At 72.6% G+C, this 48543-nt stretch carries 46 protein-coding genes and 1 pseudogene; 16 read left to right on the plus strand and 31 right to left on the minus strand.

What is annotated here, in order from left to right; all coding sequences use genetic code 11:
• Window positions 1–299: 299 nt before the first annotated feature.
• The 6 genes from KMS84_RS19890 to KMS84_RS19915 form a co-directional block, all read right to left on the minus strand.
• Complete coding sequence (locus KMS84_RS19890) at window positions 300–845, minus strand: arginine repressor (protein WP_256917696.1); 546 nt, start codon at window positions 843–845, stop codon at window positions 300–302.
• A gap of 7 nt (window positions 846–852) precedes the next feature.
• The gene (locus tag KMS84_RS19895; RefSeq protein ID WP_256917697.1) at window positions 853–2052 is read right to left on the minus strand and encodes an acetylornithine transaminase; all 1200 of its coding nucleotides are present in this window, start codon (window positions 2050–2052) and stop codon (window positions 853–855) included.
• Window positions 2049–2954, minus strand: coding sequence for an acetylglutamate kinase (gene argB / locus KMS84_RS19900; protein WP_256917698.1), 906 nt, complete (start codon window positions 2952–2954; stop codon window positions 2049–2051). The genes KMS84_RS19895 and argB overlap by 4 nt, the downstream gene beginning before the upstream one ends.
• Entirely contained in the window at window positions 2951–4102 is a 1152-nt protein-coding gene (gene argJ / locus KMS84_RS19905; protein ID WP_256917699.1) for a bifunctional glutamate N-acetyltransferase/amino-acid acetyltransferase ArgJ, read from the minus strand. The genes argB and argJ overlap by 4 nt, the downstream gene beginning before the upstream one ends.
• Before the next feature lie 85 nt (window positions 4103–4187).
• Window positions 4188–5216: an N-acetyl-gamma-glutamyl-phosphate reductase gene (argC, locus tag KMS84_RS19910; protein WP_256917700.1), complete on the minus strand. Its 1029-nt coding sequence runs from the start codon at window positions 5214–5216 to the stop codon at window positions 4188–4190.
• 159 nt (window positions 5217–5375) lie between these two features.
• Window positions 5376–7889 carry a heavy metal translocating P-type ATPase gene (locus KMS84_RS19915; RefSeq protein WP_256917701.1) on the minus strand — a complete coding sequence of 838 codons (2514 nt, stop codon included), beginning with the start codon at window positions 7887–7889 and terminating at the stop codon, window positions 5376–5378.
• A 138-nt stretch (window positions 7890–8027) separates the two neighbouring features.
• Here KMS84_RS19915 and KMS84_RS19920 point away from each other — a divergent pair, with 138 nt between their 5' ends.
• The 4 genes and pseudogenes from KMS84_RS19920 to KMS84_RS19935 all read left to right on the plus strand — a co-directional run.
• The gene (locus KMS84_RS19920; protein WP_256917702.1) at window positions 8028–8156 is read left to right on the plus strand and encodes a hypothetical protein; all 129 of its coding nucleotides are present in this window, start codon (window positions 8028–8030) and stop codon (window positions 8154–8156) included.
• Between the two features lie 187 nt (window positions 8157–8343).
• Window positions 8344–8607, plus strand: coding sequence for an SHOCT domain-containing protein (locus tag KMS84_RS19925; protein WP_256917737.1), 264 nt, complete (start codon window positions 8344–8346; stop codon window positions 8605–8607).
• 52 nt (window positions 8608–8659) lie between these two features.
• Window positions 8660–8911, plus strand: a complete 252-nt coding sequence (locus tag KMS84_RS19930; protein WP_256917703.1) for a DUF2933 domain-containing protein — start codon at window positions 8660–8662, stop codon at window positions 8909–8911.
• Between the two features lie 55 nt (window positions 8912–8966).
• Window positions 8967–9107, plus strand: a pseudogene (locus KMS84_RS19935) (four-helix bundle copper-binding protein); the annotation flags it as partial.
• Between the two features lie 100 nt (window positions 9108–9207).
• On the opposite strand, the gene KMS84_RS19940 reads toward KMS84_RS19935, so the two are convergent.
• The 4 genes from KMS84_RS19940 to KMS84_RS19955 form a co-directional block, all read right to left on the minus strand.
• The gene (locus KMS84_RS19940; protein ID WP_285893746.1) at window positions 9208–10449 is read right to left on the minus strand and encodes an MFS transporter; all 1242 of its coding nucleotides are present in this window, start codon (window positions 10447–10449) and stop codon (window positions 9208–9210) included.
• A gap of 50 nt (window positions 10450–10499) precedes the next feature.
• Window positions 10500–11654 (minus strand): PLP-dependent cysteine synthase family protein, encoded by a 1155-nt coding sequence (locus KMS84_RS19945; protein WP_256917705.1) that lies wholly within the window; start codon window positions 11652–11654, stop codon window positions 10500–10502.
• Window positions 11655–13233: 1579 nt separating this feature from the next.
• Entirely contained in the window at window positions 13234–14859 is a 1626-nt protein-coding gene (locus tag KMS84_RS19950; RefSeq protein ID WP_256917706.1) for a multicopper oxidase family protein, read from the minus strand.
• Window positions 14860–14951: 92 nt separating this feature from the next.
• Entirely contained in the window at window positions 14952–15365 is a 414-nt protein-coding gene (locus KMS84_RS19955; RefSeq protein WP_256917707.1) for a hypothetical protein, read from the minus strand.
• Between the two features lie 240 nt (window positions 15366–15605).
• On the opposite strand from KMS84_RS19955, the gene KMS84_RS19960 reads away from it, so the two are divergent.
• The 3 genes from KMS84_RS19960 (at window position 15606) to KMS84_RS19970 (ending at window position 19438) form a co-directional block, all read left to right on the plus strand.
• Window positions 15606–16517, plus strand: a complete 912-nt coding sequence (locus tag KMS84_RS19960; protein ID WP_256917708.1) for a DUF5134 domain-containing protein — start codon at window positions 15606–15608, stop codon at window positions 16515–16517.
• A gap of 188 nt (window positions 16518–16705) precedes the next feature.
• The gene (locus tag KMS84_RS19965) at window positions 16706–17008 is read left to right on the plus strand and encodes a heavy-metal-associated domain-containing protein (RefSeq protein WP_256917709.1); all 303 of its coding nucleotides are present in this window, start codon (window positions 16706–16708) and stop codon (window positions 17006–17008) included.
• 120 nt (window positions 17009–17128) lie between these two features.
• Window positions 17129–19438, plus strand: a complete 2310-nt coding sequence (locus KMS84_RS19970) for a heavy metal translocating P-type ATPase (protein WP_256917710.1) — start codon at window positions 17129–17131, stop codon at window positions 19436–19438.
• Window positions 19439–19556: 118 nt separating this feature from the next.
• Here KMS84_RS19970 and KMS84_RS19975 read toward each other — a convergent pair whose 3' ends face one another.
• Window positions 19557–20462 carry a M56 family metallopeptidase gene (locus KMS84_RS19975; RefSeq protein WP_256917711.1) on the minus strand — a complete coding sequence of 302 codons (906 nt, stop codon included), beginning with the start codon at window positions 20460–20462 and terminating at the stop codon, window positions 19557–19559.
• Entirely contained in the window at window positions 20459–20827 is a 369-nt protein-coding gene (locus tag KMS84_RS19980) for a BlaI/MecI/CopY family transcriptional regulator (protein ID WP_256917712.1), read from the minus strand. The genes KMS84_RS19975 and KMS84_RS19980 overlap by 4 nt, the downstream gene beginning before the upstream one ends.
• Window positions 20828–21004: 177 nt before the next feature.
• Here KMS84_RS19980 and KMS84_RS19985 point away from each other — a divergent pair, with 177 nt between their 5' ends.
• Together KMS84_RS19985 and KMS84_RS19990 are read left to right on the plus strand one after the other, a co-directional pair.
• Window positions 21005–21451 (plus strand): DUF6153 family protein, encoded by a 447-nt coding sequence (locus KMS84_RS19985; protein ID WP_308287971.1) that lies wholly within the window; start codon window positions 21005–21007, stop codon window positions 21449–21451.
• Window positions 21452–21553: 102 nt separating this feature from the next.
• Window positions 21554–22207: a DUF305 domain-containing protein gene (locus KMS84_RS19990; RefSeq protein ID WP_256917714.1), complete on the plus strand. Its 654-nt coding sequence runs from the start codon at window positions 21554–21556 to the stop codon at window positions 22205–22207.
• A 490-nt stretch (window positions 22208–22697) separates the two neighbouring features.
• On the opposite strand, the gene KMS84_RS19995 is transcribed toward KMS84_RS19990, so the two are convergent.
• The 3 genes from KMS84_RS19995 to KMS84_RS20005 all read right to left on the minus strand — a co-directional run bounded on the left by KMS84_RS19995 (window position 22698) and on the right by KMS84_RS20005 (window position 25958).
• Entirely contained in the window at window positions 22698–23096 is a 399-nt protein-coding gene (locus tag KMS84_RS19995; protein WP_256917715.1) for an MFS transporter, read from the minus strand.
• Entirely contained in the window at window positions 23081–23392 is a 312-nt protein-coding gene (locus tag KMS84_RS20000; protein WP_256917716.1) for a hypothetical protein, read from the minus strand. The genes KMS84_RS19995 and KMS84_RS20000 overlap by 16 nt, the downstream gene beginning before the upstream one ends.
• An 82-nt stretch (window positions 23393–23474) precedes the next feature.
• The gene (locus tag KMS84_RS20005) at window positions 23475–25958 is read right to left on the minus strand and encodes an alpha-L-arabinofuranosidase family protein (protein ID WP_256917717.1); all 2484 of its coding nucleotides are present in this window, start codon (window positions 25956–25958) and stop codon (window positions 23475–23477) included.
• Between the two features lie 135 nt (window positions 25959–26093).
• On the opposite strand from KMS84_RS20005, the gene KMS84_RS20010 reads away from it, so the two are divergent.
• Window positions 26094–26537: a DUF6314 family protein gene (locus KMS84_RS20010; RefSeq protein ID WP_256917718.1), complete on the plus strand. Its 444-nt coding sequence runs from the start codon at window positions 26094–26096 to the stop codon at window positions 26535–26537.
• On the opposite strand, the gene KMS84_RS20015 is transcribed toward KMS84_RS20010, so the two are convergent.
• The 3 genes from KMS84_RS20015 to KMS84_RS20025 form a co-directional block, all read right to left on the minus strand.
• Window positions 26519–27112, minus strand: a complete 594-nt coding sequence (locus KMS84_RS20015; RefSeq protein ID WP_256917719.1) for a histidine phosphatase family protein — start codon at window positions 27110–27112, stop codon at window positions 26519–26521. The two genes, KMS84_RS20010 and KMS84_RS20015, sit on opposite strands and share 19 nt — an antisense overlap.
• A 104-nt stretch (window positions 27113–27216) precedes the next feature.
• Window positions 27217–27654, minus strand: a complete 438-nt coding sequence (locus KMS84_RS20020; protein WP_256917720.1) for a GNAT family N-acetyltransferase — start codon at window positions 27652–27654, stop codon at window positions 27217–27219.
• Between the two features lie 26 nt (window positions 27655–27680).
• Complete coding sequence (locus KMS84_RS20025) at window positions 27681–29132, minus strand: aminotransferase-like domain-containing protein (RefSeq protein ID WP_256917721.1); 1452 nt, start codon at window positions 29130–29132, stop codon at window positions 27681–27683.
• On the opposite strand from KMS84_RS20025, the gene KMS84_RS20030 reads away from it, so the two are divergent.
• Together KMS84_RS20030 and KMS84_RS20035 are read left to right on the plus strand one after the other, a co-directional pair.
• Entirely contained in the window at window positions 29131–30057 is a 927-nt protein-coding gene (locus KMS84_RS20030; protein WP_256917722.1) for a DMT family transporter, read from the plus strand. The two genes, KMS84_RS20025 and KMS84_RS20030, sit on opposite strands and share 2 nt — an antisense overlap.
• An 88-nt stretch (window positions 30058–30145) precedes the next feature.
• On the plus strand, window positions 30146–30349 hold the full coding sequence (locus tag KMS84_RS20035) for a DUF1918 domain-containing protein (protein WP_256917723.1): 204 nt from the start codon (window positions 30146–30148) through the stop codon (window positions 30347–30349).
• Here the strand turns inward: KMS84_RS20035 and KMS84_RS20040 are convergent.
• Entirely contained in the window at window positions 30346–31599 is a 1254-nt protein-coding gene (locus KMS84_RS20040) for a glycoside hydrolase family 10-like protein (protein ID WP_256917724.1), read from the minus strand. The two genes, KMS84_RS20035 and KMS84_RS20040, sit on opposite strands and share 4 nt — an antisense overlap.
• A 182-nt stretch (window positions 31600–31781) precedes the next feature.
• On the opposite strand from KMS84_RS20040, the gene KMS84_RS20045 reads away from it, so the two are divergent.
• Both KMS84_RS20045 and KMS84_RS20050 read left to right on the plus strand, forming a co-directional pair.
• Entirely contained in the window at window positions 31782–32639 is an 858-nt protein-coding gene (locus KMS84_RS20045) for a 3-hydroxybutyryl-CoA dehydrogenase (RefSeq protein WP_256917725.1), read from the plus strand.
• Window positions 32640–32837: 198 nt separating this feature from the next.
• Complete coding sequence (locus KMS84_RS20050; protein WP_256917726.1) at window positions 32838–33095, plus strand: hypothetical protein; 258 nt, start codon at window positions 32838–32840, stop codon at window positions 33093–33095.
• 22 nt (window positions 33096–33117) lie between these two features.
• On the opposite strand, the gene KMS84_RS20055 is transcribed toward KMS84_RS20050, so the two are convergent.
• The 9 genes from KMS84_RS20055 to infC all read right to left on the minus strand — a co-directional run bounded on the left by KMS84_RS20055 (window position 33118) and on the right by infC (window position 43242).
• Window positions 33118–33648, minus strand: a complete 531-nt coding sequence (locus KMS84_RS20055; RefSeq protein ID WP_256917727.1) for an NUDIX hydrolase — start codon at window positions 33646–33648, stop codon at window positions 33118–33120.
• Between the two features lie 123 nt (window positions 33649–33771).
• On the minus strand, window positions 33772–35112 hold the full coding sequence (locus KMS84_RS20060; RefSeq protein WP_256917728.1) for an NsdA family TPR-like regulatory protein: 1341 nt from the start codon (window positions 35110–35112) through the stop codon (window positions 33772–33774).
• Between the two features lie 633 nt (window positions 35113–35745).
• Window positions 35746–38259 carry a phenylalanine--tRNA ligase subunit beta gene (gene pheT, locus KMS84_RS20065; RefSeq protein ID WP_256917729.1) on the minus strand — a complete coding sequence of 838 codons (2514 nt, stop codon included), beginning with the start codon at window positions 38257–38259 and terminating at the stop codon, window positions 35746–35748.
• Window positions 38259–39380 carry a phenylalanine--tRNA ligase subunit alpha gene (gene pheS, locus KMS84_RS20070; protein ID WP_256917730.1) on the minus strand — a complete coding sequence of 374 codons (1122 nt, stop codon included), beginning with the start codon at window positions 39378–39380 and terminating at the stop codon, window positions 38259–38261. The genes pheT and pheS overlap by 1 nt, the downstream gene beginning before the upstream one ends.
• Before the next feature lie 150 nt (window positions 39381–39530).
• Window positions 39531–40646, minus strand: coding sequence for a sensor histidine kinase (locus KMS84_RS20075; protein WP_256917731.1), 1116 nt, complete (start codon window positions 40644–40646; stop codon window positions 39531–39533).
• Between the two features lie 54 nt (window positions 40647–40700).
• Window positions 40701–41561, minus strand: a complete 861-nt coding sequence (locus tag KMS84_RS20080; RefSeq protein ID WP_256917732.1) for a TrmH family RNA methyltransferase — start codon at window positions 41559–41561, stop codon at window positions 40701–40703.
• Window positions 41562–41766: 205 nt separating this feature from the next.
• Window positions 41767–42150 (minus strand): 50S ribosomal protein L20, encoded by a 384-nt coding sequence (rplT, locus tag KMS84_RS20085; protein ID WP_057580434.1) that lies wholly within the window; start codon window positions 42148–42150, stop codon window positions 41767–41769.
• A 97-nt stretch (window positions 42151–42247) separates the two neighbouring features.
• On the minus strand, window positions 42248–42442 hold the full coding sequence (rpmI, locus tag KMS84_RS20090; RefSeq protein ID WP_003977225.1) for a 50S ribosomal protein L35: 195 nt from the start codon (window positions 42440–42442) through the stop codon (window positions 42248–42250).
• A gap of 107 nt (window positions 42443–42549) precedes the next feature.
• The gene (infC, locus tag KMS84_RS20095; protein WP_218108804.1) at window positions 42550–43242 is read right to left on the minus strand and encodes a translation initiation factor IF-3; all 693 of its coding nucleotides are present in this window, start codon (window positions 43240–43242) and stop codon (window positions 42550–42552) included.
• A gap of 394 nt (window positions 43243–43636) precedes the next feature.
• Here infC and KMS84_RS20100 point away from each other — a divergent pair, with 394 nt between their 5' ends.
• The gene (locus KMS84_RS20100) at window positions 43637–44014 is read left to right on the plus strand and encodes a DUF1844 domain-containing protein (protein ID WP_256917733.1); all 378 of its coding nucleotides are present in this window, start codon (window positions 43637–43639) and stop codon (window positions 44012–44014) included.
• Between the two features lie 15 nt (window positions 44015–44029).
• Here KMS84_RS20100 and KMS84_RS20105 read toward each other — a convergent pair whose 3' ends face one another.
• Window positions 44030–44761, minus strand: coding sequence for an SseB family protein (locus KMS84_RS20105; RefSeq protein ID WP_256917734.1), 732 nt, complete (start codon window positions 44759–44761; stop codon window positions 44030–44032).
• A gap of 150 nt (window positions 44762–44911) precedes the next feature.
• Between KMS84_RS20105 and KMS84_RS20110 the strand changes: the two genes are divergently transcribed.
• The gene (locus KMS84_RS20110; protein ID WP_256917735.1) at window positions 44912–45901 is read left to right on the plus strand and encodes a serine hydrolase; all 990 of its coding nucleotides are present in this window, start codon (window positions 44912–44914) and stop codon (window positions 45899–45901) included.
• A 126-nt stretch (window positions 45902–46027) separates the two neighbouring features.
• Here the strand turns inward: KMS84_RS20110 and mycP are convergent, their stop codons facing one another.
• Window positions 46028–47320 carry a type VII secretion-associated serine protease mycosin gene (gene mycP / locus KMS84_RS20115; RefSeq protein ID WP_256917736.1) on the minus strand — a complete coding sequence of 431 codons (1293 nt, stop codon included), beginning with the start codon at window positions 47318–47320 and terminating at the stop codon, window positions 46028–46030.
• Window positions 47317–48543 (minus strand): hypothetical protein (locus tag KMS84_RS20120; RefSeq protein ID WP_438818961.1); only part of this gene is annotated, 1227 nt, incomplete at its 5' end. The genes KMS84_RS20120 and mycP, both read right to left, overlap by 4 nt.

Here is a 48543-nt window from a genome sequence, read left to right on the forward strand (position 1 = left end):
CCCGGACACCGCCCCCGACGCCACCCACCCAGGGCCGCGAGAAACCGCGCCCACCCGACACCCGGGCCGACGCGACTCACCCCCGGCGCGCGAGGAACCGCGCCCACCCGACACCCGGGCCGAGCTCACCCACCCAAGGGGCGCGGGGAACTGCGCGACCAGCCCCCACCGACCCGCACCCGGCACACGACGCCCGGCACACAGGACCCCGCCGAGGGCGCGGCCGTGCAGGGGGCGCAGCCACGCGAGGGCGCCGCACAGTGGACCCCGCACCGCCCCCGCCACAGCGCCGCACGGCACTAGTGTCCGTTCTGGGCCAGCCTCAGCAGGTGGTCCGCCAGCGCCTGGCCGCCCGTGGGCTCCCGGCTGATCAGCAGCAGCGTGTCGTCGCCCGCGATGGTGCCGAGGATGTCGTGCAGCTCGGCCTGGTCGATCGCCGAGGCGAGGAACTGGGCGGCCCCCGGAGGGGTCCGCAGGACCACGAGGTTGGCGGACGCCTCGGCGGAGATCAGCAGCTCCTGCGACAGCCGCCGCATCCGCTCCTCCTTCGCCGACTCCCCGAGCGGCGCCCGCGGGGTCCGGAAACCCCCCTCGCTGGGCACGGCATAGATGAGGTCGCCGTCGTTGTTGCGGATCTTGACGGCGTTCAGCTCGTCCAGGTCCCGCGACAGCGTCGCCTGGGTGACGCTCAGCCCGTCGTCTGCCAGCAGCTTCGCCAGCTGGCTCTGCGAGCGCACCGGCTGCCGGTTGAGGATGTCCACGATCCGGCGGTGACGCGCGGTGCGGGTCTGCGGCACGGCGGCCCCGCCCGCACCGCCCTGGTCATGGTCTGGCGCCTGGCTCATCGTCGTCTCATTCCCCGGATCCGTCCCCGTTCGCTGCGTCGAGGATGCCGGGCAGCGCCCGGAGGAACGCCTCCACCTCGTCGTCGCCGAGGTTCAGCGGCGGCATCAGCCGGACGACGTCGGGGGCGGGCGCGTTCACCAGGAACCCGGCCTCCTGAGCCGCCTGGCGCACCTGGGGCGCGAGGGGCTCGGTGAGCACGATACCCAGGAGGAGCCCCGCGCCCCGGACATAATCGATCAACGGATGGCCGGCCCCGGTGATTCCGTCCCGCAACCTCTCGCTCTGCCGCTTGACGTTCTCCAGCAACCCCTCGTTCTCGATCGTGTCGAGGACGGCGAGCCCGGCGGCGCAGGCGACGGGGTTGCCGCCGAACGTCGTCCCGTGCTGGCCGGGCCGCAACAGCTCCGCTGCCCGGCCGAAGGCGACGGTCGCGCCCAGGGGCAGTCCGCCGCCGAGGCCCTTCGCGAGCGTCACGACGTCCGGCAGGACGCCTTCGTGCGCCTGGTACTCGAACCAGGTGCCGGTCCGTCCGACACCGGTCTGCACCTCGTCCAGGACGAGCAGCGCGCCGGTCGCGGCGGTGATCGCGCGGGCCGCCTTGAGGTAGCCCGCGGGCGGGACGACGACGCCCAGCTCGCCCTGGACGGGCTCCAGGACGACGAGCGCGGTGTCCTCGGTGACGGCCGCCGCCAGGGCCTGGGCGTCGCCGAACGGCACGTGCGTGACGTCGCCCGGCAGCGGCAGGAACGGCTCGCGCTTGCCCTGCTGGCCGGTGAGGGCGAGGGCGCCCATGGTCCGGCCGTGGAAGGCGCCCTCGGTGGCGACCACGTGCGTGCGGCCGGTCAGCCGGCCGATCTTGAAGGCGGCCTCGTTGGCCTCGGCGCCGGAGTTGCAGAAGAAGACCCTGCCGTCGCGGCCGAAGAGCCGCAGCAGCCGTTCGGCGAGGGCGACGGTGGGCTCGGCCATGAAGAAGTTGGAGATGTGGCCGAGCGACGCGATCTGGCGGCTCACCGCGTCCACGACGGCCGGGTGGGCGTGGCCGAGCGCGTTGACCGCGATGCCGCCGACGAAGTCGACGTACTCCGTGCCGTCCGCGTCCCAGACCCGGCTGCCCGCGCCGCGCACCAGGGGCAGCAGCGGGGTGCCGTAGTTGTTCATGAACGCGCCCTGCCACCGCGCGGTCAGCTCCTGGTTGGCGTCGCTCACGGCTCCCCCTGTCCGTCGGGCACGACCATCGTGCCGATGCCTTCGTCGGTGAAGATCTCCAGCAGGATCGAGTGCTGGACCCGCCCGTCGATGACCCGGGCGGTGTTCACGCCGTTGCGCACGGCGTGCAGGCAGCCCTCCATCTTCGGGACCATGCCGGCGCTCAGGTCCGGCAGCAGTTTCTCGAGCTGCGCGGCCGTGAGGCGGCTGATCACCTCGTCGCTGTTCGGCCAGTCCTCGTAGAGGCCCTCGACGTCCGTGAGGACCATGAGGGTCTCGGCGCCCAGAGCAGCAGCGAGTGCCGCAGCCGCCGTATCAGCATTGACGTTGTAGACATGTCCGTCGTCCTGTGAGCGGGCGATCGAGGAGACGACCGGGATGCGGCCGTCGGCGAGCAGGGCCTCGATGGCGCCCGTGTCGATGGCGGTGATCTCGCCGACCCGACCGATGTCGACCTGCTCCCCGTCGATCTCGGGCCGGTGCTTGGTGGCGGTGATGGTGTGGGCGTCCTCGCCGGTCAGTCCGACGGCGAGCGGCCCGTGCTGGTTGAGCAGGCCGACCAGCTCGCGCTGGACCTGCCCGGCGAGCACCATCCGTACGACGTCCATGGCGTCCTCGGTGGTGACGCGCAGGCCGGCCTTGAACTCGCTGACGATGCCGTGCCGGTCGAGGGCGGCGCTGATCTGCGGGCCGCCGCCGTGCACGACGACCGGCTTGAGGCCGGCGTGGTGCAGGAAGACGACGTCCTGCGCGAAGGCGGCCTTGAGGTCGTCGTCGATCATGGCGTTGCCGCCGAACTTGATGACGACGGTTCTGCCGTTGTGGCGGACCAGCCAGGGCAGCGCCTCGATGAGGATCTGCGCCTTGGGAAGCGCGGTGTGTTTGCGGGTCACGTTGCTCATGAGGAGTAGGCGCTGTTCTCGTGGACGTAGTCGGCGGTCAGGTCGTTGGTCCAGATCGTGGCCGTCTCGGAGCCGGCGGCGAGGTCGGCGACGATGTGCACCTCGCGGTAGCGCATGTCGACCGTGTCGCGGTCCTCGCCGACGCCGCCGTTCTTGCACACCCAGACGCCGTTGATGGCGACGTTGAGCCGGTCCGGCTCGAACGCGGCCTTCGTCGTGCCGATCGCGGAGAGCACGCGGCCCCAGTTGGGGTCCTCGCCGTGGATGGCGCACTTGAGGAGGTTGTTGCGGGCGATGGAGCGGCCCACCTCGACGGCGTCGTCCTCGCTCGCCGCGCCCACCACCTCGACCCTGATGTCCTTGCTGGCGCCCTCGGCGTCGCGGATGAGCTGCTGGCCGAGGTCGTCGCAGACGGCGCGCACGGCGGCGGCGAACTCCTCGTACGCCGGGGTGACCCCGGAGGCGCCGGAGGCGAGCAGCAGCACGGTGTCGTTGGTGGACATGCAGCCGTCGGAGTCGACCCGGTCGAAGGTGACCGCGGTGGCGGCGCGCAGCGCCCGGTCCAGGGTCTCGGCGTCGACGTCGGCGTCGGTGGTGAGGACGACGAGCATGGTGGCGAGGCCGGGGGCGAGCATGCCCGCGCCCTTGGCCATGCCGCCGACGGTCCAGCCGTCGCCCTGGGCCACGGACGTCTTGTGGACGGTGTCGGTGGTCTTGATCGCGATGGCGGCCTTCTCGCCGCCGTGCTCGGACAGCTGCGCGGCGGCGCTCTCGACGCCCGGCAGCAGCTTGTCCATCGGCAGCAGGACGCCGATGAGGCCGGTCGAGGCGACGGCGACCTCGGCCGCGTTGTGCCCGAGCACCTCGGCGGCCTTCTCGGCGGTCGCGTGGGTGTCCTGGAAGCCCTTCGGCCCGGTGCAGGCGTTGGCGCCGCCCGAGTTGAGGACCACCGCGGTCACCTGGCCGCCCTTGAGCACCTGCTCGGACCACAGGACGGGTGCGGCCTTGACGCGGTTGGAGGTGAAGACGCCCGCGGCCGCTCGGCGGGGCCCGGTGTTGACCACGAGGGCCAGGTCCGGGTTGCCGTTCTCCTTGATCCCGGCGGCGATGCCCGCCGCCGTGAATCCCTTGGCTGCCGTGACGCTCACTGCATCTCCTCGTTCGCTTCTGCGCCCGCGCGGCGCGGTGGTGCGGCCGTCGTCGTCCGCGGCCCGGTGGCCGCGCGCGCCTCGCTCACGGCGCGACTCCGATCGTGGACAGCCCGGTGGTCTCGTCGAGCCCGAGGGCGATGTTCATGCTCTGCACGGCGCCGCCCGCGGTGCCCTTGGTCAGGTTGTCGATGGCGCTGACGGCGATGATGCGGCCCGCGGCCTCGTCGTACGCGACCTGCACCTGAACGGCGTTGGAACCGTAGACGGACGCCGTGGCGGGCCACTGCCCCTCGGGGAGGAGGTGGACGAACGGCTCGTCGGCGAAGGCCTTGGCGTAGGCGGCGCGCACGGCGTCCGCGCCGACGCCGGGCCGGGCCTTCACGTTGCAGGTGGCGAGGATGCCGCGGGACATCGGCGCGAGGGTCGGGGTGAAGGACACGGTCACCGGCTCGCCGGCCGCCGCGCTGAGGTTCTGGATCATCTCGGGGGTGTGCCGGTGGCCGCCGCCCACGCCGTAGGGCGACATGGAGCCCATGACCTCGGAGCCCAGCAGATGCGTCCTGGCCGCCTTGCCCGCGCCGGAGGTTCCGGAGGCGGCCACGATCACCGCCTCGTTCTCGGCGAGGGCGGCGGCGTACGCGGGGAACAGGGCCAGCGAGACGGCCGTGGGGTAGCAACCGGGGACCGCGATGCGCTTGGACCCCTCCAGCGCGGCGCGGCCGCCCGGCAGTTCGGGAAGACCGTACGGCCAGGTCCCGGCGTGCGCGCTGCCGTAGAACCGCTCCCAGTCGGCCGGGTCCTTCAGCCGGAAGTCGGCGCCCATGTCCACGACGAGGACGTCCGGGCCGAGCCGCTCGGCCACGGCGGCGGACTGGCCGTGCGGGAGCGCGAGGAAGACGACGTCGTGTCCGGCGAGCACCTCGGCCGTGGTCTCCTGGAGCACGCGGTCGGCCAGCGGCAGCAGGTGCGGCTGGAGGCCGCCCAGCCTCTGACCGGCGTGGGAATGGCCGGTCAGGGCGCCGATCTCGATCCCGGGGTGCGCGAGGAGCAGACGCAGCAGCTCTCCGCCCGCATACCCGCTCGCTCCGGCCACCGCCGCACGTACCACCATGACTCCTCCTCCTGGATGGCATGACTATACGTTTCGATGCACGTTTATGCAATCCAGGAGGGCTGGTCCGCCGCCGGCCCCGTGCGCGCTGATGCTCTCGATCGCGTTGAGCCTGGAGGCGCCGAAGGCGCTCTCGTCGCGGTTCGGACTCGGGCCACGTCAGGCGGCACGGCCTGTCGGCGTGCCGGTGCCGTCCTGATCGCCGGTGGAGAGTGAGGCGGAAGTGGGTGGTGCGGGGTCCGGCACTGCCTGTTCCGCGGCGGGCATGTGCAGGCGTGTGAGTGCCAGGGCGTTGGCCGCGACGATGATGCTGGAGCCGGACATGGTCAAGGCAGCGATCTCGGGGCGGAGCACCAGCCCGGTGGCGGGTTCGAAGACGCCGGCGGCGATGGGCAGGGCCAGGGCGTTGTAGCCGATGGCCCAGGCAAGGTTCTGGCGCATCTTGCGCAGGGTGCCCCGTCCGATGCGCAGGGCGGTGGGGATGTCGAGCGGGTCGGAGCGCATCAGGACCAGGTCGGCGGTTTCGATGGCGACGTCGGTGCCGGCGCCGATGGCAACGCCGAGGTCGGCCTGCGCGAGGGCGGGGGCGTCGTTGACGCCGTCGCCGACCATGGCGACCCTGCGGCCGCCGCGCTGGAGGTCGGCGATCTTGGCGGCCTTGTCGCCCGGGAGCACTTCCGCGATGACGGTGTCGATGCCCAGGTGGCGGGCGACGCGTTCGGCGGTGGCGCGGTTGTCGCCGGTGAGCATGACGACTTCGACACCGAGGGTGTGGAGGTCTGCCACGGCCTGAGCGGAGGTGGGGCGGGGGGCGTCGGCGATTCCCATGATCCCGGCGGGCCGGCCGTCGATGGCGACGACGACGGCGGTGCGCCCGGTGGCGGCGAGTTCTTCCCGGCGTTCGCCGAGTTCGCCGCCCAGGTCGATGCCCTCGCGCTCGGCCAGGCGGCGGTCGCCGACGATCACCCGGTGGCCGTCGACGTCGGCGAGGGCGCCCTGACCGGGGACGTTCTTGAAACGCCTGGCGCGCAGGGCTTCGACACCGTGGGCATCGGCGTAGCGGACGACCGCCGCGGCCAGAGGGTGCTCGGACTCCCGCTCGACGGCCGCCACAAGGCGCAGCAGGCCGCCTTCCGTGGCGCCTTCGGCGGTGATCACGTCAGTGACCTCGGGCTCGCCCTTGGTGAGGGTGCCGGTCTTGTCCATGACGACGACCTGGATGCGGGCGGATTCCTCCAGGCCGGCGGCGTTCTTGAACAGCACGCCCCGCTTGGCGCCGAGGCCGGTGCCCACCATGATCGCTGTGGGGGTGGCCAGGCCCAGTGCGTCGGGGCAGGTGATGACCACGACGGTGATGGCGAACAGCACGGCGGTCGCCGCCGGCCGATCCGTGGCCAGCAGCCATACGACCAAGGTGGCGGCGCCGCCGAGGAGGGCGACCAGGACGAGCCAGAAGGCGGCGCGGTCGGCGAGCCGCTGGCCGGGGGCCTTGGAGTTCTGGGCCTGCTGGACGAGTTTGACGATCTGGGCCAGTGCGGTGTCGGTGCCGATCCTGGTGGCGCGTACCCGCAGGGTGCCGTTGGTGTTGATGGTGGCGCCCACGACGGGCGATCCGGGCATCTTGTGGACGGGCATGCTCTCGCCGGTGACCATCGACTCGTCGACGTCGCTCTCACCGTCCTCCACGGTACCGTCGACGGCGATCTTGGCGCCGGGCCGGACGAGCAGCAGATCCCCCACCGTCACTTCCGCGGTGGGCACCTCGACGGGTTCGCCGTCCCTCAGGACCAGCGCCTTGGGCGGGGCCAGGTCCAGCAGGGTGCGGATGGCGTCGTTGGCGCCGCCGCGGGCACGCATCTCGAACCAGTGGCCGAGCAGCACGAAGGAGGCCAGCACGGTGGCCGCCTCGTAGAAGACATCGCCGCCCCCGGTGAGGGTGACGATGAGGGAGTACGTCCAGCCGGCTCCGATGGCGACCGCGACGAGCACCATCATGTCCAGGGTCCGAGCCCGCAGGGCACGCAGCGCCCCGTCGAAGAAGATCGTGCACGCGTAGAAGATCACGGGGAGGCTCAGCAGGAGCGCCCACACGTCCTGCCGCAGACCGAAGGGCACCGGCGCCTCCACGCCCAGGAGGTCCTCGCCGATCGGGGACCAGATGACGATCGGGACGGAGAACAGGACGGCGACCAGGAACCGGTTGCGCATGTCGGCCACCATGGCCGCCATCGACATGCCGGCGTGCCCGCCGTGGCCCATCGCCTCGTGCGGTGACGGCATCGGCTCGGGAGCATGCCGGACATCGGCCGGGGGTTCGGCAACCGCCGCGTCCCCGCCGTGCTCCGCGGGCCTGGTTCGGTCTGCCTGCGCGGGCGGGTCCGGCTCGGCCATGGGGTCGCACAGGTGCGCCGGGACGGACTGGCCCGCGCAGTGGTAGCCGCACTCCACCACCCAGTCGCGTAGCTCGGCCAGCGAGGTCGCCACGGGGTCGAAGACGACCGTCGCCGTCTCGGAGACCGGGTTCACCTCGACGTCGAGTACACCCGGCCGTCGTCCGAGGACGGCGGCGGCCACGTTCTGCTGCGAGGCCCACCAGGGGCCGCCCAGCTCGAGAACAGCAGTGGCACGCTCCTTGCGAGCGTGTTCCTTCCGGTCTTCCGCATGGTGCTGCACGAGGACGCCTCCTTTTCACCGCGAGCAGGCGTGGACCTTCGGCGCCACCCGGTCCGCGTACCCCCGTCGAGACAGCGCCCCGCGGGCAGGACCGCTGGGAGTGCTGCTCATGGCCGCAGGGTGCGGCGAAGCGCGCCGGTGAGTACCTCGCCACTTCTCCTCGGCCTGCGCCGCATCGGCGCTGGCGGCGTCGGTGACACGGCTGCGGACGTGGTCGTCGAGGAGACCGAGAGCGACTTCCTCGCAGGGCGCGGGTGGCGGCACTGATCTGGGTGCGCCGGAGTACCCCCTGCCGGGTAGGGGCTGTACGGCTCACAGGTCCTGGACCGTCCGGCCCCAGACCGGAGCGTCAGGCCGAGAGACGATGCAGTCGAGGGCAGCAGGCCCGCCTCATCCGACGGGCTCCCACAGCCCCGACACGGTTTCGAACAGAGCCGAAGCAGGTGAGGTGGCGATGATGTTCTGGTACTCCCACGATGTCAGCGGGTGGGGCTGGTTCGGCATGTCGGTCGGCATGATCCTGTTCTGGGCGCTGGTCATCACAGCCCTGGTGCTGGTCTTCCGCGCCGTCAACCGGCCCCACGAACACACCCACGCTCCCGCCGTACCCACACCGCAGCAGATCCTCGGTGAGCGGTTCGCCCGCGGGGAGATCGACGAAGAGGAGTACCGGCGCCGTCTGGAGGCACTGCACGCCGGCCCTCTCACCACATCCTGAAACAGCCGACCGCACGGGCAGCGGCCCTTGCCCTCCGCTGAAGGAGGCCGTCATGAACGACAAGCGCACCTACGGCATGTACGCACTCGTCGCCGCGATCGTCGTGGTCGGAGCCCTGATCGTCGGCGCGTCCCTGGGGAGCCTGGTCTGGCTCGCCCTCGTGGCGGCCTGCCCGCTGATGATGTTCTTCATGATGCGCGGCATGCGCGGCCAGGGGATGCACGGCGGCCACGACCAGCGCGACGACCGGGACGACGACCCGCTGCGCAAGCACGACCACCATGCGGGCCCGGGGCGGCCCTGACTGCCCCGGGCCGGGCAGGGGGTGAGCGCCGCGGCTGCTGTGATCGCCGGCCGACCTGGGCCGGGTCGACCGCGGCAAGCTCACCCGCCGTATCGAGGAGTGCATCGCCTGCGCCCGGGCGTGTACGGCATGCGCGGACGTCTGCCTGTCCGAGGGCGTGGTCGGCGAACTCACCAAGCCTGCGCCGACGAATGTTCCGCACACCCGGCCGCGCAGCGAGGGAGGTGGGCATCGGGGAAGAGCCCGGCCGGGGCGGGCAACACAGGTTGCCCGCCCCGGCGTCTACGGGCCCCGTATCAGACCATGGTGGGCCGCGGCTCGGAGGCAGGAGCCCTCAGACGGCCCGTGGCGTGCAGGCCGTACAGCGCGGCCGCGCAGGCGAGGCCGAGGACGGTCAGCGAGATCCACGGCAGCGCCGGCATCCCGGCAGAGCGGGCCGCGTCGAGCGCGGCGCCGGTGAGCAGGTTCCCGAGAGTGATGCCGATGCCGCAGATGGTGTTGTAGAGCCCGTAGTGGGTGGCGACGAGCCGGTCCCCGGAGAGTCGGACGATGGTGTCCATCTCGAAGGGATAGGCGATCATCGTGCCCACGGCCAGGAGGAGCGCGGTGAGCGTCGGCGGCAGCGCTGCGAGCAGCCACCGCCCCGCGCCGGAGTCGGGCGCCGGCACGGCGGTGGCGAGCAGCAGGGGCACGAACGCCAGGCCCATCGCCGCAAGCCCCCTCACCAGTGCCTGGCCGGGCTCGTAGCGGGCCGTGCACCAGGCGGTCACCCTCGTCTGGCCGAGGATGGTGCTCAGCCCGGACACCGCGAAGAGCACCGCCACGGCAGCGGTCCCGAACTGTCCGTCGCCGCCCAGCCGTCGCACTTCCAGCGGCAGGGACAGGTAGACCTGGAAGGTGAGGACGTAGGAGCCGATCATGGCTGCGGAGAAGAGCAGGAACGGCCGGTTGGCGAGGATGCCGCGCCACTGGGCGAGTACGCTCCCGCTCGTTGCGCCCCGCTCCTGGCCCGCGTCCTTGCGCCGGGCCGGCAGTGCGCGGATCTGGACGATGCTGAGCAGGGCGAAGATTCCGGCTGCCACCAGGCAGGTGACGCGGAAGTCCACGCCGGTGAGCACCATGCCCGCCAAGGGGCCGAGCAGGATCCCGGCCTGGTAGAAGACGTTGAACAGAGCGAACGCCTCGACCCGACGCTCCCCCGCGTCCGCGGCGAGGTAGGCCCGTACCGCCGGGTTGAACAGCGCCCCGGCCAGTCCTGTTGCCGCCGAGGCGGCGAGCAGCGCGGTCAGCGAGTCCACCAGCCCGAGCGTGGCGAAGCCGACGGTGCGCAGGAGGCACCCGGCCACGATCATGGGCTTGTAGCCGAGCCGGTCGGCGAGCGTTCCGCCGACCAGGAACATGCCCTGCTGGCTGAAGTTGCGTACGCCGAGGACGAGTCCGACGACCCAGCCGGCCAGCCCGAGGGTGCCGGAGAGGTGGGCCGCCAGATAGGGCATCAGCATGTAGAAGCCGAGGTTGATGGTGAACTGATTGGCCATCAGCAACTGGACGCTGCGCTCGTAGGAGCGGACCTGTGTGAACAGCTCCTTCACCGGTCCGCCTCCGGTGAGTCGGAGGCGGTCGTCGTGTCGTCTTCCGGGGCGGCTTCCTGCCGCGTGGTCTGAAGGGTGAGGGGGTCGGCCACTGCGGTGCACCGGGTCCAGCGCGTGACTTCCTTCTCGTCCAGGCGGCCGATCACGTCCGGCTCGGCGGCGGGAGGCGTGTCCAGCAGACCGTGCGCGGCGCAGTAGTCGTCGTCGTACACGGTGCCCAGGTAGCGCTGGGGGCCATCGGGGAAGATCGCCGCGATGCGGGCGTCCGCGGGCATCGTGCGCGCGAACCAGCCCGCCACCAGGGCGACCGCGCCCACGCTCCAGCCGCCGGTGGCGTAGTGGGAGGCGGCGAGCTGGCGGCACGTCGACACCGCCTCGTGCGGGGCCACCCAGTGCACCTCGGAGAAGTTCTCGTAGGCGACGTTGCGCGGGTAGATGCTGGAGCCCAGGCCCCGCATCAGACGGGTCCGCGCGGGCTGGCCGAAGATCGTCGAGCCGATCGTGTCCACGCCGACGACCGTCAGCTCCGGGTAGAGCTGCCGCAGGACGCGGGAGACGCCCGCGGAGTGGCCGCCAGTGCCGACGCTGCACACCAGCACGTCGATGTGGCCCATTTCGGAGGCGAGTTCCAGGGCCAGCGGGGTGTAGGCGGCGACGTTGTCCGGGTTGTTGTACTGGTCCGGGCACCAGGAGCCGGGGTTCTGCTCCGTCAATCGTTGCACGCGCTCGCGGCGGGCCTGCTGCCAGCCGCCCGTGGGGTGGGGCTCGGAGACGACGTTGACCTGGGCGCCGTACGCGGTCAGCAACCGGGTCATGGACAACTCCAGCCCCGGGTCGGTGACCAGGGTGACCGGGTGTCCGTAGACCATGCCGGCCAGTGCGAGGCCAAGGCCCAGGGTGCCGCTGGTGGACTCGATGATCCGTCCGCCGGGCCGCAGGTCGCCACGGGCGCGGGCCCGCTCGACCATGTGGAGCCCGGGACGGTCCTTGATGCCGCCGGGGTTGAAGCCCTCCAGCTTGGCCCAGAATCCGCGCCCCGCCGAGGCCAGCGGCTGCGCCACGCGCAGCAGCGGCGTGTTCCCGACCAGTGCCGACAGTGCGGACCGGCCGGAGGGGAGGGGGTTCTTCGTCAGTGAGGTGAGTGACTGCATGCTTCGCTCTCGTTCGATGAATGCACGGTGGGGGGTGATTCATCACGCGCCACGGCGACCGGCCCGGACCTCGGTCCGCGGTCGGTGCCGTCAGGGCGCGGCAGCCGGCCGTGCCGACTGCGGGGAGAGGGATCTAGATACGCCACCGGGACGTACGAGCAAGCGCCGCCCGGCCGCTGCGTGGTCGTCGCCGTATGCGCGCTCCGTCAAGGACGAGCGGACATCCCAGGGCGGCAGCCCCGGCGACCACCGCTGCCGGAGCATCCGCGTCGGCGACCGGCCGCTCCAGCGCGGGGGCCGTTGAACGGACGACCGCATCCGACGTGCACTCGTGCGCGCCGTGCGGCGCGTGCGGCTGCGCCCCGCCCGACGTCACCGCCGGAGCCGCAACGGCCTCGGGCGTCAGCCTGTGGTGTTCCTCGGCGGTCCCGCCGTGCCCTACGGCGCACAGGAAGATCACCAGCAGCAGGGCGCCCCGGATCAGGGCGCCGATTCGGCGCGGCCCCAATAAGCCGCTTGGAGCACTTCGGGCGTGCGGGAGCGTTCGGGTATGGGGCGGCACAGGTCCTCCGTGCGTCCGCCGCCCTCCACACAGAGGGAGGGAAGCGGCGGGCATGGGCGGTGAGAGGGGAAGGACGCGTCGACGAACCTGGCCGGAAGGCGAGTGACCTCGGGCGAACGGGCTGGTCTCGTCGGGCGGGACACCGGTCGAGCCACCCCTGCTGCCCCTCCTGCGCGGACGGGTGCGGTGACGGAGCGACCGGGTGGGAGGACTCTGCGGTGCCTAGACCTGCTGTACCACGGACGCTCTCATGGCCTGCGCCGACGCCCCGTGGAGTTCGGCACCGGAAGGACCCGGCTTCACAGTGGAACGGATGGCAGTGAACGGTTCGCGAACCGACACGGCAAAGCAGGGAGACGCCACCGTTGTCCCCTGCTGAAGCTGTCCGGAAGCGCAATGCTCGGCAGGGTGCGTCGAACCATGCCCCTCATCGTCGCCGTCTGTCGCCACGACAGCGAGGCGGGCTATGTCACCCTGGGCGCCGCGGCCCGTATCGGCCCGGTCCGTCAGGGCGGCCGCGGCGCTGGTCGACAGGTGTCCCCTGACGCCCTCGACGTGCACCCCGTGAGCGAAGAAGACACTGAAGAGCACTACGGCGAGGGCCAGTACGCGTGGCAGCCCGGCAGACACACGGGACCGCGTTGTGCACCGGGGCGACCAAGCCGTGATCATGCCGTGATACTAGCGGCTCGACGACGTTGATCCACCGCCTGCCCCGGAACGTCGAGCCAACGAGCCATGCGAATGGCCTGTTTGCTTCGGCGACGCCACAGTGGGCTCTCGCCGTGTCGTCCCACGTGGGCGGATCGGACGACCTGCCGCGCCCTCTCGGCCGCCCTGCCGACAGTCGGCAACCGTTGCGCCCGCCACCATCCCGCCCAGGTCCGCTCCTCGTTCGCCGCGCGCGTGACCGTGCGCACGGCCGTTGCCCGGCCACGGATCTCACGAGCACGAGCCCGAGCACGAGCGCGGCCCCGGCCTCGTGGCCGGGGCCGCGCTCGCCTCACACGGGCACGGTCAGGCCCGGTAGGCGACGAGGGCCATCATCCCCACCTCGCCGTGGTAGACGTTGTGGCAGTGCAGCATCCACTGCCCGGGGTTGTCGGCGTCGAACACGACGGACACCGTCTTCTTCGGCAGCACGATCGTCGTGTCCTTGCGGGCGCCGCCATCCCCGAGCTGGAACGTGTGGCCGTGCAGGTGCATCGGGTGCCACATCCCGGTGGTGTTGACGAAGTCCAGCCGGACCCGCTGCCCCGCCTCGACGAGGAACGGGTCGGCGTCCGGGTTCTCCATGTCGAACCTCTTGCCGTTGATGGCCCAGTTGTACGTGTCCATGCCGCCGGTCAGCTCGACCCGGTGAACGACGTCTGCCTTCTTGGCGGAAAGACGCACCTCGTCGGCCGCCTTCAGAGAGGACGCGGTGAGGACCGAGCCGTCCAGTTCCCTCGGGCGGACGGAGGCGGACGGTGTGCTGCCGGAGCCGGTGCGCACCAGGGCCAGGGCGGTCGTGTTCTTGCCCTCGGCGAGTGCGACGAGCGGGAAGACGCCGTCGCCGAGGGTGACGAGGACGTCGTAGCGTTCCCCCATGCCGATGAGCAGGGCGTCGGCCTGCCGGTGTTCGACGGGGTAGCCGTCGGTGTGGGTGACGGTCATCGTGTGTCCGCCGAGCGCCACCCGGTACGCGGTGTCGCCCCCGGCGTTGATGAAACGCAGCCGCACGCGCCGGCCCGGCTTGCCGGTGTACAGGTCCGGGTCGGCCGGAACCCTGCCGTTGATGAGGTGGTAGGGGTACTTCACGTCGCCCGCGTCGCCGCCGAGGAGGTCGCTGGTGGCGCCCATGAGCATGAACCCCATCGACATGCCGTCGCCCTCTCCGGAGGAGGACGCGGAGGGCGAGGCGCTCATCCCATCCATGTTCATGTCGCCCATGTCATGCCCGGACATGTCGTGGCCGGACATGCCGCCGGAACTGGACGAGCTGTGGCTGCCCATGCCCATTCCGCCCATGCCCTGGCGGAGTTCGGCGAGGGCCTCGTCCGGGGTGCCGGTGACGCCGTCGAGCCAGTCGTCGAGGACGATGACCCATTCGTCGTCGTAGGAGAGCGGCTCCTTGGGGTCCTCGACGATCAGCGGTGCGTACAGGCCGCGGTCGAGCTGGACGCCGGAATGCGGGTGGAACCAGTACGTGCCGGGGTCCGCCGCGACGAAGCGGTAGGTGAAGGTACCGCCGGCGCGCACGTCCCGCTGGGTGACCATCGGTACGCCGTCCATGTCGTCGCGCAGGGCCAGGCCGTGCCAGTGGACCGACGTGGCGGTCTTGTCCGGGAGCTGGTTGGAGAGTTCGGCGACGAGGGTGTCCCCGGCAAAGATGCGGATCTCCTTGCCGGGGGCCTGTCCGTCGTAGGCCCAGGTCTTGGCTTTGACACCGCCCAGGTCGAGCGTGACAGGCGCCGCGGTCAGGGTGACCTTGCGCTCGGCGCCGGTGCCACGGCGCTTCTTCTCTGCGCCGGTGACAGCCGAACCGGAAGGGCTGACCAGAGCGGCCGGGTCCGACGAGGCGCTGTCGCAGGCGGCGAGCGCGCCGGCGCCCGCGGCGCCGAGACCTGCGAGCAGGAGGGAGCGACGATTGATGCTGTTCACCGTAGGGAGTCCTCTTCTCTGAGTGCGCGGCGTCGCGTAAGGGCGGGACGCCATGGCTGCGGACGGTTCCCGGACGCGCCGGGAGTCGCGGCCTATATGCGCAGCTGAGAAAGGACGGAGAGCTCGGGCGGGGCCCGTTCGGCGGACCGGGTGGTCGCGGGATCGCGGGAGGGCAGCAGCCGCATCGCGGCGCTCGCGGAGAACGCCTCCCTCGGCGGGGAGAGTTCGACTGTCTCGACGCCCGCGGCCCCGCAGTGCTGGACGCCGTCCGAGCAGGACAGGGCGTTGTCCGCGTGCAGGGCCGGGGTGGCCGTCGCTGCCGGCCGCGCGTCCGGACGGAAGCGGATCGCATCCGGCGAGGAGGTGACGGGGTGGCCTTCGTGGTCGGCCATCGCCGCCGTCACCATCCCAGCCATGGGCATGGGCGCCATGGCCCGGGGGCCGGTCACCGCGGTCGAGTCATGGTGGACGAGGACGGCGAGCGCGGCGCAGAGGGCCACCAGCACGCCGAGTGCCGAGCGGCCTGCGTTTCGGGCGGGTGCCGGTCTGCGGCATCGCCCCGCGCGTTCCTCCACCTGGTCCGTCTCCCGTCACCCGGCGTCTTGAGCAGTCCGACTCTATACCCCGTGGGGGTAAAGGCGGGAAGCGGCCGCCGGGGCGCCGAGTCACGCCTCTGACACTGAGCACGTTTCCACTGCGTCCCGTACTAAGTGCTAAGAGGAATAGCAGATGACGGAAGGTCGAAGATGGGAAATCTGACACTGAGCTGGACCATGGCGACCGTCGCCGCCCTGGTGGGCGCCGTCAGCGCGGTCCGGATGCTGACCACCGACGGCGAAGCCCGTTTCGCGGCCGGCGGGGACCTGCTGATGGGTGCGTGCATGGCCGTCATGACCCTGCCCGCGACGGCCGCCTGGTACGCCGGGTTCGGCATGTGGTGGGCGGCGGCCTTCGGGCTTCTCGGTCTCGGCGGCATCACGCTTGCGGTCAGGCAGACGCGCGAGGGCGGCTGGAAGCAGGGCCGCCACTGGGTGCATCTCGTCGTGGGCAGCTTCGGCATGGTGATCATGACGCTGGCCATGACGAGCACGCCGTCGGGGCCGGTGCTCGCACTGGGCGGCGGGCGCCACATGGCCGGCATGCCAGGGATGGCAGGCATGGCCGGCATGGCAGGCATGGACGATATGACGGACGCCCAGCACACGGGCATGGAGGGCATGGACCACACCGGGGGCATGGACCACACGGGAGGCATGGCCATGCCGGGGATGGAGGGGCCCGGCGCGACGACATCCCACGCCGGCGTCGACGCCGCCGGATCGTCGCCCTCTGTCTGGCGTTTCGTTGTCGCCGCGCTCGCCGTCTACTTCCTGCTGTCGATCGCCGCGTCCGTCTGGGCGCGCGTTCGCGGCACCGACAGGAACAGCGTCTCGAACGGTCGGCGGCGCGGCTGGGGCCGCTGGCTGCTGAGCATGCCGGACACGGTCGTCGTCTTCCTGGCGTCGCTGACGATCTCGGTGTGGGACAAGGCCCGCACGGCGGAGCGGGGACGTCACGGTCGGCGCCGCAGGCTCGGCGCCACCCCCGAGGCGGCCCTCGCCGCCCACATCGGCATGGGCGGGACCATGTCGGCGATGCTGCTGCTGATGGCCGTGTGAGAAGCAGCGAGCCGTCGAGATCCATTAAGGAACATAGCGGCACGGGGGCGTCCGTGTGACGATCCACCGTGGGCCGCGTCACACGCCTGGAATACCCCTGGGGGGTATATTGTTCTCATCGTCGGGACGACCGGGAACCAGGTCCTCCCGACGGCAGCCCCACGCATCCACACCCCGAGGAAGCACTCATGACCTCCCAGACGAACACCAGCACCGGCTCCTGCTGCGGGTCCGGCGGTTCCTGTGGCTCCGACACCACCACCGACGTCCAGAGCCTCGGCGTCACCACCGTCTACCAGGTGTCCGGCATGACCTGCGGGCACTGCGAGGGCGCGGTCTCTCAGGAGATATCAGCTCTGGCCGGCGTCAGCGCCGTGAAGGCCGTCGCCAAGACGGGCGAGGTCACCGTCACCTCCGCCGCTCCGCTCGACGAGGAGGCCGTCCGCGCCGCCGTCGACGAGGCCGGCTACGAGCTCGTCGGCCGCGCCTGACGGCAGCTGCGGGGACGCCTTCCCCGTGGACACGCACGACGCGCATTCACTCCCACGCCGGGACGCACCGCTCCGCTGATACGGACGCCGTGCGTCCCGGCCTCCCGTAGGAGACACGCAATGACCAGCACGGCTCCCGAGAAGACGCTGCCCGGCACGGTGCCGGCGCCCGCCTCCCAGGTCGAGCTCTCCATCGGCGGCATGACGTGCGCCTCGTGCGCCGCCCGCATCGAGAGGAAACTCAACCGCTTGGACGGCGTCACGGCGACCGTCAACTTCGCCACCGAGAAGGCGAAGGTCACGTACCCGGAGGGCATCGAGGTCGCCGACCTCATCGCCACCGTCGAGAAGACCGGATACACCGCCGAGGAACCACCGCCCCCGACCACCGAGGAGCGGGCACAGGACGAGGTCCCGACGGCGGACGGTGAGCTGTTCGCCCTGCGGCAGCGGCTGTTCGTGTCGCTGGCCCTGTCCGTCCCCGTCGTGCTGATGGCGATGGTCCCCGCCCTGCAGTTCGACAACTGGCAGTGGCTGTCGCTGACGCTGGCCGCGCCGGTCGTCGTCTGGGGAGCGTTCCCCTTCCACAAGGCCGCCTTCACCAACGCCCGGCACGGTGCCGCGACCATGGACACGCTGGTGTCCATCGGCACCCTCGCCGCGCTCGGCTGGTCACTGTGGGCCCTGTTCTTCGGGCACGCCGGGATGCCCGGCATGCGGCACGGCTTCGAGTTCACCATCTCCCGTTCGGACGGCTCCTCCTCCATCTACCTGGAGGCCGCGGCCGGCGTGACGACGTTCATCCTCGCCGGGCGCTATCTGGAGGCGAAGTCCAAGCGCAAGGCGGGCGCGGCGCTGCGGGCGCTGCTGGAGCTGGGCGCCAAGGACGTCTCCGTACTGCGAGGGGGCACGGAAGTACGCGTCCCGGTGGGGCAGTTGGCCCTCGGGGACCGGTTCGTCGTACGGCCCGGCGAGAAGATCGCGACCGACGGGAATGTCGTCGAAGGCGCGTCGGCGGTGGACGCCTCCATGCTGACCGGCGAGTCCGTCCCGGTGGACGTGAGCGTCGGCGACGCGGTGACCGGGGCGACCGTGAACGCCGGTGGGCGGCTGGTCGTCGAGGCGACACGCGTGGGCGCCGACACCCAGCTCGCGCGGATGGCGAAGCTGGTGGAGGAGGCGCAGAACGGCAAGGCCGAGGTACAGCGGCTCGCCGACCGGATCTCCGGGATCTTCGTGCCGGTGGTGCTTCTGATCGCCGCGGCCACGCTGGGCGGCTGGCTCGGCGTCACGGGTGACGCGGCCGCCGCCTTCACGGCCGCCGTCGCCGTCCTGATCATCGCCTGCCCGTGCGCGCTGGGGCTGGCCACGCCGACCGCCCTCATGGTGGGAACCGGCCGCGGAGCCCAGCTCGGCATCCTCATCAAGGGCCCCGAGGTCCTGGAGTCCACCCGGCGCGTCGACACCGTCGTCCTGGACAAGACCGGCACGGTCACCACGGGCCGGATGGCCCTCCAGGACGTGTACGTCGCCGAAGGGGTCGACGAGGGCGAACTGCTCCGCCTGGCGGGCGCGTTGGAGCAGGCCTCGGAGCACCCGATCGCCCGGGCCATCGCGGCCGGGGCCGTGGAGCGGGCCGGGAGCCTGCCCGTCCCGGAGGGCTTCGACAACGTCGCCGGACTGGGCGTCCGGGGCGTGGTCGACGGACACGCGGTGCTCGTCGGACGCGAGAAGTTCCTGGCGATGGGGGTCCCCCCGCTCGAGCGAAGCCGAGAGGGGGAGAGGGTCATCGAGCTGCCGCGTGAGCTGGCCGAGGCCAAGGCCGCGGCGGAGGCCGAGGGTCGTACAGCGGTCGCCGTCGCCTGGGACGGCGAGGCGCGCGGCGTCCTCACCGTCGCCGACGCGGTCAAGGAGACCAGCGCCGAGGCGGTGGCCGAACTGCGCAAGCTCGGGCTGAAGCCCGTGCTGCTGACCGGTGACAACCGTCTCGTCGCCGAGTCCGTCGCCCGCAGCGTCGGCATCGACGAGGTGATCGCCGAGGTCCTGCCGCAGGACAAGGTGGACGTCGTCAAGCGGCTTCAGGCCGAGGGCCGTACGGTCGCGATGGTCGGCGACGGCGTCAACGACGCGGCCGCCCTCGCCACCGCCGACCTGGGCCTGGCGATGGGCACCGGCACGGACGCGGCGATCGAGGCGGGCGACCTCACTCTCGTACGCGGCGACCTGCGGGTGGCGGCGGACGCGATCCGGCTCTCCCGCAAGACCCTGGCCACCATCAAGGGCAACCTCTTCTGGGCCTTCGGCTACAACGTCGCCGCACTGCCACTGGCCGCCGCCGGCCTCCTCAACCCGATGATCGCGGGCGCCGCGATGGCCTTCTCGTCGGTCTTCGTCGTGACGAACAGCCTGCGACTGCGGTCTTTCAAGTAGGCGCAGCGACGTCCCTGAACGCGAGGCGCCCGGCCTTCCGGCCGGGCGCCTCGCCGTGGTCCCGTGCGTCGGGGAGTTCGGCGATGATCACCCGCGCGGCCCCCAGTCGCCCGGTTGCTCAGGTCCCGCACGCCACCAGGGGCACCAGCGGAGCTACGACCGTGGCCACCACGATGCCCCACCACGTCGCACGGTGCGGCCGGGGCTGAGGAGTCAGGACGCGGTGCAGTCGGACCAGGGCTCCCGATCCGCCGGCGCCCAGGGCCGCTCGCGGCGCCCGGCCCGCCGCGACCTCGCATATCGCGGCTGCCAGGGTCTCCCTGGGGTGGAGCCGCAGGGCGTGGTCGTCCGCGATCATCTCCAGCAGCAGGTTCGTCTGCTCCTTGGCGTGCCGGGCCAGCGGAAGGCCGGGGAACGCGCGGGAGAACGCGTCGACGAGCACCGCCAGCAGGTGGTGTCTGCCGGCGATGTGGGCGCGCTCGTGCTCCAGGACCGCCTTGAGTTGGCTCTCGGACAGGACGTCCAGTGCCGCCCGGGTGACGACCACATGAGAGCGGCGGCCCGGCAGGCAGTACACGGCCGGAACCCCGTAGTCGACGATCGTGGCGCCGTACTCGGGCGCCGGTTCGCCGACCAGCGCGAGCATGTCGAGCTGGCGTCGGCGAGCACGCCGTACCTGCCGGACGCAGCGGACCAGCCAGCCCGTCGGCAGCAGGACGACCGCGACGGGCGCCGCGAACACCAGGACGTCGCCGAAGATGAGGGGCCCGTCGCCCGCGGGCGCGCCGGCGACCAGACCGCACGCGCTGAGGAGCCCCGCGAACCCGTCGTGCGCATGCTGCTCGCCGAGGCCCAGGTGGTAGACGGCCAGCGCGACGGTGATGACGAACGTCACCATGAGGCCCAGCCAGGCGAGGACCGCCGTGGCCGGGGCGCGGTGAGCCCAGCGCGCGCGAGCCAGCAGGGGTGGTGCCGCGGCGCTCACCAGGGCCGCATACGCGGCCAGCGCCACGGCCTCGATCATGTCTCGCTCCGCCTCTTTGCCGCCCGGAGGGCCGAGCGTAGTGCGTCCGCTTCCTCGGGTGAGATCTGCTCCACGAAACTCGCCAGGGCACCCGCCGGGTCCGGGTTGCCGCCGAGTACCTCGTGCATCAGGGAGGCGGTGTACTGCTGACGCGTGCGCGTGGGCGTGTAAACCCAGGCCCGGCCCTCCTTGTGCCGCGTGAGCAGGCCCTTGCGGTACAGGACGTCGGCCACTGTCTTGACCGTGCTGTACGCGAGGTGGCGCTGCTTGTTGATGTCCGTCAGCACGTCACGGGCGGTGGCCGGACGCCCCCAGGTCCACAGGCGGTCCATGATCTCCGCCTCCAGCTCACCCAGCTGACGCACGACCGCTCCCTTCGCCTCCGGAGCAGGGGACTTCCGGAACCAGTGAACGTTCATCCTAGAGGGCGGCTTTCCTGCCGATCAGCTGAGAAGTCAGCCGGATGCCCGCCCCTCGCGGCATGGCCTCCTCCGCTTCGGTACTGTCGGGCGCGGAGGTCCGTGATGAACGTGAGCCGGCATGTGCGAACAGGAGGCGCCCTCGGGCACCTGCTGCTCGTCGTCGTGCTCGCACTCGGGGTGTTCGTCATGCACACCGTGGGCCATCCCGGGGATTCGTCCGGCGTCGGGATGAGCGACGCGTCCCACGCGTCGGCGGCCCCGATGGACGCGGCCGCCCCGTCAGGTCATGAGCCCGCCAAGGCTTGGGCATCGATGGATGACGAGAGCCGGGCAACGGCCCCCTCGCACTCCTCGTCCCCGCACATGCCGGCCACGGCGATGGACATGATGTCGCTGTGCCTGGCCGTGCTGCTCGGCGCCTGGGTGCTTGCTGCGTTGCTGCGTGCGGCGCTGTCTCGCCGCCCCGACTGGTTGTCGAACCTCCTCGCCCAGGCTCCTGTCCTGCTGCGACCCAACCCGCCGCCACGCGGCCCAGATCTCACCCGGTTGTCGGTCCTGCGGCTGTAGGCCGGAACGCCCCGCGGGCGCGCACCACGCGCGACCCCGCGGTCTCGCGTACGCCGAAACAGCCGATGACCTGTAAGAACCGACACACAAGGTGAATCGACCATGACTGCCTTCACGCGCACCCTGCACCTCGAGTCCACCCGCCGCATCGCCGCCGTCAGCGTCGTGGCGGCGGGAGCCCTGCTGCTGTCCGCCTGTGGCGGCGACGGCGACGACATGGCCGGCATGGACCACGGCGGCAGCAGTTCCTCTGCCGCCACCACCGAGGCCGGAGCCAAGTCCGGGGACTTCGACAACGCGGACGTCACCTTCGCGCAGATGATGATCCCGCACCACGAGCAGGCCCTGGAGATGGCCAAGCTGGCCGACGGCCGGGCGTCCGACTCGGAGATCAAGGACCTCGCCGGGAAGATCGAGCAGGCCCAGGACCCCGAGATCACGACGATGAAGGGCTGGCTCACGTCCTGGAACCAGCCGACGGCCATGGAGTCCATGCCCGGCATGGACCACGGCAGCATGAACACGAACGGGATGATGTCCCACGAGGACATGGCCGAACTCAAGGGCATGAAGGGCGCCGAGTTCGACAAGATGTTCGCCCAGATGATGATCGACCATCACAACGGCGCGATCGCCATGGCCAAGGACGAGCAGAAGAACGGCAAGAACGCCGACGCCAAGACGATGGCCGGCGACATCGTCACGGGCCAGTCCGCCGAGGTGAAGCAGCTTCAGAGCATCCTCGACCGGTTCTGAGCCGGCTCACCTGCCCGACCGACCGCCCGGGCCTCACGGCGCGCCCGCCGCGCAGCCCGGGCGGTCGCGCCCCCACCCCCCTCCTGCCCCGGCCTTGCGGCCTTCCTCGCGTCCTTGGCGGATCCCGGCGTCGGGCCGAGTCTCGACACAGCGAGGCCCGAGTCGTCGCCGCACACCGCGGCACCGTGTGGCGCAGCGACCCAGGATCCGGCGGGCAGCAGCGCCAGGCAGTCGAAGAGGCGCTCGTCGGTGATCGGGCCGGCGTGCGGAGGAGTATCTGGCGCGTCGACGGCGCGCGCGTCCGCAGGGACGTGGACGGCCTCGTCATCGGCGACGGGCGTGACGTGAATCGAGTGGTGCACGCCCTCAGGAAGCCGCCAAGCCGTCGTGCGCACCCGCATGACCCAGGGTGTGCACGACCCCGACCCAGAGCAGCAGCAGCGATCGGCAGGACGAAACGCAGGGCGAGGCCACCCGCCTTCACGTCTTCTCAGTGCACGTGCGGGCCGCCGGTCGTCTGCGGCTTTCCTCGCGGTACGAGAAACAGGGCCGCCAGTGTGCTCGCGGCGGCCGCGGCGGCACTCAGTGTGAAGGCGTCCGCGAATCCGTCGATCGCTCCCCGCTCGATACCGGCTGCGGCGACGGTGGACATCACGGCCACGCCGATCGAGCCGCCCACCTCGTGGAAGGTGTTGACGACGCCCGAGGCGAGCCCGGCCCCCTCGTGGCCGACCATGGCCAGCGCGGTGGTGGTGGCCGTGACGAAGACAGCGCCGATGCCGAAGGTGGCGATCACCAGACAGGGCAGCAGCCCGGTGTACACGTCGGTGTCCGCCGAGAGCCGGGCCAGCGGCACGGTCCCCGCGGCCGCGATCAGCAGGCCCGCCACCGCGGTGGGTCGGCTGCCGATCCGGCCGACCAGCCGCGACCGAGGTGGGCGCCGATGCCGGTGGCCGCGGCCACCGGCAGGAACACCAGGCCGGTCTTCAACGGGCTGAAGCCGCGTACGTGCTGGAGGTATACCGAGCCCAGGAAGAAGAACGCGATCAGCAGCGCCGTGGCGATCAGCATCAGGAACGCGCCGGCCACCACCGGCCGCCGGGTGAACATCCGCAGGTCCATCAGCGGGCTCCGGCCGGCACGCTCGACGGCGACGAACGCACCGTACAGGGCGACCGCGATCATTCGCTCGTCCGGGTCCGGGACGCACGGAGCAGGCCGTCGGGCGGGCGGGGCGGCGGTCGCCCCCGCCCGCCCGCCGGGGCGGCTACTTCCGCCCGATCCGCAGGAAGGTGACCGAGTTCGCCGGGAAGGTGTACGTGAACTTCCGCGCGACCCCGGTGAACGTCGAGGTCACCGGCGCGACCGCGGTCGCCGTCTCCGAGTTGACCGCGTCCGGCGCGGCCGTCAGCGTGGTCACCCGGGCCCTGGACGCGACCTTCGCCCGGCCCAGGTCGATCGCCGTGCGCGCCTCGGAGGACTGGGCGTTGACGACCTTGACGATCAGGTCGCCGCTCTTCTCGTCCCGGGTCACGACCTGGCGGAACGGCTCGGCGGGCTTGTCGTCGGTGAAGCCGCCCCACTCCTGGCCGTCGAGGTAGAGCGTGACCTGGCGGCCCCGCACCTTGACGTGGACGTCGTAGGCGCGGCCCGTCTCCACGGAACCGGCCTGGGAGATCAGCGTCGACTTGCCGCCGTCCACGGCCTGCTCGACCGCCGACCGGGTGTTGTTCCAGCCGCCCAGGTTCCACCAGTAGTAGGTGCCGGTGTCCTTGACGCCGAAGGCGATCAGGAAGCCCTCCTTGCCCGACTTCTTGGTGGCCTTCACCCGCAGGTCGTAGTCGTGCCAGGCGGGGTCACCGGCCGAGACCATGGTGTTCTCGGCGGCGGTGTCGCTCTGCACGTACTGCCCGTCCTGGAGCGACCAGCTGCCGCCGCCGGTGTGCGTCCACTGCGCCGCGTCGCCGGAGAAGTCGTCGCTCAGCAGGGTGGCGCCGTCCGCGCCGGTCACCCGGACGTCGTCGTAGGCCGCGCCGGTGGCCCAGGTGGAGAGGCCGACGGCCCCGGCGATCGGCCCCTGGAGGGACGGGGTGCCGGTGGCCGTGGACGGGACCACGCGGTCGCCCACGTTGGTCATGAACAGCTTCTGCACCTCGTAGTTGGCCGAGTTCCAGGAGGCGTGGTTGTTGAACCACACCAGGTCCGGCCGCCACTGCACATAGTCCTCGTTGGCGAAGAGCGGCGCGTAGGAGGCGAGCTCGACGACGTCGGCGTTGCGCTCCAGGCCGGTCATGTACGCGGCCTCGGCCAGTCCGTTCTTGAAGGCGTTGCCCTGGGAGGCGTACTCGCCCAGGAACACCTTGGGGCCGCCGCGGTCGTAGGAGTCGTAGCGGTCGTTGTTCTGAAGGAACCACTGCGGGCTGTTGTAGTAGTGCTCGTCGACCATGTCGACGCCGGCGTCCCGGTTGAGCTGCCAGGCCGCGTCGAAGGTCGGACCGGAGTCGTCCGGGCCGGAGTTGGAGATGACGGTGACGTCCGGGTACTTCGCCTCGATCGCGGCGCGGAACTCCTCGAAGCGGGCGAAGAACTCGGCGGGGAGGTTCTCCTCGTTGCCGACCTCGATGTGCGTCAGGCGGAAGGGGCGGGGGTGGCCCATCCGGGCGCGCTTCGCGCCCCAAGTGGAGGTCACCGGCCCGTTGGCGAACTCGATCAGGTCGAGGGTGTCCTGGACGTGCCGCGCGAGCAGCGCGTCGTCCACGACCGCCCGGTTCTGGCCGCAGCCGGTCACCAGGGCCGGCACCACGGGCAGCGGCATCGCGCCGACGTCCTCGGCGAGGCGGAAGTACTCGTAGTAGCCGAGGCCGTAACTCTGGTTGTAGCCCCAGAAGTTGGCGTTGGTCGCCCGCTGCTCGACGGGGCCGATCGTGTCCTTCCACTGGTAGGAGCGGGCGCGCTGCCAGTTCGAGGCCTCGCTGTAGTCCTGCATCGAGCCGGTGTTGACCAGGCAGCCGCCGGGGAAGCGGACGAAGCCCGGTTTCAGGGCGGCGATCTTCTCGGCGAGGTCCTTGCGCAGGCCGTTGGGCTCGTGCCTGTAGGTGTCGCGGGGGAACAGGGAGACCATGTCGAGGGCGGCCGCGCCGGAGGAGGCGACCCTCAGCCGTCCGACGCTGCTGGTGCGGGCGGCGGTGAAGGTCGCCCGGTACCGTGCCCAGCCCTTCGTCCGCACGGCCACCCTGCGGGCCGTGGCGAGCGTGCCGTCGGCGTCCTCCAGGCTCACGGTGAGCGTGCTGCCGCCCTCGGCGCGGGCCCAGACCGAGAAGTCGTACTTCCTGCCCTGCTCGACCCGGACGCCGGTGTTGTACCCGGAGTTGGTGACGGACGACCCGGCGCCCAGGGAGAGGTAGGAGCGGTTGCGCTCGTTCAGGCGTCCCGCGTCGCCGAGGACCTGGGCGCTGCCGTCGACCGTCCAGGAGGTCAGCGGGGTGTACGAGCGGTTGTCGTCCGGGGCGTACTCGAAGGACCGGTTCTGCACGAGTTCGGCGTACAGACCGCCGTCGGCCGCCCGGTTGATGTCCTCGAAGAAGACGCCGTACATCGTGTCGTCGATCGTCGCGCCCCTGGCGGCGGGGTCGACGGTGAGGGTGTAGTCGGTGGGGTCGGCGGCCCGGGCGGGGGCCGGGACCAGTCCCGCGGTCAGCAGGAAGGCGCTCGCCCCGAGACCGAGTCCCAGTCGGGTGGTGCTGCGTGACATGGATGCTCCGAAGCTCTGCGTACACGAATGTTCGACATGCCGGACATTGATCAGCACTTCGAACGGCAAGATAGGGAGGGGGCCGATGAGCGTCAATGGGTCGCGCGGCAGCGGAAGTTTCGGGAGGGACGCACGATGGGCGAGTTCTGGCCGGTGTCCGACGTGCTGGCGCATCTGTCCGGGACCTGGCGCACGGAGCGGTCCGTGCACGACCTCGCGAGCGGGGACACGGGCACGTTCACGGGCACGACCGTCTTCTCACCGCTCGACGGGGGCGGTCTGCTGCACCGGGAGAGCGGCACGTTCGCCTGGCGGGGCGTCGCCCGGCCCGCCGAGCGCACGCTGCGCTTCCTGCCGGCGGCGACGCCCGGCGCGGCGGACGTCCGGTTCGCCGACGGGCGTCCCTTCCACGACGTGGACCTGAGGACCGGCCAGCACACCGCCGACCATCCCTGCGCGGCGGACCTCTACCGGGGCGAGTACACCGTCTCGGACGCGGACCGCTGGCGGACGGTGTGGCGGGTGGCCGGCCCGGCCAAGGACCTGCTGCTCAGGACCGACTACACACGCGTCGGCTGAACCGGCACGCCTTCGAAGCGCAGGTTCCAGCGCCCGCCCCGGCCGGTGACGGTGGTCGCCGACAGGGGGCGCACGTCGATGTTCCAGTACGTCGCCGGGGGCGCCTTGAGCGCGTAGACCACGGCCGCGCGGATCACGCTCGGCTCGGCGACCGCGACGATCTTGTCGCCGTCGCCGACGGGCCGGGTGTCGAGCCAGTCCCCCACCCGCGTGATGAAGTCCAGCAGGGACTCGCCGCCGTGCGGCGTCGCCAGCGGGTCGGCCAGCCAGGCGTCCACCGCCTGCGGTTCACGGGCCATCGCCTCGCCGAGCGTGAGACCCCGCCAGCGGCCCATGTCGCAGTCGCGCAGCGCGAGCTGCACCAGCGGCGCGTACCCGAGGGCGTCGCCGGTCGCACGGCTGCGCGGCGTGGGCGAGCAGTACCGCAGACCGGCAGCGGCCAGCGGCAGGAGGTCGGGGACCGCCCGCTGCACCTCGTCCCAGCCCGCCTGGTCGAGCGGGCGGTCGTCCTCGAAGCGCTCCGCGAGCAGCGCGGAGCTGCGAGCGGCGGCGACGAACGTGACCCGAAGTGGCATGCGGCGATGGTGAGCCGCCGAAGTGCGCAGGTCAAGAGGCGTTACCTGGTGGTTGTCACGACTGCGCCAAACCTTGTCGGAAGGTCTGGACACGACAGGGCAAGTCACTCGAAAACGAGCGCCATCCATTGCTCGGGCGCGGCGAGCGGCCGGAATCCGGCCTTCTCGTACACGCCGTGCGCGTCGTGCGTGGCGAGCAGGATGCGGCGCAGCCCGTACGGCGCGAGGTGGTCGCGCGCCGCCTCGGCCAGCGCGGTGCCGATCCCCTTGCCGCGTACCGCGGGGTCCACGTACACGTCGCACAGCCAGGCGAAGGTGGCCAGGTCGGTCACGACCCGGGCGCAGGCCACCTGTTCACCGGAGGCCGTGTCGTACACCCCGAAGTTCAGTGAGCCGGCGATCGCCCGCTCCTGCGTGTCCAGGGTCCGCCCGATCGCCCAGTACGCGTCGGCCGAGAGCCAGCGGTGCACGCGCCCGACGTCGACGCGGGCGGGGTCGGCGGAGATCTCGTAGCCCTCCGGGAGGCCGGGTATGTCGGTCATGGCGGGATCCTCACAGCGAGTGGGCGTCATGTCGAACGGTTTGCGGGCAGCGCCTCCTCGCACGCGGCCTCCAGCCGCCGCACGCCCTCGGCGATCTCCTGCGTCCCGGCGACGGCGGCGAAGCTCAGCCGGACGTGCGCGGCGGGGGGTTCGGCGCTGAAGTAGGGCCGGCCTGGGTTGAGGGCGACGCCGGCGCGCAGCGCGGCGGCGGCGAAGGCCGCCTCGTCCGTGCCGTCGGGCAGCCGCAGCCACAGGTGGTAGCCGCCGGACGGGATGTGCGGCAGCGCCAGCCGGGGCAGGCGCAGCCGCAGCGCCGCGCTCATCGCGTCGCGCCGGGCTCTCAGCTCGGCCGCCACGGAGCGCAGATGGCGCGGCCACGCCGGTGAGCCGACCAGTTCGAGGGCCGCCTCCTGCAACGGGCGGGGCACGAAGAAGCTGTCGACGACCTGGATGGCGCGCAGCCGCTCCAGTACCGGGCCGCGGGCGACCAGGGCGCTGACCCGGAAGCTGGGCGAGGTCGCCTTGGTCAGCGACCCCACGTGGACCACGACGCCGTCGGGGTCCTCGGCGGCCAGCGGACGCGGCAGGGGGCCGGCGTCCTCGTGCGCGAGCCGGCGCACGAAGTCGTCCTCCACCACGAACGCGCCCGCCTCCCGGGCGATGCGCAGCACCTCGGCCCGCCGGCCGGCGGCCAGGACGGCCCCGGTCGGATTCTGGAACAGCGGCTGGCAGACGAAGACGCGGGCGCCGCTCGCCCGGAACGCGTCGGCGAGCAGTTCCGGTCGGACGCCGTCCGGGTCGACCGGGACCGGGACGGGCCGCAGCCCCGCCGACCGGGCGATCGCGAGCATGCCGGGGTACGTCGGGGACTCCACCAGCACCGGCGCGCCGAGCGGGGCCAGGGCGCGCAGGGCGGTGGTCAGCGAGGCCTGGCCACCGCCGCTGACCAGCACCTCGGCCGCGGTGACCGGCCCGCCCACGGTGCGTGCGAACCACGCGCGCAGTTCCGGCAGCCCCTCCATCGGCGGGCGCCCCCAGGCGCCGGGCCGGCGACCCGCCCGGGCCAGGGCCGCGGCCATGGCCCGCTCCGGCTGCAACGAAGGGTGGAGGTAGCCGCCGTTGAACTCGATCACTCCGGGCGGCGGGGCGGACAGCGAGACCGTGACGCCCGAGGCGTCGACCGAGCGCGGGACGAGGTCGCCCGCGCCGTCCGCGCTCAGCGACACCTCCTGCCAGGACGTGTCTCCGGCGGGGGCGGAGGTGCGCGACGGCCGGGCCCGGAAGGCGCCCGCGCCGGGGCGGGTGACCACGAGCCCCTCGGCGGCCAGGTGCGCCAGCGCCCGCGACACGGTCACCGGGCTCACCCGGTACCTCTCGACCAGGGCCCGACTCGACGGCAGTTTCCCACCAGGTGAGTAGCGGTCGAACTCCCGACGCAGCTGTTCCGCCAGTTCAGCCACGCTGCTACGCTCTTGCATGAAGACACAGAGTAGCGCTATCGCATCATCCGCGATAGCGGTCAGCATCCCGGGCCCCACCGACCGGCGCGGCGGCCCCGGCACTCTCCAGGCCGCCCTCGGTGTCGTCGCCTTCTCGCTGACCTTCCCCGCCACCGCCTGGGGCCTGGAGGGCTTCGGCCCCTGGGCGCTGGTGGCGGTGCGCAGCGTCCTGGCCGCGCTGATCGCCGGGGCGTGTCTGCTCGCGCTGAGGATCGGCCCGCCCGACCGGCGGCACTGGGCGGGGCTGGCCGTCGTCGCCGGCGGGGTCGTCGTCGGGTTCCCGCTGCTGACCACGCTCGCACTGCGGACGTCCACGACCGCGCACGCGGCCGTCGTGGTGGGCCTGCTCCCGCTGACGACCGCGCTGCTGTCCGCCCTGCGCACGGGCGCGCGCCCGTCCCGCGCGTTCTGGGCCGCGGCCCTGGCCGGCGCCGCCGCGGTGGCGGCGTTCACCGTGCAGCAGAGCGGCGGGGCCCTGACCAGCGCCGACCTCTACCTGTTCGGGGCGCTGCTGGTGTGCGCGGCCGGCTACACGGAGGGCGGCAGGCTGGCCCGGGTCATGCCGGGCTGGCAGGTCATCGGCTGGGCGCTGGTGCTCTGCCTGCCGCTCACCGTGCCGGCCGCAGCCCTCGCCCTCGCCCTCGAACCCGTCCACCTCACCGCGCACAGCGTGGCCGGACTGCTGTGGGTCGCCGCCGGTTCCCAGTTCCTCGGACTGGTCGTCTGGTACCGGGGCATGGCGGCCATCGGCGTCCCCCGGGCCAGCCAGTTGCAGTTGGCGCAGCCGCTGCTCACACTGGTGTGGTCGGTGCTGCTGCTGGGCGAGCAGCTCACGCCCGCCGCGCCGCTGACGGCCGCGGCCGTCGTCGTCTGCATCGCCGTCACCCAGCGGGCGCGCGGCTGACCAGGGGCCGCCCGCGACGCACGCGCGGTGCGCGAGGGCGGCGACGACCCGGCGGGACGGACCGCCGGTACGGGTGAGGAGGCTCCCCATGCGCGCAACCACGGGCGACCAGCTTGTCCAGCACGGCAGGGTGGTCGGGCAACACGACAAGGTCGGCGAGATCGTCGAGGTACTGGGCCAGGGCGGCGACCCCCCGTACCGCGTCCGCTTCGAGGACGGGCACGAGGGCGTCTGCTCGCCCGGCCCCGACACCGAGATCCGCCACCGCACCTCCGGGGAACGGCGGCCCTAGCCGAAGGCGCCCGTTTCCCACCGGCGGGCGCGGCGCGGGGGGTCGGCCGGCTGTCCGTAGTGGTCGGCGACCACCCTGGCCATCGCTCCGATCCGGTCCTTCCTCACGTCCTGGGCCGCGAAGAAGACGTGCCCGCGCACCTCGGGACGCGCGGCGGCCAGGTCGAGGTGGGCCGACAGTTCGGCCGGGTCCTGCCAGGCGGCGGACTGCGTCGGGTCGCCCGCCCGGTACAGGGCCTCGCCGATGTACAGCCGGGTGCGGCTGCCCTTCGCCACGTCCGCCCACCAGGGCACCAGCTTCGCGTAGTCGGCGACCGACAGCCCGATGTTCCAGTAGAGCTGCGGAACGACGTAGTCGATCCAGCCCTCCTTCACCCACTTGCGCGTGTCGGCGTGGATGTCGTCGTACGACTGAAGGGCCCGGGTGTCGGAGCCGCGCGAGTCGGTGGAGGCGTTGCGCCACACGCCGAAGGGGCTGATCCCGAACTGGGTCCCGGGCCGGGTGGCCCTGATGCGGGCGGCCGTCTCCAGCACCAGCCGGTCGACGTTGTCGCGCCGCCAGGCCGCCCTGGTGGCGAAGGCGCCGCCGTGGGCGTCGTAGGCGTCGTCGTCGTCGAAGGTCTGCCCGGCGACCGGGTACGGATAGAAGTAGTCGTCGAAGTGCACGGCGTCCACGGGGTACTTCGCGACCGCGTCCAGGATGGCGTCCTGGACGAAGGCGCGGACCTCGGGCAGACCGGGGTTGTAGTAGAGCCGCCCGCCGAACGGCACCACCCAGTGCGGGTGCCGGCGCGCGGGGTGCGCGGCGACCAGCCGGGAGGGGTCGTCGTGGGTCGCGATCCGGTAGGGGTTGAACCAGGCGTGCAGCTGAAGGCCGCGGGCGTGCGCCTCCGCGACCGCCGTGCCCAGCGGATCCCAGCCCGGCGCCCTGCCCTGGACGCCGGTGAGCACCTCGGACCACGGTTCGAACGGTGAGGGCCACAACGCGTCGGCCGTGGGCCGCACCTGGAGGATCACCGTGTTCAGCCGTCTGCGCACCGCCGCGTCCAGCAGGGCGACGAGTTCGGCGCGCTGGGCGGCCGCGGTCAGGCCGGTCCGCGACGGCCAGTCACGGTTGGAGACGGTCGCCAGCCACATGCCCCGCATCTCGCCGGTCGCCCGCCGCTCCCGTCCGGGCGCGGCCGACGCGCCCGTCGTGGTGAACGCCGACAGCGCTGCCAGCGCGAACGCCCGCCGGGTCAGTCGCCCCATCGCACACATCCCCACATACTCTGCGGATCCGTTCGGTAACGGATCGTTTCCGGGGCCCAGCATGCCCCCACCCCGACGATCGATCATCGATACTTGCTAGTAACGTGCACGATCGGAGCAGGCCGTCCGGGACCCGGCAGACCTGCCACAGCCAACAGAGTCAGCGCGGCGAAAGGTGCGATGTGACCGACATCGAACGGGTCGGAGTGGTGGGCTGCGGCCAGATGGGGGCGGGCATCGCCGAGGTCTGCGCGCGCGCCGGCCTCGACGTCAAGGTCGCCGAGACCAACGGCGAGGCCCTGGAGATCGGCCGGACCCGGCTGCTCAACTCCCTGGCCAAGGCCGCCGAGCGCGGCAAGATCTCCGAGGAGGAGCGGGACGCCGCGCTGGCGCGCCTGAGCTTCACCACGGACCTCGGCGAGTTCGCCGACCGCGACCTGGTCGTCGAGGCCGTGGTCGAGAACGAGCAGGTCAAGACGGAGATCTTCCAGGTCCTCGACCAGGTGGTGACCCGCCCGGACGCGATCCTGGCCTCCAACACCTCCTCCATCCCGCTGGTGAAGCTGGCGGTCGCCACCTCGCGGCCCGACCAGGTCGTCGGCATCCACTTCTTCAACCCCGCCCCCGTGCAGCAGCTCGTCGAGCTGATCCCGGCGCTGACCACGTCGGAGGGCACGCTCGGCAGGGCGCAGCTGTTCGCCGAGAAGGTGCTGGGCAAGCACGCCATCCGCGCCCAGGACCGCTCCGGCTTCGTGGTCAACGCGCTGCTGATCCCCTATCTCCTGTCCGCGATCCGGATGTTCGAGACGGGCATCGCCAGCCGCGAGGACATCGACAACGGCATGGAGATGGGCTGCGCCCACCCGATGGGGCCGCTGAAGCTGTCCGACCTGATCGGTCTGGACACGGTCGCCTCGGTCGCGTTCTCGATGTACGAGGAGTACAAGGAGCCGCTCTACGCCGCTCCCCCGCTGTTGCAGCGCATGGTCGACGCGGGCCGGCTGGGCCGCAAGACCGGCTCGGGCTTCTACACCTACTGAGCCGCGTCGCAGGGTCCTCCCCGCCGGCCGGTCACGGGCCCGGCGCTCCGCGGAGCGCCGGGCCCGTTTCGTTCACACGCCGTGTGCGCTCCGGGCCCGCATATGCCGCACGCACACTCTCCCCCGGGGCCCGCCGGGCCGGTTCACTCATCATGCGCACGTAAGGGATGTGAGACGACCACGGAAAGGAGCGGACACGTGACCACCGATTCCGAGCATCCCGTCGTCCATGGAGAACTCGCGGAGTTACGGCGACGCCTCGACGTGGCGTACGCCCGCGTCGAGGGCGGTCTGGCCCTGCTGACGCACCGCACCGAGGAGACCGCCAAGGAGCTCGACGAACTGAGCACCCGCATCGTGACGTTGGAGCACTCCCGCTGGCCGCTGCCGGCCGTCTGCGCGCTCACCGCCGTCGGCGCACTCGCCGTGACGGCCTGGCAGGCCTTCGGACACTAGCGCCCGGCCGGCGCGGGCGGGTTCAGCCCAGCCTCAGGTGATGCAGCAGCATCAACGCGGCCGCCATGTTGGCGGCCGGGACCTCCCCTCGGGCGACCAGTTCGGGCACGACCTCGAGGGAGACCCACTCCCGGCGGTCCGACTCGAAGTCGTCCACGGGGTGCCCCGTGTACCGGGCCTCGTCCGACCAGTAGATGTGGTGGACGGCGTCGGTGAGCCCGTTGGACGGCTCCACGCTCATCAGGTGGCGCAGGGGTCCCGGCCGCCAGCCGGTCTCCTCCTCCAGTTCCCGGGCGGCCGCCCGGGCGACGTCCTCGCCGTCCTCGACCACGCCCGCGGCGAGCTCCCAGCCCCAGCTGTCGGTGATGAAGCGGTGCCGCCACAGCAGCAGGACCTCGTTGGCCTCGTTGACGACGGTCGCCACGGCGACGGGCCTCAGCCGTATGAGGAAGTGGTCCAGGTGCCGGCCGTCGGGCAGCTCCACATCTGCCAGGTTGACGCTGAACCAGCGGTTTTCATACACAGTTTGTTCGTTCTGTTTCGTCCACTGCACGGTTCTGCCACCTTCCGTCGAGTAAGTGGCAATATCGCAGCAGGAACCATGCAGCGTCGGCGCGGAGGACGAGCCCGCGCCTCCTTCGTGCCTCGTCGTGCGGATACCCGGTGACGCCCCGTCCTAGAGCGGGACGCGCAGCGCTCCGTCGATGAGTTCGGCCGCCTCGGCCGTGCCCGCGCAGCCGCTGCGCACGAGGTGCTCGCGCACCGCCCGGAGCCTGTCGCGCAGCCGCTGGGACTCCATCCCCCGGGCCTGCTCGGCCATCCGCACCGCGGTGACCACCGCCTTGTCGGCGTTGCCCTGGCGCAGCTCGATCGTGCTGAGCATGGCCAGCCGGTGCACCCGGCCGCGGTCGTGCGCCGGGGTGCCCACGGCGGCCGTCGCGTGCTCGGCGGCCGCGGTGAGATCGCCGAGGCTGAGCAGCGCCTCCGCCACCTGGACGTTGACCAGACCGGGCTGGACATAGCCGGTCTCGTCGGGCTCGTGTCCGCGCCGGATGCGGTCCGCGGCGGTCTCGGCCCGCCGGATGCACGACAGGGCGCTCGTGCCGTCGCCGAGGTGCGCGTACGCCTTGGCCTGCATCGCGTACAGGTCCGAGGCGAGCGCGGGCGTGATGTGCCGGCCCGCCGCCCGCAGCGCCGCCTCCGCGAACGCGACGGCCTGCCGGTACTCCCGCATGAACAGCGACTGGTTCACCAGCAGGGCGATGACGTACGCGCCCAGTCCCCGGTCACCGCTGGCCTTGGCCAGGCGCAGCGCCTGGTGGAAGTAGCGCTGGGCGAGGCCGTGCGCGTCGGAGTCGTAGGCGCAGATGCCCGCCACCGCCACCAACCCTCCGGTGGCACGGTGCAGTTGACGGCCCGTCTCGTCCGTGTAGCTGCCCCGCAGCAGGGGCGCGGTCTCGGCGTTGAGGAAGCCGACGACGCGGCTGCGGGTCGCGATGCCGCCCGCCTTGCGGTACATCTGCTCGTAGTGGGCGCGCGCGGCGCGCAGCATCTCGATGTCGGCCGAGGTCACACGGTGCCGGCCGCCGCGCGAGACGTCCACGTCCTCCGGGGGGTTCTCCCACTCCCACACCGGCATCACGGCCGGCGTGCCGGTGACGGCGGGGGCCCCCAGGAGGTGGGGGCGCTGCTGCTCGTCGGAGCGCCACAGGGCGGTGGCCCGCTCCACGAAGCCGGAGAGCGAGGCGCCGTGCGGGGTGGACGGCTCGCCCGGGACGCCGAGCCCGATGTCGTCGAGGGTGACCGGCCGGTGCAGGCGCGTCGCGAGCACCTCGCAGATGAGGTCGGGCACCTGGCCGCGCGGCCGCTGGCCCTTGAGCCAGCGGGCCACCGCCGTGTGCTCGTACCGCAGGGCGAGGCCGCGGGCCCGTCCGGCCTGGTTGACGTGGGCGGCGAGGCCCGCGTGCGAGATGCCCGCCTCGTCGAGGATCGCGTCGAGCAGAGTGTTGGGCTGCATGGGTGCCCCCCGGTGCCGTGCCTCGTGCCGTCAGACTAGTGGGTCCGTCTTCACACGGGGTGTGAACGCAAAGCCCGCGTTCGCGGGGCGTGCGCGCTGTCGTCCCGTCCGCACGGCCGGTTGACTGGACCGCCTCGCAAGAGGTTCGCCGGGCCGTCGGCTCCCCCTCGAAAAGCGACGGCCCGGCGGTGCGGGTTCGCTCCGCGGGTGGGGCGGATGGGGTGAGTGGGGACGTCCCGGGTGCGTGGTCGGGCGCGGGCCCGTCGTGGCCGGGCGCGCAGTTCCCCGCGCCCCTGAAAGATCACCCCCAGCCCAGGAACGCAGCCCTGTCGACCCACGGCCGACACACCACCCCAGGCACGATGCAAAGGCGCAGGAGCGCAACCCCCAGCCCCCAGGGGCGCGGGGAACTGCGCGACCGGCCACCACCGGCCCGCGGCCGACACACCACCCCAAGCACGGTGGAGAGGCGCAGGAACGCAACCCCCCAACCCCGCAACCCCAAACCCCCAGGGGCGTGGGGAACTGCGCGATCAGCTGGTGACGGGCCGCGGCCCGGACGGCGGTTCAGCGGGGTGCGGGGGCGCAGCCCCCCGCGGCCTCGGGGGCGCGGGGAACTGCGCGATCGCGGGCTCAGCCCCGCAGGGCCGCTCCGGTCCGCTCGCCCGCCAGGGCGACCGCCGCGTCACGGGCGGCCGACGCCTCGTCGACGGTCAGCGTCCGGTCCTGCGCGCGGAAGCGCAGCGCGTACGCCAGCGACTTCTTGGCGTCGCCGAGCTGCTCGGCGTTCTCGTAGACGTCGAACAGCCGGATGCCCTCCAGCAGTTCGCCCGCGCCTTCGCGCAGCGCGGCCTCGACGTCGGCGTGCGGCACGCTCCGGTCGACCACGAGGGCCACGTCCTGGGTGGCGACCGGGAACGTGGAGATGCTCGGCGCCTGGGGCGTGTCGTCGCCGACCCGCTCCAGGACGTCCAGGTCCAGCTCCATGGCGCAGGTGCGCGCGGGCAGGCCCAGCGCCTTCAGCACACGGGGGTGCAGCTCGCCCGCGTGGCCGACGACGCGCTCGGCGCCGTCGACGGTCACGGCGAACTCGGCGCAGCGACCGGGGTGCCACGGCCCGTAGCGGCCGTTGCGGACGGCCAGCTCGACGCCGGCCTCCCGGGCGACCGCGCGCCCGGCCTCGATCGCGTCGGCCCAGTCCGCCGGGCGGCCCTTGCCCCACCAGCCGGCCTGCTCGCGGGCGCCCGTGAGGACGACGGCGACGTGGCGCGGCTGCTCGGGCAGCACGGCGTCCAGCGACGCCAGCTCCTCGTCGGTGGGACGGCGGTCGACGGGCAGGTGTCCGGCGACGCCCTGCTCCTCGCGCGGGAGGAAGACCAGGCCGGTCTCGAAGAGCGCGAGATCGTGCGAACCCCGACCGTCGTTGCGCCGCAGCGCGCCCAGCAGGCCCGGCAGCAGCGACGTGCGGAGCGCGGGCTCCTCGTCGTTGAGCGGGTTGGTGAGCTTGACGACGCGGCGGGCCGGGTCGTCGGCGTCCAGGCCGAGCTGGTCGAAGACCTGCTCGCTGACGAACGGGTAGTTCGGCGCCTCGACGTACCCGGCGCCGGCCAGGGCGCGGCCGACACGGCGGTGCAGGCGCTGGCGGTGGGTGAGCCCGCGGCCCGAGGGCGGCTTGGGCAGCGTGGAGGGCAGGTTCTCGTAGCCCTCCAGGCGGATGACCTCCTCCGCCAGGTCGTTGACCTCGGCGAGGTCGGGCCGCCAGGACGGGACGGTGACGAGCAGCTCGTCCTGCCCGTAGACGTCGCAGCCGATCTCCTGGAGGCGGCGCACGACGGTCTCACGGCCGTACACCACGCCCGCGACCTTGTCCGGGTGGTCCGCCGGGACGCTGATCGTGTGCGGGGCGGACGGGGCGATGATCTCCGTGACGCCCGCGTCGGCGGTGCCGCCCGCCAGCAGCACCAGCAGGTCCACCGTGCGCTGCGCGGCAGCCGCGGCGGCCTGCGGGTCGACGCCTCGCTCGAAGCGCCGGGACGCCTCCGAGGACAGCTTGTGCCGACGCGCCGTCCGCGCGATGGACACCGCGTCGAAGTGGGCGGCCTCGACGACCACGTCGGTCGTGCGGCTCTCGGGGTCGTCGTGGTCGGCGATCTCGGTGTTCGCGCCGCCCATGACGCCGGCGAGGCCGATGGGCCCGCGGTCGTCGGTGATGACCAGGTCCTCGGCGTGCAGCTTGCGGGTGACTCCGTCGAGGGTGACGATCTGCTCGCCCTCCGCGGCCCGGCGCACGCCGATCGTGCCCTGGACCAGGTCGCGGTCGTAGGCGTGCAGCGGCTGGCCGATCTCCGTCATCACGTAGTTGGTGACGTCGACGGCGAGCGAGATCGGACGCATGCCGACCTTCTGAAGCCGGCGCGTCAGCCAGATAGGCGAGCGCGCCTCGGGGCTCAGACCGGTGACGGTGCGGGCGGTGAAGCGGTCGCAGCCGACCGGCTCGGAGACCTTCACCGGGTAGCCGAAGGCGTTCGGCGCCGGTACGTCGATCAGCGCCGGGTCGCGCAGCGGCAGACCGTAGGCGATGGCAACCTCACGGGCCACACCGCGGATCGAGAGGCAGTCGCCGCGGTTGGCGGTGACGGCGATGTCCAGGACCTCGTCGACCAGTTCGAGGAGCTCGATGGCGTCCTTGCCGACCTCGGTCTCCGGCGGCAGCACGATGATGCCGTGGCTGCCGTCGTCGCCCATGCCCAGCTCGTCGCCGGAGCAGATCATGCCGTGGGAGGTCTTGCCGTACGTCTTGCGCGCGGCGATCGCGAAGTCGCCGGGCAGCACGGCGCCGGGCAGGACCACGACGACCTTGTCGCCGACGGCGAAGTTGCGGGCGCCGCAGACGATCTCCTGCGGCTCGCCGGTGCCGTTGGCCGTGCCGACGTCGACCGTGCAGAAGCGGATCGGCTTCTTGAAGCCCTCGAGCTCCTCGATGGTCAGCACCCGACCGACGACGAGCGGGCCCTTGAGGCCGGCTCCGAGCTGCTCGACGGTCTCGACCTCGAGGCCGGCCGACACCAGCTTGGCCTGCACGTCACGGCCGGTCTCGGTGGCCGGCAGGTCGACGTACTCCCGCAGCCAGGAAAGCGGGACCCGCATCAGATCTCCATCCCGAACGGCCGGGTGAACCGGACGTCACCCTCGACCATGTCTCGCATGTCTTCGACGTTGTGGCGGAACATCAGCATCCGCTCGATGCCGAACCCGAAGGCGAACCCGCTGTACTTCTCCGGGTCGACGCCGCAGGCGGCCAGCACCTTGGGGTTGACCATGCCGCAGCCGCCGAGCTCGATCCAGCCCTCGCTGGAGCAGGTGCGGCAGGGGCGGTCGGGGTTGCCGACGGACTCGCCGCGGCAGACGTAGCACACCATGTCCATCTCGGCGGACGGCTCGGTGAACGGGAAGAAGTTCGGCCGCAGCCGGGTCTTCATGCCCTCGCCGAACAGCGACTGGACCATGTGGTCCATCGTGCCCTTGAGGTCGGCCATGGTCAGGCCCTCGTCCACGGCGAGCAGCTCGACCTGGTGGAAGACCGGGGTGTGCGTGGCGTCCAGCTCGTCGGTGCGGTACACGCGGCCGGGGCAGATCACGTACACCGGCAGCTCGCGGCCGAGCAGCGAACGGATCTGGACCGGTGAGGTGTGGGTGCGCAGCACGACGCCGGACTCGGTGCCGCCCTGCGGGCCTTGCACGAAGAACGTGTCGGCCTCGCCGCGGGCCGGGTGGTCCGGGCCGATGTTGAGCGCGTCGAAGTTGAACCACTCGGCCTCGACCTGCGGGCCCTCGGCGACCTCGTAGCCCATGGCCACGAAGACGTCCTCGATGCGCTCGGAGAGCGTGGTGAGAGGGTGGCGGGCGCCGGCCGGGACCCGGTCGTGGGGCAGCGTGACGTCCACCGCCTCCTCGACCAGCACCCGTGCGTCGCGCTCGGCCTCCAGCTCCTCCTGGCGGGCGGCGAGGCCCTTGTTCACGGCGCCGCGGGCCTGGCCGACGAGCTTGCCGGCGGCGGCCTTGGCGTGCGGGGGCAGGGCGCCGATCTCGCGGTTGGCGAGGGCGAGCGGGGAGGTGCCGCCGGTGTGGGCGACCTTGGCCTCCTGGAGCGCGTCGAGCGAGTCCGCGGCGGCGAAGGCGGCGAGCGCCTCGTCCCGCATGCGCTCGATCTCTTCCGGTTTCAAGGCCTCGACCTCTACCGGGTCGTACGACTTATTCGGTGCCGACATCTCTTCCCGTGCTTCCGATTGTCTGGCTGAAGGTCCCCGTCATCGACTCACGCAGAGGTCGGAGGGCCGTCCATGGGACACAAGGGTGCCAAAGGCCGAGTCTAACGGGGTGAGGGTGTACCGCTGCGCCCGCGGCGGCCCGGGCAGCTCTCAGGTGAGGTAGGCCGGGGTCGCCACGGGCAGCGTAAATCGGAACTCCGCGCCGCCGCCGGGGGCGCGGCCCACCGTGATGGCGCCGCCGTGGGCTTCGACGATGCCCTTGACGATGTACAGCCCGAGGCCGGTGCCGCCGCGCTTGCTGCCCCGCCAGAAGCGGGTGAAGACGCGGTTCATGGACTCCTCCGGGATGCCTGCGCCCTCGTCGCTCACGGTGACCGACGTGCCGGTGTCCTCCCCTTCCCGGGGGGACGCGGCGGGCGTGATGTCAATGGTGACGGTTCCCTCGCCGTGGCGCACCGCGTTTTCGAGGAGGTTGCTGAGGACCTGGTCGACCTTGTCGGGGTCGGCCCACAGGGCGGGCAGCGGCTGCTCGATGCGCAGCAGGAACCGGTCGGCGGGCTGTCCGGCGGCGACGTAGGCCTGGATGTGCCGTCCCACGGCCGCGCCCATGTCCACGGGCTGGCGGCGCACCTCCAGCCGTCCGGAGTCGATGCGCGAGATGTCGAGCAGTTCGGCGATCAGGCGGGTGACCCGGTCGGCGTCGGCGTCGACGGTCTCCAGCATCAGCCGCTTCTGGTCGTCGGTGAACCGCGACCACTTGGCGAGCAGGGTGGCGGTGAAGCCCTTGACGGAGGTGAGGGGGGAGCGCAGTTCGTGGGCGACGGTGGCGATCAGCTCGGCGTGGCTGCGCTCGGTGCGGCGGCGGGCCTCGGTGTCGCGGATCGCGACGACGACGCGGTGGACGGGGCCGGTGGGCTCGGCGCGCACGTACCGGGCGGAGACGAGCACCTCGCGGCCTCCCGGGAGCAGGAGGTTGCGCTCGGGCTGGCCGACGCGGATCGCGAGGCCGCCGTAGGGATCGGTGAGCTGCCACCAGCGGCGGCCCTCGAGGTCCTCGAGCGGCAGGGCCTTGTCGAGGCGCTGGCCGAGGGCGTCCTCGGCGGCGACGGCGGTGATGCGCCGGGCTGCGGCGTTGAAGCAGATCACCCGGCCGTGCTCGTCGGCGACGACGAGCCCGTCGGGCAGGTCGTCGGGGTCGATGCCGAGTCCGGCGAGGTCACCGGCCGGCCGGGCCGCTCCCGGTGCGCTGGTCGTGCCGACACTCATCCCCGTACCCCACCTCCCGTCCTCCCGGAAGAGGCCCGCGAACTCGTCACCCTACTAGCTGTCGGTCACGGAGCGGCACCCTCCGGAGGCGCGCTGTGCACGGGCCGACGCGTAGAGACATACGGCGGCGGCCGTCGCGAGGTTCAGGCTCTCGGCCTTTCCGTGGATCGGGACGCGCACGACGGCGTCCGCGAGCGCGCGGGTCTCCTTCGGAAGTCCCCAGGCCTCGTTGCCGAAGACCCATGCGGTGGGGCCGCCCATGGTGCCGGCGTCCAGTTCGGCGTCGAGGTCGTCGTCGCCCGCGCCGTCGGCGGCGAGGATGCGCACGCCCGCGTCCCGCAGCCCGGCCACGGCCTGTTCGACGGGGACGCCGACGGCGACGGGCAGGTGGAAGTGGGAGCCGACGGAGGCGCGGACGGCCTTGGGGTTGTAGAGGTCGACGGAGGCGTCGGTGAGCACGACGGCGTCGGCGCCGGCGGCGTCGGCGCAGCGCAGCACGGTGCCCGCGTTGCCGGGGTCGCGGACGTGGGCGAGGACGGCGACGAGCCGCGGCCGGGCGGCGAGGATGCGCTCGAACGGCGTGTCCAGGAACCGGCAGATCCCGACGAGCCCCTGCGGGGTGACGGTGGTGGAGACGTCCTCGATGACCTGCTCGGCGGCGAGGTGGATCCGGGCGCCGGCGGCGCGGGCCGCGGCGATGACGTCGGCGTGGCGTTCGGCGGCCTCCGCGGTGGCGAACAGCTCGACCAGGGTGGGCTGTCCGTCGGCACGATGCGCCGCGGCCTCCCGGACGGCCTGCGGCCCCTCGGCGAGGAACAGCCGCTCCTTGCCCCGGAAGTTCCGCCGGGCCAGCCGCCGCGCGGCCGCGACGCGGGGGGAACGGGGAGAGATCGGCTCGGGGCTGGCGGAGGACATGTGGTTCACCTTCGACCTTCGGATGTCGGTGTGGCCCGCTTGGCAGGGAGGGCGACCGCGGCCCTCAGGGGCGCGGGGAACTGCGCGGCCGGCCCCGCGCGGCCGGCCACCCGGACGGCGGGCGCGGCGGACGTCGGCAGCAAAAGGACCCGCAGGCGGAAACCTGCGGGTCCTTCACTCACGTCGGGCTAGCGCCGGCGCAGCGTCACGCGGCCTTGGGCGCGTTCACGTCCGCGGGGAGTGCCTTCTGCGCGACCTCGACCAGCGCGGCGAACGCGGTGGCGTCGTTCACGGCCAGCTCGGCCAGGATCTTGCGGTCGACCTCGATGTTCGCGGCCTTCAGACCCTGGATGAGGCGGTTGTACGTCATGCCGTTCTGGCGGGCCGCAGCGTTGATGCGCTGGATCCACAGCTGACGGAAGTCGCCCTTGCGCTTCTTGCGGTCGTTGTAGTTGTAGACCAGCGAGTGGGTGACCTGCTCCTTGGCCTTGCGGTACAGGCGCGAACGCTGACCGCGGTAGCCGGAGGCCGCCTCGAGGATCGCCCGGCGCTTCTTGTGGGCGTTGACTGCCCGCTTGACGCGTGCCACTTGTTAACTCCTTGTAGCGGGGCCGCGGTTGGACTCACACGGCCCGGAAACGTTTGGGTCCCGATTCAGAGGTCGGGCGCGATGTCCGCGCCCGACGTCACTTGCCGAGAAGCTTCTTGATCTTCGCGGCGTCGCCCGGGGCCATCTCGGCGTTGCCGGTGAGGCGGCGCGTCACGCGGGACGACTTGTGCTCGAGCAGGTGGCGCTTGCCGGCGCGCTCGCGGAGCACCTTGCCGGAGCCGGTGATCTTGAAGCGCTTGCTGGCACCGCTGTGCGACTTGTTCTTCGGCATAGCGCCGTTCTCTCCTCGTCGGTGGCGTTCCGGTGCCCGGTCGTGAAACCGGGCACGGTGGAACGTCGCTGGTATCGGTTCTGTCCGCGGGACTCGCGTCCCTCGGATCACGCCTCGGCGGAAGCCTCGGCAGGGGCCTCGGCGTCAGCCGCCGCGACCTCGACGTCACTGTCGCCGTCGGCGTTCACGGCGTCGGCGTCCGCGGCGTTCTGCGAGCGACCGGGGTTGGCCTTCGCCTCGGCCTTGCGGGCCTCCTGCGCCTGCCGGGCCTCGGCCATGGCCTCGGTCTTCTTCTTGTGCGGACCGAGAACCATGATCATGTTCCGGCCGTCCTGCTTCGGGTTCGACTCGATGAAGCCGAGGTCCTCGACGTCCGACGCGAGACGCTGCAGCAGTCGGTAGCCGAGTTCCGGCCGGGACTGCTCGCGACCACGGAACATGATCGTGATCTTGACCTTGTCGCCCTGCTTGAGGAACCGGACGACGTGACCCTTTTTGGTGTCGTAGTCGTGCGGGTCGATCTTCGGCCGGAGCTTCATTTCCTTGATGACCGTGTGCGCCTGGTTCTTGCGCGCCTCACGGGCCTTCATGGCCGACTCGTACTTGAACTTCCCGTAGTCCATGAGCTTGCAGACCGGCGGGCGTGCGCTCGCGGCCACCTCGACCAGGTCGAGGTCGTACTCCTGCGCAAGCTCCAGGGCCTTGGCCAGCGGCACGATGCCGACCTGCTCGCCACTGGGACCGACAAGTCGCACTTCGGGAACGCGAATCCGGTCGTTGATGCGGGGCTCGGTGCTGATGGATCCTCCTCGGTAGCACCACGCGGCAGTCTGGCGGACGGCCGCGTAACGTCTGTGTTCGATAGTTCGGCAACCACGTCGAAGCACAAAAAATGCCCCGAACAATCACATGCGGGGCTCCAAGCACTACCGGAGCACCGCCGCAAGGATCGCGGGGCGCGCTACCGGGCGACTCCATCGTCCGTACGGAACGATGGGGGCCGCCTGACCGGGGTGACCCGCCGTCCGGGGGACGGTCGGGTGGGAGCTCGGAGTCTCCACTTGTGGGCCGGGCCCGCCTGCTGAGGGGCACGCGTGTCCGACCGGTCGTTACACGAGATTACCAGCACGCGCCAGGAACGGCCAATCGGGCCTCGTCACGGGGCCGGGCCCGCCTGCGCCTATCGTGTCCTGCATGAGTGACACCTCCCCCGCCGGCTCCGCCGGGACGCCCGACGCCCCCGACTTCGACGAGATGACCCGCGACATCGCCGAGGTCCCCGCCGTCGAGGTGATCGTGACGGTCGCCGTCAACCTGATGAGCGCCGCGGCCGTGAAGCTCGGGCTCACCGAGGAGGGCGACAAGTACAAGGACCTGGACGAGGCCCGCAAGCTGGTCACGGCCCTCGCCGGGCTGCTCGACGCGTCCGCGACCGAGATCAGCTCGTTCCACGCGGCCCCGCTGCGCGACGGCCTGAAGTCGCTGCAACTGGCGTTCCGCGAGGCGTCGATCGTCCCGGACGAGCCGGGTCAGGGCCCGGGCGAGAAGTACACGGGACCGATCTACGGCTGAGCCGGTCGCGGCCGCTCAGCTCTTCACGTACAGGGGCTCGCCCGGAGGCGTCGTCCCGGCCGGCAGCACTGCCAGGTCGAGGCCGCGCACCAGGCGGGCCCGCAGCGTCTCGTCGGCGGCGAGGCGGCGGGCCACGGCACGGGCCGTCTCGGCGGGGACGGCCGCCGGGTCGAGGACGAGGGCGAGGGTGCCGTCGGCCTCCCCGGGGCCGAGGTGGGCCCTGAGGACCTCCGGTTCGGCGGCGACCGCGGCCCGCACCGCCGCGACGACCGCCGGGTCGGCGAGCGGGTCGGCGCGGGTGCGGCCCTCGGCGAGGGCCAGCAGGGCGGACCCGGTCAGCTCGAAGGCCACCGGCCCGGCCAGGTCCAGGACGACGGTGTCGGCCTTCTCGTGCGCGGCTGCCTGAAGCGCCTGGTGGAGCGGGACGGCGACCGGGCGGGCCCGGGGGTCCCAGCGGGCGAGGGACTCGGTGGAGGTGAAGGCGGGCAGCGCGGTGCGCGAGCCGGCCTTCAGGGTGGGGACGGCCATGTCGCTCGTCTTCTCGCGGCGCAGCCCGTTCTCGTCCTCCTCGACCTCCCCCAGCACGGCCACGACGGGAACGAGGAGCCGGGCGTCCTTGAGGGCCGCCAGCACCGGGGCCACGGCGGTGCGGTCCTCGGCCCAGGCGGCGAGCGCCGCGCTCAGCCGGGGGTCGGCGGTGCCGTCGTCGTCGGAGAAGCCGGGGTCGGGAATGTTCTTGTTCGCCACGGTCGTCGACCCTATCGGGGGCCCGGCCGTCGGCCGGTGCGGGGCCCGGTGCGCGGCGCCGCGCGCCCTCACCGGATTCTCAGGCCGCCCTGACCGCGTTCTCACGCCGGTCCCACGGCCCGCACAGCCGCCGTCGCGACCATCGCGGCCATGGAGTCCCGCAGAGCACGTCGCAGCCGCCGCGCCCGTCCCGCCCGGCGCCGCCCGTACCTGCCTCTCGCGCTCGCCGCGGTCGCCGTGCTGGGCGCCACGGCGGGCGGCGCCGTCTACGTGAAGGCGCGGGCCCACTCCGGCGCGCGGCCCGTATCGTCGTCGTCCGCGACTCCGCCGGCCTCGGCGTCGCGGGACGAAGGGGTGACCGTGGGGACCGAGGAGACCGCCGGGCAGGACCGTGACGCGTCGCTGGCGTCGGCCATGGGGGCGGTGACCGTGCCCGGGGGTGCGGCCGTGTCCGTCGCCGTGCTCGACCTGGCCTCCGGCGAGCGCGCCGCGTACGGCGGGGGCGCCTTCGACACGGCGTCCGTCGTCAAGGCGGACATCCTGGCCGCGCTGCTGCTGCGGGCGCAGGACGAGGGCCGTCGTCTCACGACGGCCGAGAAGGCGTACGCCACGGCCATGATCGAGACGAGCGACAACGACGCGGCGTCGGCGCTGTGGCGGGCCATCGGCGAGGCCGAGGGCCTCGACGCCGCGAACGCGCGGCTCGGGCTGACGGCCACCGAGGGCGGCGAGGGCATGCTGTGGGGGCTCACCCGGACCACGGCCGCCGACCAGCTCGCCCTGCTGCGGCAGGTGTTCGGGGACGACTCGGAGCTGAGCGAGGCGTCGCGGACGTACGTGCGGGCGCTGATGGGGAGGATCGCCGCCGGCCAGGACTGGGGGGTCTCGGCCGCGGCCGACGGGTCCGCGTGGGCGCTGAAGAACGGCTGGCTGCCGCGCAGCACGACCGGGCTGTGGGTCGTCAACAGCATCGGCCGGGTGAGCGCGGGCGGCGGTGACTACGCGGTGGCCGTGCTGTCGAACGGCAACGCCACGCAGCAAGCGGGCATCGCGCTCGTCGAGGCGGCGGCGAGAGCGGCGGTCTCGGTGTTCGCGGACGGCCGGGCCACGGCGTCGCCGTCCGCGGCGGGGGCCGGGTAGTCGCCGTCGCCCGCGTGGTCCGCGTCCGGGCAGGCGTCGTCGGCGGTCTCGTCGGCCGCCGGGTCACCGGGTCACCGGGTCACCGGGTCACCGGGTCACCGGGTCACCGGGTCACCGGGCCGGACGCTAGAGGGCCTCGTAGGTCCCGTAGGGCTCGTAGGTCTCCTGGGCGTCGTGCCGCCGGTCGCGCGCGCGGCGGCCGCGCCACAGGACGACCGACGTCAGCAGCAGCACCCCGCCCGCGCCGCCCGCGAGCAGACCCGCCCAGCTCGAGGAGTCGTCGTCGGCCTTCGCCCGGTCGGGACCGGAGCCGAAGTACCGCTCGCCGTAGGCGGCGGACTGGAGGCCCTCCGGCTTGAGGGCGCCGGCCGCGCGGATCGCGGCGGCCGGGTCGATGAAGCCGTAGCCGCGGGAGTCGTCGCGGCCGCCGGCGGGGGCGTTGCGGGCCGTGTCCTCCAGGAGCTTCTTGATCTGCGCCGGGGTCAGACCGGGGTGGGCGGCCTTGACGAGGGCGACGGCCCCCGAGACGAAGGCGGAGGCGGCGCTGGTCCCCCAGCCCTGGTAGTACTTGTGGTCCGGGTCGGCGATCACGACGTCGACGCCCGGCGCGCTCACCGTCGCGTACCAGCGGCGGGTGGAGAACGAGGCGCGCGTGCCGTAGCGGTCGACGGCCGTCGCGGCGATGACGCCCGGGTAGGCGGCCGGATAGGAGATGTGGTCGCCCTTCTCGCCGCCGTTGCCGGCCGAGGCCACGACGACCGACCCCTTGTTCAGCGCGTACTGGACGGCCTCGTCCTCGGCGGGCTCGGGGTGGGCGGAGACGGAGTCGTCGCCCAGGGAGAGGTTGATGACGTCGGCGCCCTGGTCGGCCGCCCAGCGGATGCCCTCGGCGAGGGCGTTGCCGCGGGTGTTGCGGGCCTTGGTGCGCTGCGGGTCGCCGTCCTCGAGGATCACGCGGACGGGCAGGATCTTCGCCTCGGGAGCGATGCCGAGCACCCCGTCGTCGTTCCCCGCGCCGTGCCCGTGACCGGCGATGATGCTGGCCATCGCGGTGCCGTGGCGGGCCCAGGCACGCTGGCCGGGCCGGGCTCCGAAGCCCACCATGTCCCGGCCGGCGAGGACGTTGCCGGCCAGGTCGGGGTGGTCGGCCTCGACGCCGGTGTCCAGGACGGCGACGGTGATGCCCCGGCCCTTGGTCGTCTGCCAGACCTGCCGGGTGTGCAGGGCGTCCAGGGCCCACTGCTGGGCCCGGATGCCGTCGGCGTGGGCGGTGGAGGACGGCGCCAGGGCGACGGCGGCGGCGAGGAGGCAGCTCAGGAGCCCGGCCCGGCGCGTGCGCCCCGCACGGGGCGGCCGCGCCGGGCGGGGGGTGCGGGCCCCGGGGACACCGGGCGTCGTGCGGGTCCTGCGGGTGCTCATGAGGGCTGCTCCGAGGGCGTGGCGGCGGTCTTGCGCAGGCCGCGCTCGACGCGGTCGGCGAGGCCCTGGGCCTCGTTGCCGAGGCCGGCCTGGGCGGGGGCCGTGGTGGCGCCGGTCGCGGTGGCCCGGGAGGCGGGCTGCGGGGTGTCGACGATCCGGCCGTCGGCCCAGCCGGAGACGGCGTAGACGACGACGGGCGCGTCGGTGAGGACCGAGACCGTCCACGAGGCCCGCTGCCGGTCGCCGAACGCTGCGGCCGCGGTGCCCTCGGCCGCGTACGGGCGGGGCATCAGATCCGCCCGCTGGGCCAGGCCCTCCTTGGTGAAACGGGTGTCGAGCGCGCGCATGGCGGCCGCGTCCGCCGTGGTGAACAGCAGGCCGACGGTGGTCACATGGCTCTGGGTGGCGTCGGTGTAGGTGGCGCGCAGCAGACGCCGGCAGCCGACCGGGGCGAGCACCTTGAGCAGCAGCGGGTCGAAGGCGCGGGCGCAGCCGCCGTCCGGGGCGACGGCGATCCTCGTCCAGGTGCGGTCGGCGCCGCCGGGGCCGGCGCCCTGTCCGTCCACGGTGGGCGGGAACAGCTGGTCCACGGGCACGTTGTGCCACAGGCCGCCCGCGGTCGTGTAGGCGCTGGTCTCGGCGCTCTCCCCCGAGCCGCCGACCAGCCAACTGCCGGTCGCGGCACCGCCGATGAGGCCCAGTCCGAGGACGACGCAGACGGCGGCCGCGGCGGTGCGGCCGCGGCGGCCGAGGACGCGGGGCGTGTATCCCTCGGGCCGGGCGAACCTGATCACGGGCCGGGTGACGCCGGGGGCGCCGCCGGGGGCCATGGGGGCGCTCCAGGACAGCGCGGGGTCGGGTCCGCTCGCCGTCCCCGTGGGGGCGTCGGGCCGTCGTGGGGGCTCCGGCGCGGGCGGCGGCGGGGCGACGGTGAAGTCGGGTTGCCGCACGGCCGCCGCGGGACTCCAGGCCGGGCCCGGGCGGGAGTCGTCGTGCGGCACGGCTCCGGGACTCCGTGCGCCCTCGTGCGTCCGCGTGTCGTGCAGGCCGGCTCCGGGAGCGGGCACCCAGCCGCGGGGCAGCGGCGACCAGGCCCGCTCCTCGGTGGGCCCGGCGACCGGGGCGGGGGCGTCGTCCGGACCGGCGGGGCGCGTACCCGCCGCGTCGGCGGGGCGGGCGCCGGCCGTGCCGGAACCGCCGCGAGCCGCGGGTCCGGCATCGGC

Origin of the sequence: Streptomyces hilarionis (genome assembly GCF_024539675.1) — a bacterium.
In the GTDB taxonomy this organism is placed as follows: domain Bacteria; phylum Actinomycetota; class Actinomycetes; order Streptomycetales; family Streptomycetaceae; genus Streptomyces; species Streptomyces hilarionis.

What these genes read in the sequence shown, in the direction of transcription:
- KMS84_RS19890 (WP_256917696.1), bottom strand. Translation starts at nt 845, where the DNA reads ATGAGCCAGGCGCCAGACCATGACCAGGGCGGTGCGGGCGGGGCCGCC.
- argB (WP_256917698.1), bottom strand. Translation starts at nt 2,954, where the DNA reads ATGAGCAACGTGACCCGCAAACACACCGCGCTTCCCAAGGCGCAGATC.
- argC (WP_256917700.1), bottom strand. Translation starts at nt 5,216, where the DNA reads ATGGTGGTACGTGCGGCGGTGGCCGGAGCGAGCGGGTATGCGGGCGGA.
- KMS84_RS19925 (WP_256917737.1), top strand. Translation starts at nt 8,344, where the DNA reads ATGATGTTCTGGTACTCCCACGATGTCAGCGGGTGGGGCTGGTTCGGC.
- KMS84_RS19930 (WP_256917703.1), top strand. Translation starts at nt 8,660, where the DNA reads ATGAACGACAAGCGCACCTACGGCATGTACGCACTCGTCGCCGCGATC.
- KMS84_RS19940 (WP_285893746.1), bottom strand. Translation starts at nt 10,449, where the DNA reads ATGGCCAATCAGTTCACCATCAACCTCGGCTTCTACATGCTGATGCCC.
- KMS84_RS19945 (WP_256917705.1), bottom strand. Translation starts at nt 11,654, where the DNA reads ATGCAGTCACTCACCTCACTGACGAAGAACCCCCTCCCCTCCGGCCGG.
- KMS84_RS19960 (WP_256917708.1), top strand. Translation starts at nt 15,606, where the DNA reads ATGGGAAATCTGACACTGAGCTGGACCATGGCGACCGTCGCCGCCCTG.
- KMS84_RS19965 (WP_256917709.1), top strand. Translation starts at nt 16,706, where the DNA reads ATGACCTCCCAGACGAACACCAGCACCGGCTCCTGCTGCGGGTCCGGC.
- KMS84_RS19970 (WP_256917710.1), top strand. Translation starts at nt 17,129, where the DNA reads ATGACCAGCACGGCTCCCGAGAAGACGCTGCCCGGCACGGTGCCGGCG.
- KMS84_RS19975 (WP_256917711.1), bottom strand. Translation starts at nt 20,462, where the DNA reads ATGATCGAGGCCGTGGCGCTGGCCGCGTATGCGGCCCTGGTGAGCGCC.
- KMS84_RS19990 (WP_256917714.1), top strand. Translation starts at nt 21,554, where the DNA reads ATGACTGCCTTCACGCGCACCCTGCACCTCGAGTCCACCCGCCGCATC.
- KMS84_RS20000 (WP_256917716.1), bottom strand. Translation starts at nt 23,392, where the DNA reads ATGATCGCGGTCGCCCTGTACGGTGCGTTCGTCGCCGTCGAGCGTGCC.
- KMS84_RS20005 (WP_256917717.1), bottom strand. Translation starts at nt 25,958, where the DNA reads ATGTCACGCAGCACCACCCGACTGGGACTCGGTCTCGGGGCGAGCGCC.
- KMS84_RS20010 (WP_256917718.1), top strand. Translation starts at nt 26,094, where the DNA reads ATGGGCGAGTTCTGGCCGGTGTCCGACGTGCTGGCGCATCTGTCCGGG.
- KMS84_RS20015 (WP_256917719.1), bottom strand. Translation starts at nt 27,112, where the DNA reads ATGCCACTTCGGGTCACGTTCGTCGCCGCCGCTCGCAGCTCCGCGCTG.
- KMS84_RS20020 (WP_256917720.1), bottom strand. Translation starts at nt 27,654, where the DNA reads ATGACCGACATACCCGGCCTCCCGGAGGGCTACGAGATCTCCGCCGAC.
- KMS84_RS20030 (WP_256917722.1), top strand. Translation starts at nt 29,131, where the DNA reads ATGAAGACACAGAGTAGCGCTATCGCATCATCCGCGATAGCGGTCAGC.
- KMS84_RS20025 (WP_256917721.1), bottom strand. Translation starts at nt 29,132, where the DNA reads ATGCAAGAGCGTAGCAGCGTGGCTGAACTGGCGGAACAGCTGCGTCGG.
- KMS84_RS20035 (WP_256917723.1), top strand. Translation starts at nt 30,146, where the DNA reads ATGCGCGCAACCACGGGCGACCAGCTTGTCCAGCACGGCAGGGTGGTC.
- KMS84_RS20040 (WP_256917724.1), bottom strand. Translation starts at nt 31,599, where the DNA reads ATGGGGCGACTGACCCGGCGGGCGTTCGCGCTGGCAGCGCTGTCGGCG.
- KMS84_RS20060 (WP_256917728.1), bottom strand. Translation starts at nt 35,112, where the DNA reads ATGCAGCCCAACACTCTGCTCGACGCGATCCTCGACGAGGCGGGCATC.
- pheT (WP_256917729.1), bottom strand. Translation starts at nt 38,259, where the DNA reads ATGCGGGTCCCGCTTTCCTGGCTGCGGGAGTACGTCGACCTGCCGGCC.
- pheS (WP_256917730.1), bottom strand. Translation starts at nt 39,380, where the DNA reads ATGTCGGCACCGAATAAGTCGTACGACCCGGTAGAGGTCGAGGCCTTG.
- KMS84_RS20075 (WP_256917731.1), bottom strand. Translation starts at nt 40,646, where the DNA reads ATGAGTGTCGGCACGACCAGCGCACCGGGAGCGGCCCGGCCGGCCGGT.
- KMS84_RS20080 (WP_256917732.1), bottom strand. Translation starts at nt 41,561, where the DNA reads ATGTCCTCCGCCAGCCCCGAGCCGATCTCTCCCCGTTCCCCCCGCGTC.
- rpmI (WP_003977225.1), bottom strand. Translation starts at nt 42,442, where the DNA reads ATGCCGAAGAACAAGTCGCACAGCGGTGCCAGCAAGCGCTTCAAGATC.
- KMS84_RS20100 (WP_256917733.1), top strand. Translation starts at nt 43,637, where the DNA reads ATGAGTGACACCTCCCCCGCCGGCTCCGCCGGGACGCCCGACGCCCCC.
- KMS84_RS20110 (WP_256917735.1), top strand. Translation starts at nt 44,912, where the DNA reads ATGGAGTCCCGCAGAGCACGTCGCAGCCGCCGCGCCCGTCCCGCCCGG.
- mycP (WP_256917736.1), bottom strand. Translation starts at nt 47,320, where the DNA reads ATGAGCACCCGCAGGACCCGCACGACGCCCGGTGTCCCCGGGGCCCGC.